The following is a 57,671-nucleotide window of genomic DNA, read 5'->3' as shown; positions in this document are numbered from 1 at the left end:
CTGCAGGCTGACCGCGCCCGCATTGCCGGCGGCGAAAGCGGCGCCGACCGCCAGCGCCAAGAGTCGTTTGAACGGACGGCGCGCCATCAGTCGCCACCCACTGCGGCTGGTGCACGGTCGAACACCGGCTTGAACAGGTAGTTCAGCATGGTGCGTTCGCCGGTCTTGACGAACAGTTCCACCGGCATACCCGGGATGATGTTCAGCTTGTGCGCAGCGACCTTCTTCGCGCCATCCTTGCTCACCTTCACGCGCACTTTGTAGTACGGCATGCCGGTGTGCTCGTCCACCGAGCGGTCGGCCGAGATGTTCGACACTTCGCCCTCGATGTGCGGGGTCTTGTTGGTGTTAAACGCCGAGAACATCAGCTCCACCGGCAGACCGACGTGGATCTTGTCCACCAGGTTGGTCGGCAGCTGGCCCTCGACCACCAGCGGGTCGTCGCTCGGCACGATGTCCATCATCTTGAAGCCCGGCGGCACCACGCCGCCTTCGGTGAACACGGCCAGGTTGACCACGATGCCGTCGGCGGGCGACTTCACGTCGACGCTCTGCAGCTCGAACTTCTGGCCTTCGATGCGCGCGGCCAGGGCTTCGGCTTCCTTCTGGACGTCGGTCAGCTGGGTACGCACTTCTTTCTGGTTGTCGGACATGCGCTGGGCGCGGCGCAGGCTCAGTTCCATCACCTGGCGCTGCGAACGGCCGATGTTGCCGATGTCTTCCGAGATCTCGCCGCCCAGTTGCGCGTAGGTGCGCTCCAGGTCGAGCAGGCGGTTGCGCGCCACATAGCCTTCCTTGGCCAGGTCGCGCATGCCGCCCAGCTGTTCCTTCAGGATGGCCATTTGTTCCTTCTTGCTGTTGCGCGCTTCTTCCAAGCCGCGGATCTGCAGCTTCAGGCCTTCGATGGTGGCATCCACGCTGCCCACTTCGCTTTGCAGCGACATCTGGCGCGACATCAGGAGCTGTTCCTGCAGGCGCATCGCCTCGGCCACGCGCGGCTCGTTGGCGCGCTGTTTCAGCTCGGCCGGGAAGTCGATACTGCGCTTGTTGGCCATTTCGGCCAGCAGGCGCGCTTCGATTGCTCGGGCCGCCAGGTACTGCGCTTCAGTGGTGTCGAAATTCGACTTGGCCATGATCCGGTTCATGCGCACCAGCACCTGGCCGCGCTTGACCACATCGCCATCCTTGACCAGCAGCTGCTGCACGGTGCCGCCGGCCTGGTGCTGCACGGCCTGGCGGTTCGATTCCTTGGACACATAGCCGGACAGCGGCACGCCCTTGTCGAGCGGCGCGGTGGCCGCCCACAGCAGGAAGCCGCAGAAGCCCAGCACCACCACGATCCAGCCGACGCGGGCAAAGCGGCGCGCGTCGGTATTCACTTCCACCGGAACGACGTCGTGCGCGATGACGTCGGCGGGGGTATCACTCTTGAGTAGTTTCATCAGTTGTTTTCTCCAGTCGCGACTTGCGCGCTTGCCTGATCGGCCTGGGCGCGCTGCTGCTGCGCCGCTTGCTGTTGGGCCGCTGCCTGCTGCTGTGCCTGCTGTTGCGCGAGCATCGCCTTCTGATTGGCTTCCTGCAGCGCTTTCAGCACGTCGTTGGTCGGGCCGAACATCTGGGCCGTACCATCGCGCAGGAGCAGCAACTTGTTGGTCACGCCCAGCACCGTGGTGCGGTGGGTGATCAGGACGATGGTCTTGCCGCGCTGGCGCAGGTCGAGCACCGCCTGGACCAGGGCCTGCTCGCCCACGTCGTCCAGGTTCGAATTCGGTTCGTCCAGCACGATTAGCGACGGGTCGCCGTACATCGCGCGGGCCAGGCCGATACGCTGCTTCTGGCCGCCGGACAGGCCGGCGCCGCCGTCCCCCAGCTTGGTGTCATAGCCTCCCGGCATGTGCAGGATCATGTCGTGCACGCCGGCGCGCTTGGCCGCCAGTACCACTTTTTCCGCATCGATCTCGCCGAAGCGGGCGATGTTCTCGCTCACAGTGCCGCCGAACAGTTCGATGTCCTGCGGCAGATATCCAACGTGGGGGCCGAGTTCGCCCTTGTTCCACTGGTAGATGTCGGCGCCATCCAGGCGCACCTTGCCCATCGCCGACGGCCACACGCCGACTAGCAGGCGTGCCAGGGTCGACTTGCCGGAACCGCTCGGGCCGATCACGCCCAGCACGTCGCCGGGGGAGATGCCAAAGCTCAGGCCTTTAATAACCGGCGCGTTAGCGCCGGGAGGACCGGCGGTGACGCCTTCCACGGTCAGCGTGCCTTGCGGCTTCGGCAGTTCCATGCCGGCAGGACGTTCCGGATTGGCTTCCAGCAGCTTGCTCAGGCGCTCGAAAGCGCTGCGGGTGCTGGCCCAAGACTTCCACACGCCGATCACCTGCTGAACCGGCGCCAGCGCGCGGCCGACCAGGATCGATGCCGCGATCATCATCCCTGCGGTCATCTTGTTCTCCAAGACCAGCAGCGCGCCGAAACCAAGCACCAGCGACTGCAGCGAAACCTGCACGAACTTGGTGGCGGAGGCGATCTTGGCGGCCTTTTCGCTGGCCTCGGCCTGCAGTTGCAGGAACTTGCCGTGGGTCTTGTACCAGCGCGCGATCAGGTTCGGCAGCATGCCCATCGATTCGATGACTTCGGCATTGCGCAGGTTATTGGTCGCCATGGTGGTCGAAGCGATCGCCATGGTGTTGGCTTCGCTCAGCGGCTTCTTGGTGGTGCGCTCGTTGACGACGGCCAGCACCACCAGGATCAGGGTGCCGCCCACCGCGAACCAGCCCAGGGCCGGCTCGAAGAAGAAGATCACGATCAGGTAGATCGGGAACCAGGGCGCGTCGAAGAAGGCGAACAGCGCGTTACCGGTCAGGAACTGGCGCAGGTTGGTCAGGTCGGCCAGGGCCTGGCCGGCATTGGCGCCGGACAGCTTCAGGTTCTGCTCGAACGCCGCGGTGTAGACGCGCTTGTTCATGTTCATGTCGAACTTGGCGCCGACGCGAATCAGCACGTAGGAACGCACCAGCTCGAGGCCGACCATCAACAGATAGGCGCCCAGCATCAGCACGGTGAGCATCACGAGGGTCAGCTCGTTGCGGCTGGCTAGCACGCGGTCGTACACCTGCAGCATGTACAGGGACGGCACCAGCATCAGCAGGTTGGTGATGGCGCTGAAAGTGCCGACCGTCCAGAACGTGCTCTTGAAAGCGAGCAGAGCCTGCTCGATTTCGTTTTTCTTGTTAAAGAGTTTGGTATTCATGTAGTCCGATGAACGCGTGATAGAGACGCTTCCACCCTGTCAAGCGGACTGAGCAGTAGAAGCGAGCGAGACATTATCGCTCAAATCTCGCCGCAAATGTGATGTGCATCACATTTTCTGAATGTTTCGATAAGGGGAATTTGTAACCGGCGGCTACCAATGTCGCGCCAGAGAGACAGGCGCTCGCAGAAATGGGCGCCTGTTATTGAACAGTCAGGCTTCAACAGGCGATACGGAGGGCCTTCAGGATGGGGGCTACTTGGCTATCGAACGCCTGGGCAACACGAACTGCCTCATCCAGCTCTGCTTCCGGCGTTTCCGGGATCTTGCCATCTTTCAGGAGAATGCGGTGCCCGCTGAGCTTCAGCGTGTGGATCACGAAGCGGGCGGCTCCCTCCGCGGTTGTGACGCCGTTCGCCCGGGCCAGCATGATCAGCTTCTCGACGCGGTTGATATTGATGCCGCCACCGGTCAGGGGCGAGGCTAGTACGGAGATCTCTTCTGAATAGCGGGCCTGCTCGCACAACCTGCGGTTGAGCCGGGTCGCTGCGGGTAGCGCCTTCTCGACAAGCTCCTCGTCCTGCACCGGATACACCGCCTGCTTGCTGACCAGGATCGTGATTGCCTGGACCAAACCGTTGGGGTCGACGCCACTGCCCTCGAGAGCGGTTATCAACTGGGCCAACGAGCGTGGCTGGTAGTCAGCCAGCTGTTGCAGGATCGGGCCATACACTTGCTCCTGCAGCGTCGCTTCGCCGCGCGAGCCGGGCACGGTCATGCTCACCTTGTCGATTGCCATCGCCAGGACGAAGCGCTGGCGACGCAGGATCTCGGCGCGCTCGACCACCGACAATGGACGCAGGCCGCGTACCCAGTAATCCTTGCGGAACTGGCGATTGACTACGAAATCGCGCACTGTCTCGCGGAAATTGCGGTCCGGGATGTCAGCCAGCAGCTGCTGCTGTTCTGGAGTCAGATTGACGACAGCCACATGGTCGATATGGTGGGCCGAGCAGGCGAAACTCAGTTTCGCCTCTTGCAGCCAGCCGTTCATGCGCGAGAACGCCATCGGGTTCCAGTCGCGGTTGAAATATTCGTGAGCCAGGTAGTTGCGGTTGTGCTGCTTCAGGCCCTGCAAGCGCTGTGCAACCAGGGGGTTATTGCTGAAGTACTGGGCATCGCTATCCTTCAGCCGGTCGGCGAAGGCCAGCGCAGCATCGATGCCGGGCACTATCCCGCTGCCGGACGCGTTCATGACGGCGGCATGCTCGGCCAGCAGGTCGCGCATTGGCGCCATTGCGGCCCAGCCTGGTTGGGTGTTGTAGCTGATGTAGACAACGCCGCCAACCTTGAGCTTGCGGCGGATGAAGTCGACGATGATCTTGCGGTTGGCGTCGGAGACCCAGCTCCAAATGCCATGCAGGCCAATGAAGTCGAAGTCCGGCAGGTCAGGACGGTTGCAGAACTCGTCGAACGCCTGGTCGAACAATTGCGCGTCGGCGCCGGAGGCCGCAGCCAGCTGCTGAGCAAACCCGGCCTGGGTTGGATTGAAATCGGTGCCGTACCAGCGCGTCACCGAAGCGGCCGCATGCACATTGGTGCTGACACCCTGCCCGAAACCTAATTCGCAGGCTGCGCCTGTTTCTGGAAAAGCGTAACTCGCATTTAAAAAGGCGAGCTTCAGGCGCAATGGGTTAAGTTCAGGGTAATAGCCATGGGTGTAAGCGATATCTGCTACATAACCCCCGGTCCAGTCCGACATACGGTCTCCGTGTGTGAAGGAATAAGGAATGCTAGCAGGTTCATCTGGAAATGTTGCACGCGTTGCAAAAAAAAGGGCCTGATAGGCCCGGATGCGCTGCTACAAAAGAAAAAGCCGGGCTCTAGAGCCCGGCGTTCTAGCAAGTTATTGCTGAGGCGGCAGTCTGAGTGCCAAGTCATTCCATTCGCGCTGAAACTCAGCGACCAGCCGGTCGCGTTCGACGGCGCTGCAGAATGACCATAGTGACGCAAGAAGCTCGCCACCAGGGAAAAAGGGACGGGTTTGCACCCGCCCCTCGTACCCCAACAAATTTGCTGAAGTATTCACTTCGAGCACCTGCCCGAAGGCAAGTGCTTCATCTGATCAATTAGACCAGACCAGCGGTGCCGAAGTCGCTGTTGAAGGTCAGGTTGTCGCCGTTCACGCCGGTCAACTTGACGATCAGGTCGGTACCATTCTCGAAGGTGTCGGTGCTGCCGTCGCTGTCGACCACGACGTACAGGTCGCCCTTGTAGTTGAACCACACCGCCTCGCCAGCACCAGCCTGCTTGATTGCTGCGTCGACGAAGTTCGAGAACGTTGCGGTGGTCTCGTTCAGGGTCGCGGTCAGCTTGCCGAAGACCGAAACGTCAGCAGTGTCGGTGCCGTTGAAGGCTTGCAGCTGCAGCAGGTCGCCTGCGCTGAAATCGGTGATTTCAGAGTAGGTGTTGCCTTCCTTGTTGCCCAGGTCGGCGCCTGCAGCGCTCACCACGAAGATGTCGTCGCCAGCACCGCCAGTCAGCTTGGCGCCGTTCGAACCAGCGTAGATGACGTCGTTACCAGCACCGCCGTTGATCACGTCAGCTTTTGCGAACTCGCCAACCGAAGCCGACAGGGTGTCGTTACCTGCACCACCGGTCACGGTCACGGCAACCACGCCGTCAGCACCGCTGGCAGCGAAAGTCAGGTCGCCGGTCAGAGCCGATGCGTTGATGGTTGCGACCGACTTGGTAACACTACCCAGGGTGAGGTCGATGTGCGAGTTGCCGCTGATGGTCACGGTGGTGGCCTTGTCGGCGCTCAGTTCCAGGATGCCGGTATTGGTGACGTTGCCGCTCGAGTCGGTCGGGCTGCCGTCCGTAGCATTGATCTTGATGGTCTCAACACCTGCCACGACAACATTGCCGAAGTCGATGTCAGCAGCCGCCAAAGTAGTAACGATGTTGAAGCTATCCGAGGTACCGGTAGCATCAGCCATCTTCACGATCACACCGTCGCCGAGAGCAACCAGTTCCAGGGTGCCGTCATTTACCATCTTGTCGATGGTCAGTGCCGGTGCGGTGTCACCAGTATCGGTACCAGCAGTCGACGCGGAGATCGACTGGACGATGACGCTGTCTGCGTCGGTGTCGGCCTTGGTGAACACAGTACCGGTCGGAACGGAAGTACCGGTGCCAGCATCAATTGCGGTGAAGGTGATGGTGGAGCCCGAAACACTCGTCACTTCCCAGTCATCGTACTCCAGGCCAGCCAGCGCCAGTGCCAGTGCATTAGCAGTGGTGATGTCGGTGGTCGGCGACAGGGTAGCGCCGTTGAAAGACAGGGAGTCTTCATTACCGGTCAGCTTGGTCGAGCCGGCCAGGTTGACGGTGAAGGTGGCCTTGGTTGCAGCAGCTGCGGTGCCGGTCGAGTTGTTGCTGATCACGTAAGTGATACCGTCCATGTTGGCCATGTTGACCGTGGTAGCGGCGGTCACGTTATCAGTGATGTACAGACGTTCGAAGCCGTCGATCTTGGCAGCGAAATCGCCGTTCAGCGACAGAGCAGCAGCGCTCGCGCCGTTCATGCGGATTTGGTCGGTGCCTTCGCCGCCCGACAGGGTTGCGGTCGGAACAACAACGTTGCCGCTGAGGACCAGGCGGTCATTGCCAGCGCCGAGGCTGATGGCCTTGGTAATGGCGACGCTGGCGTCGCTGACGGTCACGCGGTCCGAAGCTGCACCACCGGTGAAGCTGGTGGCAGTGCCATCGGCGATGGTGAAGGTAGCGGTGCCGCCGGTCATGCCGCTGGTGCTGATTGCGGTTGCCTTGGCCAGACCGGAAGCGGTGGTGCCAGCAACGTTGCCCGAGCCGGTGACATTCAGCGTTTCGGTATCGGCCGAAGCGATGGTGGTGGTGACCGACGAGCTAGTAGTGACACTCGCGTTCAGGGTCTTGGCGCCAGCGCCGATCGAAACGGTGCCAACTACGGCGGTCAGGTTCAGTGCAAGGCTGTTGGTAGCAACGCTGTCGATCTCGAAGCTGCCGCTATTTGCGGTGGAGCTGGTGCCGCCGTTTGCCAGGGTGACGGAAGTCAGCGCGGTATTGCTGGTGCCGGTGATGCCTGCGGTGCCGGTCGAAGCTTTGTAGCCGTCAACGGTGACGGTTTTCAGGGCTGCGCCGCCAGCGATGGTCACGGTGTTGGTGTCGATGCCCAGACGGTTCAGAGCCGAGACAGCATCCACACCCTGAGTGACGGTGGTGACAGTTGCTTCAGCCGACGATTCCAGGTCATCCGCCATGTCGGTGTCTTCCCACGCGGTGAAGGTCACGGTGTCGCCACTAGTGGCGCCCGAGTGCCAGCCTTCAACCAGCGAGCCGCTGAAGATACCGTTCGACGCCACGCTCGAGCCGTTGGTGTCGCCGGTAGCGTCATCGCCATTGGCGTCGGTCGGGATCGGTGCTTCGTCCGACAGATTAGCGAAAGCTTGTGCTACTTGAGCAGCGGTCAGGTCTTTAGCTGCGGTGAAAGTCAGGCCGCCAACGGTGACGGACTCGCCTTCTTCCAGTGCGGTGAACTTGACGGTCGCGACTTCGGTTGCACCAGCCACAGCAGCGCGGCTCTGGGCCGAGATCTGTGCGTCAGCCTTGACAACCACGTCGGTGGTAGCGGCACTTGCGGTGATATTCACGGCGCCCTGGACAACTTTTTCAGTCGTGCCGTCGGCGACGATGGCAGCAGCATTTACAGTTGCTTTCTGGGTCACATTGATGGTGGTACCGCCGCCAACGGTGATGGCGCCCATCGTGGTCGTAGCAACGTTGTTGACAGCAGCCGCGCCGGTTGCGCTGATAGTCACGGCGCCAACAGGGTCGAGTGCGGTGCCAGCGCCGACGTTGATTGCGCTGACAGCGTCAGTAACTGCGACGTTCACATTCTTGCCGCCGATGACCGAGATCGAACTGATACCGGCGACATCTTTCAGGGACACGCCTACGTTGGTCGAGGCAGCAGCGGTAGCTTGGACAACGCCAGCTGCGCGGACGATGTTCAGGTCGGTCACGCCAGCAACGCTGGTCGAGTTGACCACCAGACCACCGTCAGCGGTAGCAGCGGCGCTGGTGATTTCAACAACTTCAACGTTCGTCAGGCTACCCAGGGTCACATCACCTTGAGCGTGAGCGATCTTCAGGGTGTCGACGCCGGCGCCGCCGTTGATCAGGTCGATGCTGCTCAGGGTGTTCAGTTCGGTACCGCCAGTGCTGGTATCGATCGAGCCAACGATCACGTCGTTGCCCGAAGTGCCCGTAATGTTATCCAGACCCTTGGCCAGCTGGTAGGTGGTGGCAGTTGCGCCAGCGCCGATCGACTGGTTGACGGTCGCATCCAGGTTAGCCGGGGTGACGGCGGTTGCCAGAGTAGCTGCGTCGGTCACGCCAGCAACGAACAGCTTGGCGACGGCGTTGGCCTTCTCGCCAGCGTAACCCAGGCGCTCGTCGGTGGTGTCGAGGGCGTTGGTGAAGGCGGTTGCAGCGGTGACTTTCGACGCGTAAGCGATCTTGTCGGCGTTCTGTGCGCCAGCAGCGATCGAGGTCACGGCGTTCGAGATGGTCACGCGGCCGGCGTTGACTTCGCCGAACCAGTATTCCAGACCTGCTTCGTCAGCGCTGCGGCCGAACAGGTTCTTGTAGACGGTGTTGATGATCTGGCGGGTGTTCATGCCCGCGAAGGTGTCGGTGTATTCCTTCGACTTCGAGAATTCTGCGGCGACAGCAGCGGTGTTGCCGTTAGCTGCGGTGACGACGCTGTCCCAGTACTGCAGGCCGTAGTAGTCGGCTGGGCGGTTGAAGAATGCCACGTACAGCTTCTGGATTGCTTCGGCATTTTGGAAAGCCATGTATTACTCCTAGATTTAGATCAATGATCAGAAAAGTTCAACCTGCAGCTTCTTCAGAATGTGTGACTGCAGCCCAACGACCCGGATGATGACAGAGGTCAAGGAGGCAGCTATGTGACGGCCGTCACATGAATCAACAATCTGTGGCGAAACTGCGGTTTTTTTTCCACTCCGTTTTAGCGGCGGATCATTATCAGAGAAAGTTTCCTATGGCGCAATGACTTCGTGACCACTTTAAGTGGGGGGTAATCTCTACCGTAATAGGGAACGAGATACCCGCAATTCGCCACTTATGCGTACGTCATAGCAGCGGCGCCAGGCGAAAAAAAACCGCCACACGAGGTGGCGGCTCTCAGAAGGATCTGGCGCTTATTTCTGAACGCCCCAATACGTTCCGCCGTTGACGGTTCGTCCGCCATCCAGGCGGCGTTCGAAGATGTAAGCAGCGGCACCACCGTTTTCACCGCTCAGCTGGCCCTCGACGTTCATATTGGTCGGATTTCTCCAAGATTCGTTACCAAACAGGCGGCCGCTGTTACCGACACCACCTTCGGAATACATTTTGAACAACTCGCCGGAACTGGTGGTCAGATCAAAGCCGGTCTTAAAAGTACGCGCACCGAAATCGACAGTCAGCGTGCCATTGGTGATATCTGCCTTGGTCGTCAACGAGCCGGTATCGCTATACACATACGCTTCGCTGGCTTTCAAATTGAAACCGACACTTCCACGCTCCGGAACGACATAGTCGGCGCCGGGGGTCAGGAATATGGCGTAATTGCGCATCAGCGCGACTTTCGTATTGACGGAGCCAAGCTGCTCTTCCAGATTCAGCGTCGCCGGCGCTGCGGCAATACCTTGCCAGCGGCCCCACACCAGCTCTTTCGGCGGCGGCGGTGGCGGCACCTCAACCGGCGTCTGCTCAATCGGATCCGGCGTCGGGCCGACAACGACTGGATCGATCGGCGGCGTCACGATCGGATCCTTGGGAGGCTGCGGCTGCGCCGGAGTCGGCCCCTGGTTCACCAGCTTCTCGAACGTGTTGCTCTTGCGGGCATCCAGGATCGACGCCGCGGTGTTGCTGCTGCTTCCGCTGCCCCCGCTCTTGGCCACCGGCTCGTCCGCACGCGGTGGCGAAACCTGGTCCGGGCCGTTGCCGTTCGACTGCAGCAGTTGCGGAGCGGTGTCGCCGCGCTTCACTTGAAGCAGCTGGCCGCGCTGGGCGGCGAACAGTTCGCGGCTGGCCGCGCCTTCGCAGGGGCCGCCACCTTCGGGATTGCAGGAGCCGGCAAAGCCGCTCACCACCACGCCGCCGGTCAGGACGGTGACCCGCGCGGTTTCCTGGTCGGCGTAGACAGTAAAGTCGGTGCCGCGCACGCCGATCGCCGCCACTGGGGTGTTGAAGCGGAAGTTCTGGCGCGCCTGCTTGACCGCCTCGCCCGACTTGCTGCGGGCGACGCCGCTGATCAGCTCGAGCTTGATGCGGGTGTTGGCCGGGTTCTTCGCGTCGACGTGGTAGGCGACGATGCGGGCCTTCGTGTTCGGGCGCAGGACGAAGAGACCGTTGTCGATCGTCTTGACGTAGAGGAAGCCGTCCTTACCGGTCATCAACAGCTCGCCTTCCTGCACGGAGGTGCCTTCGGCGCCCGCCTTGTCGGCGACCTGCGCCTGGCCGGCGGCAAAGATGACCTTGCCGGCTTCGGCCGCGTGCGCCGTAGCAGCGAATGCCAACGAGCTGATGATGAGTAATTGACGCAACATACTTTTTCCCCTTTTCGCGCTATTATCCGGGCCGCGCCAGCCTCTTCCGTGACGGCCATCACATTCTAAGGCAATCTCATGTGCTACCCGCTGTGCTTACAATTTGTAGCAATTGCCCTCAGAGCAAGCCTTTAGCCTATACTTGTCGTTTCTCGTCATTAATATCTCGCTCTTACACTGGTCCTGACGGCGTGACCGATTCACCTTCTTCCCAGAGCAGCTCACAGCCGGTACCGCGCCGGCAGGGCATGTTCGCGCGCGCGGCAATCGGTCTCGTGGCCGTGCTGCTGACCGTGCTCGTGCAATGGGGTCCCTCCTTCGGCCTGTCGCATCTGGACAACATCTCTTTCGGAAGCGAGATCCTGCGCGACCAGTTCATCCGCTGGCGTGCGACGACCGAGGTGGAACCGCGCACCCTGGTGGTCGACGTCGATGAAGCCAGCCTGGCGGCGGAAGGCCCGTGGCCGTGGCCGAGTTCGCGCATCGCGGACCTGGTCGAAATCCTGCTCAGCCGCTACGAGGCGCGTGGCGTCGCCCTCGACATCGTGCGCGAAAAGGCGGGCGATCCCGAGGGCGACATGCGCCTGGCGGCGCTGGCCACCCACGGCCCGCTGGTATTGGGCCAGGCCTTCGATTTCGACTACGAACAGCGCCGTCCGGAACCACTGCGCCAGGGCGTTCCGGCCGGCGCCCTGCCCCAGCTGCAGGCGCAGGCGCGCCCCGCCGACGGCTATATCGCCAACCATGCCGGCTTTGCCAGGGCGCGCCACGTCGGCAACATCGGCTTCGTGCCGGACCGCGACGGCGTGCTGCGCCACGTGCCGCTGGTCACCCGCTTCGGCGGACGCGACTACCCGGCCCTGGGCCTGGCCCTGGTCGACTGCTGTAGCGGAGCCAAGGAGCCGGCCTTGCCCGATGCCGCCCACATGCGGATTCCCTTCAAGCGCGACTGGGAAGCCTTCACCATCGCCAGCGCCACCGACATCCTGAATGAACGCATTGACCCAGCCAGTGCCAAGGGCCGGCTGGTGGTGGTCGGCTCGTCCTCGCTCGGCCTGGGCGACCGCGTGACCACGCCGCACGCCGCCAAGCGTCCGGGCCTGGGAGTGCAGGCCGAGATCCTGTCGGCCCTGCTCGACCGCCAGGAAGGCAGGACTCCTGCTCCCTGGCCGGGACGGCTGGCCGCTTTGGCCTTCGCCCTGCTGTCGGCGCTGCTGGCGACCTTCGCCTTCCCCCGCCTGCCGGCTTGGGCCAGCGTGGCGCTGCTCGGCCTGGTCTCAGCGCTTTGGCTGCGCGCGGCCTATGAGATCGCGCCGCACGATCCGCTGTTCTCGACCACCGCGCCCTTGATGAGCAACCTGTTCCTGCTGGCGGTGGCCGTGCCCTATCAGTGGCAGATGGCGCAGCGCCGTTCGCGCCGCCTGCTCGGCACCCTGCAGCAGTACGTGGCGCCCTCGGTGGTGCGCGAGCTGTTGCGCAGTGACCTGGAAGACCCGCTGGCGCCGCGCCAGCTCGACGTCACCACCTTGATCGCCGACATGGAGGGCTATACCAGCCAGGTCGAATCGCTGTCGATGGAAGAATCGGCGCGCCTGACGCGCGACTTCCTCGATTGCCTGACCGAGCCGGTGATCTCCGGCGGCGGCACTCTGGATAAATACACCGGCGACGGCCTGGTCGCCTTCTGGGGCGCGCCGCTGCCGATCGAGCAGCACGCCGACCGCGCGCTGGACGCGGCGCGCGCCATCGTCGAACGGGTCGAGGCGCTTTCGCGCGTGCGCGAAGCGCTGGGCCACCCGCCGCTGCGGGCGCGCATCGGCATCGAGAGCGGACCGGCGGTCGCGGGCGACTTCGGCACCTCCTTCCGCAGCATCTACACCGCGGTCGGCGACAGCGTGAACACCGCCTCGCGCCTGGAACAGGCGGCGCGCGATTTCCCCTACGACGTGATCGTCGGCGCCGGCACCGTCGAGCGCGCGCTGCGCCACCAGTTCATCGCGCTGGGCGAGCGCCGCCTGCGCGGCAAGGGCAAGGCCACCGCACTGTTCACCCCAAGCGACATCCCGCGCTCACGCAGCGCGGCACCCGACATGACCGAAGCGGCCGAAGCAGCCGCAGTCAAAGGCAGTTCATGAAGTTCGATTCGCTGCGCGCCTGGTGCGCGCTTTCATGCCTGGTACTGGCGACGGCTGCGCGAGCCGCCGACGATCCGCAGCAGGCGCCCGACGAAGACCTGTACATGCAGGCGCTGCAGTCGATCTCGGAGGGCCGGCGCACCGACGCCACCGCCGAACTGCGGCGCGCGATCGAGCGGTCGCCCAACCATGCGGGCGCCTGGCTCGAGCTGGCGCTGACGCATTGCGCGCTCGGCAATTCCGACGAGGCCGAGCGCCTGTTCGCCGTCATCGAGACGCGCTTCAACCCTTCGCCGGCGCTGCTGGAACTGATCGCCCAGACGCGCGAGCAGGGCTGCTCGCGCTGGGACGTGTTCTCGAGCGGCGTGGTGACGGCTAGCCGCGGCTTCGACCAGAACGTCAACCAGGGCGCACGCACCACCCGCTACGTGGTCGATGCGCCCGACGGGCAAGTGGAATACGAACTGTCGGGCGACTTCACGCCGCGCAGCGACGGCTACACCCAGCTTTCGGGCGAGTACATGCGCGAAGTGACGCCGAACGGCGTGCTCGGCTTTGCCCAGTACCAGTTGCGCCGCAACGACAGCCTGCACCAGTACGACACCAGTTCGCTGTTCACCGGCCTGGAAGCGCCGTATCGATGGGGACGCTGGCGCTTGCGCGCCACCGGCACGCTCGGCCTGGTGACCCTAGGCGGACAGCTCTACCAGAAACAGGCGCAGCTGCAGGCGCGCGTGGTGCCGCCGCTGAGCCTTCCCGCCGGCGTCCAGTTCAACGTGGTGGGCGCCATCACCTATAACAACTTCCCCTCGCTGACCAATTTCGATTCGACCACGCAGGAGCTGCGCGGCCACCTGTCCTGGCGCGGCGGCGACACTTTCGCCAGCACCACGCTGGGCTACCTGAACGACCACGCGCTGGCGCAGCGTCCGGGCGGCGACCGCAAGGGCGCCTACGCCAACATCGTGCTGCGGCGCCATGTCGGATTCAGCGTCAACACGGAAGTCGGCTACTCGCGCCAGACCTGGAACAGCGAGCGCGCCTATTCACCGGGCGTGATCGAGCAGGTGCGCGAACAGGCCACGCAAGTGCTGCGCGCCAGCATCAACTACGCGATCAACAAGCAGCAGTCGGTGGTACTGGAAGCGCGCGTGGTGCGCAACCGCGAGAACATCTCGATCTTCCAGTACAACAACCGGCAATTGCAGCTGAGCTGGCAGTGGCAGCTGCCTTAGAATCGGGGCGCCGAGGCGGGCTGCGCGCCCTGCAATGGATGCGTTGCTGCCGCCCATGCGGCGGCGGACGGGTTCGATCTTTCGTCGTCCAGGAACGACATCCTGATCCCGCGGTTCGCGTAGAACGCGCTTAAACGGTGCAGGTTCGCCTGCGGAGCGAACGACACCATCCCCCGTCCGTTTTCTTTCGATGCGTAGAGCGCCGCGTCGGCCGCTTCCTTGAGCGCATCCATGTCCAGGCCGTTCATCGGGAAAGCAGCGACCCCGACACTTGCGCCAACGGCGTTGTCGGCCAGCTGAGGGTGCAGGGAAGCCCGGACCGAATCGATGAGCCGTTCACTCAGGCCTGTGGCTTCACTGCGGGACAGGTCAGCTTCCACCAGGATGCCGAACTCATCACCGCCCAGCCTGGCCAGGAACTCGCCGGCACGCAATACACCCTTGAAGCGGGCCGCCACTTCCGCCAAGACCTGGTCTCCGACACCGTGGCCGCAGGTATCGTTGACCTGCTTGAATCCGTCGAGATCGATCAGCAGCAGCGTGAACGGCTTGTACTCGCGTTTGTTACCTGCCATTAGGCGCGCGCTCCACCTGTCGAAGAAGCGGCGGTTCGGCAGACCGGAAAGCGCGTCATAGGAGGCTTCCTGCGCCAGGCGGCGTGCCAGTTCGTTATTGTGGCGCGCCGAATCCGACATCGACTTCCATGCAACCAGTGCAAGACCCATGACGACTGCCACGATCAGGACCAGGGCAAACACGCTTCTTTGGTAGCGCTGGTCCAACTCCAGCATGATGCGGTCGCGCGCGAAGCGGAGGCGTGTCAACTCTGCCTGGATTCCTTGCCTGGCCTCATCCATCGCCTGTTTCCCATACCCCTGTTGCACGATCGCGATCGCGGAAGCATCGTCTCCCCGCTTTTTGGCAACAATGGTTCGCTTGAGTTCTTCCAGCTTGGTTTCCGCCAGCAGGGCCAGCCGCGGAAGACTGCGCAACAATCCTTCGTACTCCGCACTCAGCTCTTCCGCTCGTCGCAAGCTTTCGTGCACCTGCCGCTGGCCCCGCAAGTAAGGCTCGAGGTAGCTTTCGTTACCAGTCAGCAGGAAACCCCGTTGTCCGGTCTCGACGTCGAGCAGATACACAAGGACGTTGCGAATTTCGATGCGCGCCAGGTCATTGGCGCGCAAGTCGGCCATTGTCCGCCGCAATTCGACGACTTCACGCACGAAAAAGACGCTCGAGACGAACAACAGCGCCATTGCGAGTAGCAGCAACAGGCGGTTGCGCGCGAGATTTAGAGTCGGGATGGCGTAGGCATTAGGCATGGGGTTAATCCTTGCGTTCAGAATTGCTACGCATACTAATCCGATGTCAGATAATTCCTACATATTTCACAGTTTCTTAACTCACTTTTGCATAGCATGTGGAGCCAAGGCAACAAAAGTTATCGATAGGAACCTAATTCGCAGCGAAGCAACACATTTCCCATGCTCTGCAAAAAACTGCGTAATTTATTGATGTACGGCATTACACTAACTTCATAAGCAATACAACCGCCCAGCCGGGCCATCACCAGGAAGACACATGATCAGCCTTGCCAATTTCTTCAGCGACGTTCGCCTGCCCACCATTTCCGACGTGGCGCACGCCCTGATCGCGACCCTCGACAACGAGGACGCCTCGGCGAAAAGCGTCGCCGCCATCATCGCGCGCGACCCCGCCCTGACTGCCAAGCTGATGCGCCTGGCGAACAGCGCCCGCTTCGGCTCCAGCCGCAACGTCAGCTCGCTCGACGACGCAATCGCGCTGGCCGGCATGTCGCACATCCGCACCCTGGCGCTGGCGGCCTGCTTCGCCGAGTCCTTCCCCGCCCTGCCCGGCCTGGACACCGATGAATTCTGGAAGAGCAGCATGGCCTGCGCCGGCTACGCCAAGTGGCTGGCCAACGGCGCCGGCGCTGATGCCGGCGACGCCTGGCTGGCCGGCATGGTGCTGCGCCTAGGCGAACTGCTGATCTACCAGGTGGCGCCCGCCGCGTTCGCCGAAATCGAACAGCTGCCGCACCTGCCGGGTGCGCGCTGGGAGCGCGAACAGCGCCTGCTGGGCCTGTCGGAAGGCCAGATCACGGCCGAACTGTGCCGCCGCTGGAATTTCCCGGCGCGGATCGCCGACGCGGTCGAGCGTTCGTCCGACCCGATGGCGGCCCTGCCCTTCTGCAAGCTGGGCGGCGTCGTGCACCTGGCCAGCCTGCTGGCCGATACCCCGAGCGACGATCCGGCCATCCTCGACACGCTGCCGGCGGATGTCGTAGCGGCCCTCGGTTTGAGCATGGATTGGATGCGGGCGCGTTTCCCGACGCACGAATCCTTCGCCGCCGCGGCCTGATGGCAGCCTCACGCCGCATGAAATAGCACATCTGCATGCGGTGTTGCTGGACCGGCGTCGTGGCGCGCTCCATGATCGGGCATCCTGAACACATGAAAACCCGATCATGGCTCGACCCAGCGCACTGTTTTCCGCCATCTTCCTGTCCGCTGGCGCATGCGCGAAGCAAAGACGAGGGTCAGGTCCAACATTTCAACACGATCCAAGCTTTTAGTCTTACCCTTCCTGCTGAGCTCGTATGCGGATGTTGGACCTGACCCTGCTCTTTCTTGACAGCTTGATCACGCTTCGTTGCAGGCACGCGCCAACCGCTGCGCGCGGCGGGCCCAAAGCCACCCTAAGCAGGCTCGACCGTATACAATCACGGCTGTCGGCAATTCAGGAAGGACCGTTTGATCGTGGTGGGAGACATGGTGTTGTTGGGCATGGCCGCGCTGGCTGTCTGCGTCGGTTGCCTGGTGCCGAACCGCTGGCTTCCTCCGCTGCCGAACGATAAGTTCCTCCATTTTGCCGCCTTCGCCATGCTGGCCATGCTGGCGCTGCGCGTGGCCCAGGGACCGGCCGAGGCCTTCTCCTGGCTGCTGGGCCTGCTCGTTGCGGGCTGGCTGATCGAATGCCTGCAGTCGCTGGTGCCGGACCGCAGTTTCTGCTGGCGCGACATCGCCGCCAACGCGGCCGGCATCGCCTTCGCGGCGGTCGCCGCCCACCTCTACGTGACCTTCTTCTGAGGCAAAGTATTTCAGAACGCACCATGACCGCCACCGCCAAGACCGCCCCGGCCCGCCGGGCTCCCGCCGAGAATGACGCAGCCGCGCCGGAAGAGCGCCAGGTACAGATCCACCTGCGCAAGATCCCGCTGCTGGCCGATCTGTCGGACGAGGAGATCATCCGGGTCAAGCAGGACTTGCGGTTCCGCCAGTACAGCAAGCGCGACATCGTGCTGCAGAAAGGCGGCCATGGCGACGGCCTGATGTTCCTGCTGTCGGGCCAGCTGCAGGTGATCGACGTGACCGAGGACGGCCGCGCCATCGGCCTGCGCATGCTGGCGCCGGGCGACTTCTTTGGCGAGATCGCGCTGATCAACAACTCTACCCGCTCGGCCTCGGTGGTGGCGATGTCGGACGCCCTGGTGGCCTTCCTGCCGGCCGCCACCGCGATGCACCTGTTCGCGCACTCGCCGTCGGTGGCGACGCACATGCTGAAGCACCTGGCGCAGAAGATCCAGCGCGATTCCGAATTCCGCTCGCTGCTGAGCATCAACAATACGGCCAAGCGCATCTATACCTACCTGGTGCTGATGCAGAAGAACAAACAGGCCGAGCCGGGGGCACCGGCGGTGGTCGAGAACCTGCCGACGCACCAGGACATCGCCAACATGATCAACACCAGCCGCGAAACCGTGACGCGTGCGCTGACGGCGCTGGCGCAGCAGGGCATCGTGCAGAAGGATGCGCACCGCCTGATCATCGTGAAGCCGGATGCGCTGCAGAAGCTGGTGCAGGGTTCCTGACCGGCCCACCGCTTGCCGTCCCGGCGCGGCGCTTCCCGCTTTACCCATCTTTACACCATCCGTCAAATCTTTACGGGCTCCTCCACGATAATTCCTGATCGGCCGCGCGGGCGGCCGCCCGTCAGGAGTGATACGCATGAGTACGACAATCAGCAGCAGCATGGCGACCAGCTGGAGCAATGCACTGTTTTCAAAGCTGGACACCAACAAGCAGGGTTACATCGACAAGACCGCCTTGCAGCAGGCATTTGCCGCTGACGGCAGCGCCACGCAGGACAGCACCGACGCGGCGGACGCGCTGTTCCAGCAACTCGACGGCGACGGCAACGGACAAGTCACGCAGAGCGAAATGTCGAGCGTGATCAGCAAGCTCGCCGATGAACTCAACGCCCAGTTCGACCAGGGCCGCATGGCCCGGGCCGGCGGCCCGCCGCACGGCGCGCCTCCGCCCGGACCGCCGCCGGGGGAGGATGGCGTCGACGCCGCCGCACAGGACGAGGGCTTGAGCAAGGACGACCTCACCGCGATGCTCGAGAACGCCGATGCGGCCGGCGGGCGCACCCCGCCGGGCCTGGACAAGCTGGTCGACAATTTCGACGATGCGGACAGCGATGGCGACGGCAAGCTGACGCGCGCGGAGGGGAAGAGCTACCTGAAAGCGAACCGGAATGAAGAAAGCGCGGCCGACGGGGGCAGCGCCAGCGCGCTCGCCAAGGCGCTGCAGCTGCTGAAAGCCTATGTCGACGAGCGCGACGGCAGCGCCGGCGCCGCTACCGCCAGCGCGACCGTCGCAACCAGCGCCTGACCACAGGCGCAGTTTCCCCCGGCGCCCGGTACTCCCGGGCGCCGGTCGTTAACGGCGACGCGAAACGCCGATCCGAACGGTTCACAGTGGCGCAGACGAAGGTCAGATCCGACCCCGATCATGCTGCCCGGTCATGGCGAGAAAGGCGGGGCGGACGCTCGCAAGCGCCGCGCAGCCCGCCGGAAACGAAGCCGGTGCCGTTTCAGCCGCGCGCTGGCCGGGCGAGCCGGGTGGCTGCACAACCCACCGCCAGCATCCAGATCAGCAACACCAGCAGGAACGGCAGCGTACCGCCATCGCCGAGCCAGGAGACGGCGGCCAGGTCGATCGCACCGCTGCGCTCGAGCACCCAGAGGGCCGCCAGGACCGACGCCAGCACCGCCAGCAGATGGCGCAGGTGCGCATACCAGGCCGCTTGCAGGCGTCCCAGCACCAGCACCGGCGGCAGCACCGCCGCCATCGCCACCAGCTGCATGGTCTCGATGCCGAGATTGAACGCGAGCAGTGCCTGCGCATGCTGCCAGGGCGTCAGGCCGGCGCCGGACAGGCTGGCGGAAAAGGCCAGGCCATGGATCAGGCCGAAACAGAGCGCCATCAGCGTCTCGGCGCCGGCGAACAGCGGGCGCCAGGTGTGCAAGCCGGCGATCGCGATCGTCACCGCAACGGCGATCTCGACCGGCTGCGACGGCACGTTCACCAGGCCCAGGCTGCCCAGCACCAGCGTCGCGGTATGGCCGGCCGTGAACGCGGTCAGGACCCAGGCCGTATGGCGCAAGACCTGCGGCAGCGGACGCATCTCCCTCCAGCGGCCCGCCTGCGCCGCCAGCGGCGCCACCACCAGCAACATCAGCAGGAACAGCAGGTGATCGGTGCCTTCGGCGATGTGCACCATGCCTTCTTCGAACAGGCTGGCGAAGCCGGCGCCGCTGCGCTGCCGGTCCAGCGGAATGAACAGGCTGTTCTGCCCATACCGCAGCTCCCCCAGCAGCACGGGCGCCTTGCCGACGTAACCGCCGGCCCAATCGGTGCGCAGGAAGACCTGGGCCCTGTGGGTACGCACCTCGTGGGTGATGACGTCGTACAGCAGTTCCGGCCTGCGGGTGGAGGCGCCGGCCGGCGCCTGCACCGTGAAGCTGGCCTGCAGCTCGGGGAAGCCGCCGATGTTCAGCACCTGCAGCCGCGGCCGCAGCACCTGCCAGCCGCCTTCCTCGCTGCGCGCGCCGACGTGCTGGAGCAGGTAAGCGGCCAGTTCATCGCCGTACCTGGCCAGCACCGTGTCGGGCTGGTCGGTCAGGGTCTTGCCGAAGCCGAATTCGAGCCGGTTCAGGGGGAGCTGGAGCGTCAGGTTCATCCCCGACGGCGTGGTATCGATCCAGACCACGCTCTCGGGCATCGGATGGGCCGCCGCGGGGGCGTTCCATCCCAAGGCCAGCCATGCCAGCAACAGGCCGAGGAAGAAGCTCCCCCAGCCTGCGCCTTTCACATCAGTTGACGCACTTGCCACCGTAATCCCCGAACTTGTCACGCCAGATGGTGTGGTAGTGGATGTCGTTCTGGACGATCACGCCGCGCTGGGTCGAGAACTCGATCCACAGGCGCGGACCTTCGATGCGGATGTAGTCGCCGTTGGTGGTGACGGTGCCGCTGCCGGCGTAGGCGACATAGGTCTGCGCCAGGGCAGTCGAACTCAGGTAGGCGCCCAGCAGATCGTTCGCGTACTCGGTGGCCTGGGTATTGACGTAGGCGCGGATCGCGGCTTGCGCCAGCGCCTGGTCGGCCGCGGACAGCGAGGAATACGGCAGGCCGTGCGTGGTCACGCTGGAGTAGCTGCGCGGGCAGGTGCCGTCGCCGCCACCGGAGCCGTTGGCGCCGAACAGGATGTCGGCATAGGTGCCGCTGAGCTTGGCGCCGGAATAGGCGGTCAAGGCTGCGCCCAGGCTGGCCATGGCGGTACGCTGCGCGGCCATCGGATCGTAGGTGACGCCGTTGATCGTGAACGAGCCTTTCGGTTCGATGCCGAGGAACACCGGAGTCGGCGACTTGTAGCTGCCGTTGAACGCGATGTTCCAGGTCAGGTGGTGTCCGGTCAGCTGCAGGATCCAGAAGCCGGTCGAAGTCGGGGTGCCGACGAAAGCGATGTAGTACTCGCCGTTGCCGTAGCTGCTGCCGCCGCCGATCGAGTTCAGGTAGTCGTCGGCTGCCTGCATGCCGAACTGCAGCGAGCTGCCGGCGTCGCTCAGCGCGGTCTTGATCAGGGTCGTGGCAGCGGTCTTCTGCGCCGTGCTCAGGCTGCCCCACTTGATGCCGTTACGCGAGGACATGGCGGCAGGCAGGTTCGACCAGCGTCGCGCCGCATCGATGCTGTAGGCCACCTGGACCGAGGTCTGCTGGGTGCCGGTCAGGCTCGTATAGAAACTCATGGCGGCGTTGTACGCGGCCACGCTCTGCGTCGAGCTGGTGCTGGCGGTCACCGCGAGCGTCGTGGCGCTGCTGGTGACCGAACCGATGCTGTTGGTGACCACGACGTCGTAGGTGCCGGCGTCCGCGGCGGCTGCGCTGGCAATCGTGTAGCTGCTGCTGGTGGCGCCGGCGATCGCAACGCCGCCCTTGCGCCATTGGTAGCTCAGGGTGCCGCTGCCGCTCGCCGTCACCGTCAGGGTGACGCCCGCGCCGGTCGCGACCGACTGCGATACCGGTTGCGTCACGATGGCCGGAGCGGCGGTGGCGGAGGCCACGGTCAGGGCGGCGGCGGCGCTGGTGACGCTGCCCGCGCTGTTGGTGACGACGACATCGTAGCTGCCCGCGTCGGCCGCGGTGGTGGCAGCGATCGAATAGGTGGCCGAGGTGGCGCCGCTGATCGCGGTGCCGCCCTTGCGCCACTGGTAGGAAAGCGTACCGCCGCCGGTAGCGCTGACGGTGAAGCTGGCCGCGGCCCCGGCCGCGACGCTGACCGCGGCGGGCTGGGTGGCGATCGCCGGCGCGGCGACGACCGTCGTCGTGCCGCCGCTGCTGCTGCTGGAACTGTCGTCGGACGAACTGCCGCAGCCGCCGAGCATGGCGAGCGCGACGCAGAGCGCGAGGGCGCGTGGATATTTCATGATAAACCTTGACGTTGGGAAGGACGTGGCAAATATACTGAACATCCTTGAATTCGAGTGCACATGGACACGTAAATTTGCGTAAATTAACGAAAAGCGTGTGCAAAACGGGACGCTTGCGGAGCCGGAGAACCGTGATAAAGTAAGCAGTGGCAGTATTGCCAACTTTTGACTTGCCCAGGAGACCAACATGAGCACGATGACCGGCAATAGCTTGCATGTCAAACCCAGCCTCGCACACAGTCTCTTGATCGTCGCCCTTGTCACGGCGGCCATCCTGATGATCCCGCTGGTCGCCATGCAGTTCACTACCGAAGTGGTCTGGACCGCCATCGATTTCGTCGCCGCGGGCATCCTGCTGCTCCTCACAGGCCTTGTCCTTACCTTTACGTTGCGCAGGCTGCGCACCGCCAAAAGCCGCTTGATGGCTGCCGGCCTGATCAGCCTCGGCTTCCTGTATTGCTGGGCAGAGATGGCTGTCGGTATCTTTACCAATCTGGGCAGCTGATCCCGCGACAATCCATTACAAATCTTAGTTGACTTGGGACAAGATGTTACACCTGTAACAACGGATTGGCAGTTGGATGAAGTATAATTTTGGGCTCATCCGGCTCAGCCATTCCAAATGCTATTTATCCTGACGTACCCGAACGGGGCGCTGCCAGCGCGGGCCGCCCCATGATCTCGCCACTGATGCTGCGCGGCCTGTGGGCCTATCGCGGTTTCGTGCTGGGCAGCGTCAAGCGCGAATTCCAGTCGAAATACGTGAACGCGATGCTGGGCGCCGTCTGGTCGGTGCTGAGCCCTCTCGCCATGATCCTCGTGTACACCGTGATCTTCTCCGAGGTCATGCGTGCCAAGCTGCCCGGCAACGATTCGAGCGCCGCGTATTCCATCTACCTGTGCGCCGGCATCCTGACCTGGGGCCTGTTCGCCGAGATCGTCGCCCGCGGGCAGAACATGTTCCTCGAGCAGGCCAACCTGCTCAAGAAGATCAGCTTCCCCCGTATCTGCCTGCCCGTCATCGTGGTGCTCAACGCGCTGGTGAACTTCGGGGTCATCTTCGGGCTGTTCGTCGTCTACCTGATCGTGTCCGGCCACTTCCCGGGCGCCGTGTTCTTCGCCATCGTTCCGGTGCTGCTGCTGCAGATCCTGCTGGCAATCGGCTTAGGGATGGTGACCGGCATCCTGAACGTGTTCTTCCGCGACGTCGGCCAGTTCGTGACCATCGCGATGCAGTTCTGGTTCTGGCTCACGCCCATCGTCTACCCGGCCTCGATCCTGCCGCAGGAGGTGCGCCCGGTACTGGTTTACAACCCGATGGCGCCGATCGTGCAGGCGCACCAGGCGATCCTGGTCGAAGGCCGCATGCCCGACTGGAACGCCCTGCTCCCGGCAACGCTGCTGGCCCTGCTGCTGTGCATCCTGGGCCTGCGCCTGTTCCGCAAGCGCTCCGGCGAAATGGTGGATGAACTCTGATGGGCACCATTGTCGTTTCTAAGCTGGGCAAGGCCTATAAACAATACCCGACGCGCTGGTCGCGCCTGGGCGAATGGCTGCTGCCGTTCCGCGGGCCGCGCCACAAGCTCAAGTGGGTGCTCACTGACATCAACTTCCAGGTCGCACCTGGCGAAGCCGTAGGTCTGATCGGCATCAACGGCGCAGGCAAGAGCACGCTGCTCAAACTCATCACCGGCACTACCCAGCCGACCACCGGCAGCGTCTGGATGGAAGGAAGAGTGGCCGCCCTGCTCGAACTGGGCATGGGCTTCCACCCCGATTTCACGGGACGCCAGAATGTCTACACGGCCGGCCAGCTGCTGGGCATGACGGTGGACGAGATCACGGCCCTGATGCCGCAGATCGAGGAATTCGCCGGCATCGGCGAGTACATGGACCAGCCGGTGCGCGTCTACTCGAGCGGCATGCAGGTGCGCGTGGCCTTCTCGGTGGCGACCGCGCGCCGTCCGGACATTCTGATCGTCGACGAGGCCCTGTCTGTGGGCGACGCCTACTTCCAGCACAAGTCTTTTGATCGCATCCGCCAGTTCCGCAAGGAGGGCACCACCCTGCTACTGGTCTCGCACGACAAGCAGGCGATCCAGTCGGTATGCGACCGCGCCATCCTGTTGGACGGCGGACGCCTGGCCAAGGAAGGCAAGCCGGAAGAGATCATGGACTACTACAACGCCATGATCGCCGAACGCGAAAATGAAACCGTGCGCCTGAACGAAACCCAGGACGGCAAGGTGCAGACCATCTCCGGCACCGGCGAGGCCACGGTCATCGACATCGCCCTGCTGGACGAAACCGGGCAGCGCGCCGAAGTGGTCGACGTCGGCGCCGCCGTGACCTTGGAAGTGCGGGTGAAGGTCAATGCGCCGATCCCGCGCATGGTGCTCGGCTACATGATCAAGGACCGCCTCGGCCAGCCGATGTATGGCACCAATACCCACCTGAAGCAGCTGCCGCTCGAGGACGTCGCGGCGGGCGAGGAAGTGGTGTACCGCTTCGCCTTCCCGATGAACCTCGGCCCCGGCACCTATTCGGTCGCGACCGCGATCGTCAGCACCGAGACCCATCTGGTGAACAACTACGAATGGCGCGACCTGGCGCTGGTGTTCACCGTGATGAACATGCGCCGCCCGCACTTCGAGGGCTCGGCCTGGCTCGACCCGGCCATCGACATTGAACGCTCCTAATCTACGCAAATGAGATTCATCTCCTATTCCCAGAATTCGGAAGATGTGCTGCTGTGGCGCGCGCTCGGCCACGTCCAGAACGGCTTCTACATCGACGTCGGCGCCAACGACCCGGAAGAGCATTCGGTCACCAAGGCCTTCTACGACGCCGGCTGGCGTGGCATCAGCATCGAGCCGCTGCCCTCCTTCCACCAGGCCTTCCTCGACCAACGCCCGCGCGACGTCAACCTGGCGATCGCCGCAGGCGCCAGCAACGGCGAACTGACCCTGTATGACACCCCGCAGGTGCGCGGCTGGGCCTCGCCCGAAGCCTCGGTCGCCGAGCTGCACCGTTCGGAAGGCCATGAAGTGGTCGAGATGAGCGTGCCGGTGCGTACGCTGGCCTCGGTCTGCGAAGAACACGTTACCGGTGACATCCACTTCCTGAAGATCGACGTCGAAGGCTTCGAGGGCGAAGTGATCAAGGGGATGGACTTCGCACGCTGGCGCCCGTGGGTGCTGGTGATCGAGGCGACGCTGCCGAACAGCCGCGAGACCAACCACGCGGCCTGGGACGCGGCGGTGACCAGCCAGGGCTACCGCTTCGTGTGGTTCGATGGTCTGAACCGCTACTACGTGGCGGACGAACACCCGGAACTGCTGCAGCACTTCGGCATCCAGCCGAACGTGTTCGACGAATTCATCTCGCACCACCTGGACAAGGCCTGGAAGAATGGCAAGGCGCTCGACAAGCAGCTGCGCGCCACCCAGGAAGATGCGAAGAAGCTGGCGGCCTGGCAGCGCGACCTGGAGGCCCAGCTGAAGGAACGCGCGGCCGAGCTGAAAGAGCGCAACGAGCAGCTGCACGCGAGCATGGCGCAGGCGCGCAACCTGGAAGAACAGATGCGCGTCGCCCAGCAGCAGATCGAGCAGACCGAGGAAGCCAACGCCCTGCTGCAGGACAAGCTGGCCGCCGCCAACGACGCCAACCGCCAGATGTCGGAATGGGCGCGCAGCCTGGACGAACGCCTGCGGGCCACGCTGTCCTCCACCTCGTGGAAGATCACGCGCCCGGTGCGCGCCCTCGGCTACGTCGCGTGGACGCTGCGCCAGCCGAAACTGGCGCGCCGCATCGTCAACCGCCTCACCGCCAACGAACGCCTGCGCCGCCTCCTGATCCCGGTGCTGCGCCGCCACCCGGCGCTCGGCGAGCGCGTGTCGGCCTCCATCGCCGCGGTCAAGCTCGATCCACCGCAGCAGGCGCCGGCCGGCGTCGAAGTCCCGGAAGAACTCAGGGGCCTGCCGGTCTCGGTCCGCAAGGTGCTGGCCGACCTGCAGCGCGCCCAAGCCAAACAGCAGGCAGGACAATAAATGCGTATCGTCATCGACTTCCTCACCACCCCGCAGCCGGCGCCTGAGGCCCTGGCGCTGGCGCGCGAACTGGCGCGCCAGGCCAAGGACCACGAGCTCTGGATCGCCCTGCCCGCCGCCCACGAAGGCGCCTTTGACGCCCTGCGCCTTGCCTTCGATGGCCTGGTGCCGCGCCGCCGCCTGCGTCCCTTCGTGCTGCCCGAGGCAGCGCCGCTGCAGGCGCTGCTGCACCGCCAAGCGCTGGCCAGCCTGGCGCCCGATGTCGTCGTCGGCGAGACGGCCATCGAGGCGCCACCGTTCGCGAGCGTCACCCTGGACGACACAGTCGACGCGCTGTGGCAGCGCGTGCAGGCTGCGCAAGCACCGGCAGCGCCGACCACAGGCGCCAAGCCGCGCCTGGCCTACGTCTCGCCGCTGCCGCCGGAAAAATCGGGCATCGCCGACTACAGCGCCGAACTGGTGCCGGAACTGGCGAACTACTACGACGTCGAGCTGATCGTCGAGCAGGACCTCGTGAGCGACGCGCGCATCGAGCGCTTCCCGCAGCGCAGCGCGGCATGGCTGCGCGAGCATGCGGCCTCCTACGACCGCGTGCTCTACCACTTCGGGAATTCGCCGGCGCACCGTCACATGTTCGAACTGATCCGCGACGTGCCGGGCGTGGTGGTGCTGCACGACTTCTACCTGTCGAACGTGATCGAGCACCTCGAAAACGTGGACTACCTGCCGCAGGGCTTCATCAAGGCCCTATACGAATCGCACGGCTACACCGGCCTGGCCGGCCACCTGAAGCTGGGCCGCCATCCGGCGGTGTGGCAGTACCCGCTCAACAAGGGCGTGCTCGACAACGCCACCGGCATCATCGTCCATTCGGAATACCCGAAGCAGCTGGCCACCGAGTGGTATGGCGAAGGCGCGGCCGACGGCTGGCGCAGCATCCCGCTGCTGCGCGGTAAGCCGGAAGGCGCTGCTTCGCCGGAAGCCCGCGCTGCCGCTAGAACCCGCCTGGGCCTGAAGCCCCAGGAATACGTGGTGTGCAGCTTCGGCATGCTCGGCAAGACCAAGCTCAATGAAGAGCTGCTGGACGCCTTCCTCGCCTCGCCGCTGGCGGCCGACCCGCACTGCTCGCTGGTCTTCGTCGGCGAGAACGATCCGAGCAAGTACGGCGCCAACCTGAGCAAGAAGATCCGCGCCGCGAAATGTTCGGACAGGATCAGGATCACCGGCTTCGTCGACCCGGCCACCTATGCCGACTACCTGGCCGGCGGCGACTGCGCGGTGCAGCTGCGCGGCTCCTCGCGCGGCGAGACTTCGGCCGCGGTGCTGGACTGCCTGCTGTACGGCGTGCCGACCATCGTCAACGCGCACGGCTCCACCGCCTCGATCGACGACCAGCTCCTGATCAAGCTGCGCGACGGCTTCGCCTGCGACGAGCTGGCCGACGCCCTGCGCCGCCTGCGCGCCGATGCCGAGCTGCGCACGGCCCTGTCGCAGCGCGCCCTGGAATTCATGGAGACCCAGCATGCGCCCGCCCACGCCGGCCGCATGTGTTTCGAAGCGATCGAACACTTCGCCACCCGCGGCGCCCGCGCCGGCTACCGCCAGCTGGTGGACAGCGCGGCGCGCGCCTGCCCGCCTGACGAGCTGCCTCTACTTGCCGGCGCGATCGCCGCCAACAGCGCGGCCACCAGCCCGCGCCAGCTGTTCGTGGACGTCTCGGCGCTGGTGCAGACCGACCTCAAGACCGGCATCCAGCGCGTGGTGCGCAGCATCCTGCTGTCCCTGATTGCCAGCCCGCCGCCGGGCTTCCGGATCGAGCCGGTGTTCGGCACCGGCGGCAACCGCCCCTACCACTACGCGCGCAACTGGGCGATGAAGCTGGTGGGCGAGACCGGCCTGGCGGTCGAGGATGCGCCGATCGAGATGCGCCCCGGTGATGTGTTCCTGGGCCTGGACCTGTACATCAGCGGCGTGGCCCAGAACGAACAGCTGCTGCAGTCGATGCGCGATCGCGGCGTCGAAATCTACTTCGTGGTCTACGACCTGCTGCCGGTGCTGCGTCCGGACGTGTTCCCCTTCGGGACCGAGGACGGCTTCGCCGATTTCCTGCGCACCGTGCACCGCGTCTCCGACGGCATCCTGTGCATCTCGCGCGCCGTGGCCGACGAATTCGCGGCCTGGGTCGAGGCCAAGGGCTTAAGCCGCAGCAAGCCGCTGCAACTGGGCTGGTTCCACCTCGGCGCCGACATCAACGCCAGCGCGCCGAGCACCGGCCTGCCGCCGGACGCGTCGCAGGTGCTGGACGCCCTGCGCCGCCGCCCGAGCTTCCTGATGGTCGGCACCGTGGAGCCGCGCAAGGGCCATGCCCAGACCCTGGCCGCTTTTGATCTGCTGTGGGAACGCGGCGTCGACGTCAACCTGGTCGTGGTCGGCAAGCAGGGTTGGATGATGGAAGCCGTGGCCGAGCGCATGAACAGCCACCCGGAAAAGGCCAAGCGCCTGTTCTGGCTGGCCGGGATCTCGGACGAAATGCTGCTCAAGCTCTACGGCGAATCGGCGGCCCTGCTGTCCCCGTCCGAAGGCGAAGGCTTCGGCCTGCCGCTGATCGAGGCCGCGCAGTACGGCATCCCGATCGTCGCGCGCAGCCTGCCGGTGTTCCGCGAAGTGGCGGGCGAGCACGCCTATTACTTCAGCGGCCTGGCGCCGGAAGACCTGGCGCAGGCGATCGAAGCCTGGCTGGAGCGCCGCCGCGACGGCCGCATCCCGGAATCGAAAGGCATGCCGTGGCTGACCTGGAACCAGAGCGCACGCCAGGTGCTGGCCGGCCTGGTACGCCAGCGCTGGTATCGCACGCTGCCGGCGACCCTGCCGGACGCCAAGCTTGACGACGAACCGGAAGGCGATGCGAAAGCGGCCTGAATCCGCTAAGCGGGCCAGTACCCTGTGGCGCTTCGCGCTGCTGCTGGCGCTCGCCCTGGCGGCCCTGTTCGTGGCGCGCCCGGTCTCGCTCAGCGGCGACATCCTTGAGTACTCGGTGAACACCGTGGGCATCGCCGCCCACGGCACGCCGGACCTGCGCATCGAGGACTTCGAGCGCACCAAGGCGCTGGCGCCGGAGCGCTTCACATCGCTGTTCCAGATGCTGCAGGACGAGATCCGGCGCGGTGAGCAAAACGTCTACCCGGCCTTCGCGCGCGGCCAAAGCGGCAACGTCTACAGCGTCCACTTCTTCGGTTATCCGATGATGGCCGCCCTGCCGCTGCGCCTGATGGAAGCGGTAGGCCAGGAGCCCTTCAAGGCTTTCCAGGTCGTGAACCTGGTCTTCGTGTTCGTGCTGGGCCTGGCCCTGCACCGCTTCTTCGGCTCGAGCTGGCGCGCCGCGCTCGGGCTGGCGCTGTTCATGCTGTGCGGCGGCATGCTGTACTGGAACTGGTCGAGCCCTGAAACCGTGGGCGCAGCAAGCTTGCTGGCTGCTTTGCTGCTGTTCACCGGCGGCATGCCGGTGCTGGGGAGCCTGCTGGCGGGCCTCGCCGCCCAGCAGAATCCGACGATCGTATTTTTCTTCCTGTTCGCGCCTTTCATTCGCGCCGCCGTCGGCAGGATGCAGCCGGTTCCGCCCGTCACGCTGGTGCGCCTGTTCACCGCCCTCGGCCTCGGCCTGGTAGTAGCCGCCATCCCGGTGCTGTTCAACCTGATCGAATACGGCGTGCCGAACCTGATCGCCAGCCGCTTCTCGCGTCCCTCGCTGATCGGCAACACCCGCCTGGTCTCCTTCTTCTTCGACCTGAACCAGGGCATGTGGCTCGCCATCCCGGGCGTGCTGCTGGCGCTGCTGGCGGCGCGCGGGCGCGCGCTGCGCCTGCTGCTCCTGTGCTTCGCCTTCACGCTGGCGCTGGCCTTGCCCGCGCTGGCCGTGATCAACTGGAACTCGGCCGCCGCCGGCCCGATGCGCTACGCCTTCTGGGCCGCGATGCCGCTGCTGTTCGCCCTGCTGGCGATGCTGCGCGAGCTGCCGCGCTGGCGGCTTGCCCCATTGCTGGTCGTGATTGCCGTGCAGGCCCTGGCCATGGCCCATGCGGTCCGCTACGAATATAATGAATTCAGCCCGCTGGCCCGCCTGATGCTGCGCCACGCACCGCAGCTGTACTACCCGGAGCCGGAGATTTTTGCGGAGCGCATGGCCCATCACGACAACTGGGTCGAACCCGACCGCGTGCACAGCTTCTATCTGGACGGCCAGCGCTTCCGAACCCTGGTCAACGATGCCGATTCGAAGGCCGCCGCCAGCCTGTGCGGTCCCGGCGCCAAGCTGGCGCCCGACAATGCCTTTACCCGCAGCGCGCGTGGCTGGCGCTACATCGACGGCCCGATCCTGTGCGTGGCCAAGGGCGTGCGCCAATATACCTGGCTGGCCGACGACATCCGCGCGAGCGGCTCGTCGGACGGCGCGCGTTCGCAGTTGCGCCTGCATCTGCCGGCCGGCATCCGTGCCGCCACCCTGGTGCTGCGCGGGTCGTACCCGACTGGGACCGGCCGTACACGCGTGACCGTGGGCGGGCTCGATCTCGGCTGGCATGCGCTCGAGGACACGCCAGCGATTGCCCTGCCCGCGGCCGCGCAGACCGCCGTGCTGGACCTCACGCTCGAACATCAAGCTCTTGGTGCTGTCATCCTGCAGGAAGTCAGCGTCCGCCCCAAAACTGGAAGTACCCCATGAACGCACCTTCGACCACCAACATGAACCTGCCTGCTACCGGCGCCGACGCTGCCCTCCACGCGCTGGCCGCGTCCGGCGCGATCGCGGTCGTGATCCCGAGCTACAAGGTCACGCGCCACATCCTGGGCGTCATCGCCGGCATCGGTCCGGAAGTCACGCGCATCTACGTGGTCGACGACAAGTGCCCGGACGGCAGCGGCGCTTTCGTGCGCGAGAACTGCCGCGACCCGCGCGTGGCCGTGCTCGAGCACAGCGAGAACCAGGGCGTGGGCGGCGCCGTGATGACCGGCTACCGCGCCGCCATCGCGGACGGCGCCAAGGTGATGGTCAAGATCGACGGCGACGGCCAGATGGACGGCGCCCTGATCCCGAACTTCGTGGCGCCGATCCTGGCCGGCGAAGCCGACTACACCAAGGGCAACCGCTTCTTCAACCTGGAGCGCCTTGGCGCGATGCCGCCGCTGCGCCTGTTCGGCAACGCGGTGCTGTCCCTGATGACCAAGCTGTCCTCGGGCTACTGGGACCTGTTCGACCCGACGAACGGCTACACCGCGATCCACGCCGACTGCGCGCGTTTCCTGCCTTTCGACAAGATCAGCAAGCGCTATTTCTTCGAATCGGACATGCTGTTCCGCCTGAACATCCTGGGCGCGGTGGTGGCCGACGTGCCGATGGACGCCGTCTACGGCGACGAAGTGAGCAACCTGAAGGTCTCGAAGATCGTCACCGAATTCCTGTCCAAGCACATGCGCAACTTCGGCAAGCGCATCTTCTACAACTACTACCTGCGCAACATGTCGGTGGCCTCGATCGAACTGCCACTGGGCATCCTGCTCACCGTCTTCGGCACCGTCTACGGCCTGATGCACTGGATCGCTTCGGCCCGCTCGGGTGTGGGAACGCCGGCCGGCACCGTGATGCTGGCGGCGCTGCCCGTGATCATGGGGGTGCAGCTGATCCTCGCCTTCCTGGCCCACGACGTGGCCTCGGTGCCGCGCTACCCGCTGCACAAGAAGACCCTGTTCCGCAGCAAGCCGGCCGCAGCGCCTGCAGAGCCGGAGGCATGAGTTTGTCCGCACTTGCCGCAAAACTGTTTAGCCGCCAGTTCGCCCTCTTCATCACGGGCGGCCTGATCTGCGCGCTGGCCGACATCGGCCTGATGCAGCTGCTGCTGCAGGGCGGCATGCAGGCCACCCTGGCTGCCAGCGCCGGCTTCGCGGCCGGGCTGCTGGTCAACTACGCCTTCCACAGCCGTGTTACCTTCAATGCCGCGGCCAATCCGGCCAACTTCGCGCGCTACCTGTGCGTAGTCGGGGTCAATTACCTCTTGACCATTGCCTGTGTAGCGGCCGCAGGAGCCGCCTTTGCCAACCCGCTGGCCGGGAAGCTGCTGTCGCTGCCGCTGGTGGCGGTCAACGGCTACCTGCTCAGCAAATACTGGATCTTCAAGTGATGCAAGCCCTGCGTTTCGCCCCTGTCCAGAACGACCCGGCCACCCTCGCCAAGTACGGCGCGCTGTTCGCCGCCTGCTTTCCCGGCACCGACAAGTTTACGCCTGCCTACCTCGACTGGCTGTACGTGGCCAATCCGGACGGCGCGGCGGTCGGCTACGACGCCTGGGACGGCGAACGCCTGGCGGCGCACTACGTGTGCGTGCCGGCGCGCGCCTGGGTCGAGGGGCAAGAGGTGCGGGTGCTGCTGTCGCTGAACACGGCGACCCATCCGGACTACCAGGGCAAGGGCCTGTTCACCAAGCTCGCCGCCATGACCTACGAGGCCGGCGCCGAGGCTGGCTTCGACGGCTGCTACGGCGTCGCCAACGCCAACAGCACGCCCGGCTTCGTGCGCAAGCTCGGCTTCCAGCTGGTGCGCCCGCTGGAAGCACGCGTCGGCCTGGGCGCGTTGCGCCATGCACCGAAGCCGGCGGCCGGCGAGCTTTCGTTCGAACGCAGCTGGAGCCCGGAAGCCCTGGCCTGGCGCTGCGCCAATCCGCACAACCGCGTGCATCGCCGCAGCAATGGCAGCCGGCTGCAGTTCCACGCTGCCGCCGAAAAGGGCGTGCCGGCCTACGCCGAGCTGGACAAGGCGAGCGTCGCCGTCTCCGTCGACGGCCAGGAGCGTTCCGCCTTCCCGCTGCGCCTGTTCATCGGCCTGGCGCCGGACGCGACCAGCAACTACTGGAACTACGCCAGCATCCCGGCACGGCTGCGTCCGTCGCCACTGAACCTGATCTGGCGCGCCTTCAACGCGCGCGTCCCGCAGCTGGACGCGTCCCGCATCCAGTTCACCTTCCTCGACTTCGATGCCTACTGAAACGGCGCACGCCGCCCTGTTCCTGTTCGCGCACCAGGACGACGAGTTCGGCGTGTTCCAGCGCATCCTCGACTGCCGCCGGCGCGGCCTGCGCGTGGCCTGCGCCTACCTGACCGACGGCCAGACCGCCACCGCTTCGGCCGCCCAGCGCAACCGCGAATCCCTGGACGTGCTGGCGCGCCTGGGCGTGGCGCCTGAGGACGTGTCCTTCGCGGGCGGCGAATTGGGCATCGGCGACGCGCGCCTGCCCCAGCACCTGGGCAAGGCGGCGGACTGGATCGGCAACTGGCTCGATCGCTATCCCTTGATCGATTCGCTGCACGTGACGGCCTGGGAAGGCGGCCACCATGACCACGACGCGCTGCATGCCTTGGGCGTGACCCTGGCCGCCGAACGGGGGCTGCTGGGACGCACCCGGCAATTCTCGCTGTACCAGGCCAAGGGCCTGCCGGGTCCGCTGTTCCGGGTGCTGGCACCGCTGCCGGAAAACGGCGCGGCGGTCGCCATGGCCATCCCATGGCGCCAGCGCCTGCAACACCTGGGCGCCTGCCTGTCCTATCCTTCGCAGCGCAACACCTGGATCGGCCTGTTCCCCTTCGTGCTGCTGCACTACCTGCTGCGCGGCGTCGAACAGTTGCAGCCGGTGGCGCCGGCGCGCCTGAATGAACGTCCGCACGCGGGCGCACTCTACTACGAGAAACGCAAGTTCTTTACCTGGGAGCAGATGCAGCAGGCGCTTTCCGCCTGGCGCTCCACCCCATCCCTCCAATAACCTGTGATGATGAAGACCGATACATTTATCTACAGCGCAGACAGCGTCGACAGCAATCGGCAGCGCATGATCCTGGGCGGCGTGCTGCTGGCCGTGCTGGCCTGGCTGCTCTACCGTAACCTGGGCCTGAATCCCGCCATCTTTGCCGACGAGTGGTACTACAGCAAGATGGCGCGCCTGATGCCGCTCAGCGAAGCGATCGTGCCGTCCTACCTCTACCTGTGGCTGGCACGCGGCTCCCTGTCCTGCGGCACCGATTTCCTCGACTGCATCCGCGTCGGCAACGCCCTGTTCTTCGCCGGCGCCGGGGTCTTCCTCTACCTGGTGGCGCGCGTCTACCTGCGCCCCCTGCTTGCCGTGCTGCTCACCGCGATGGCTCTGCTGGCGCCGGTCAATATCTATACGGCCTATTTCATGCCGGAAGCCATGTATTACTTCGGCTTCGCGGCGCTGGCCTGGGTGGCGCTGTCGCCCCGTGCATGGTCGCCGCTGCAGCGCGCGCTGCTCGCCGGCCTCGTGCTGGGCCTGATGAGCCTGGTGAAAGTGCATGCCCTGTTCCTGATGCCGGCCACCAGCCTCTACCTGGCCGTGAATGCCTGGATGGAACGCCGTCAGGCCGGCAATGGCCGCGCCATCGGCGAAGCCCTGCTGTGCGCAGCCATCGCGCCGGCGCTGGCGCTGGGCATCAAATTCGGCCTCGGCTACCTGATCGCCGGCGAATCGGCCCTGAGCCTGTTCGGCAGCTTCTACAACCAGACGGCCGCCGGCAGCGCCCCGCGCTCGCGCCTGGACCTGATCGCGCCGGCCCTGGTCAACGGCCGCGGCCACCTGATGGCCATGGTCATCCTGCTGGCCCTGCCGCTGGCCATGTTGCTGCACGCCATCGTCAGCCCTAGCGCGCGCCGCGACGCCAGCCCGGCGCTCAAGCGCCTGCAGCTGTTCGCCTTCCTGATGCTGGGCTCGGCCGCCGGCATGACCATCGCGTATACCGCCTCGATCGTGGCCCAGGGCCCGCACGAGATATTCCGCCTGCACCTGCGCTACTACAGCTTCGCCTTCCCGCTGCTCATGATCCTGGCCGCCAGCGCGCTGCAGCGCCCGGCCGGCATGCCGCGTCCGCCGCTGGGCTGGCTGGTGGCCCTGCCGCTGGCCGCGGTGCTGCTGTTCGCCCTGTCGCGCCTGCCGGGCTTCTCGACCAACCCGGTCGACGGCCCGGAAATTTCCTCGATCAAGCTGAACGAATGGACCGGCTGGCTGGTGATCGGCCTGGACATCCTGGTGCTGGGCCTGTGGGCCGCCGGCAAGCGCATCGCCGCGCCACTGTTCGTGTTCGGCGCGCTGCCGCTGATGCTGGTGCTGGGCACCCAGGAAACCAACCGCTTCCTGTCGCAGCTGAAGCCGGGCTGGGCCGCCGACCACGGCGCCCGCTTCGCACGCGACTACGTGCCGCGCGCCGAGCACAACGACATCACCGTGGCCACCACCGGCCTGCAGGAAGTGATGCGGGCGCAGTTCCACATCGATGCTCCGGATACCGCCATGCTCGACCTGCCCACCGACGCCCCGATTCCCGAGTACCAGATCCCCATGCGCAAGAAATGGCTGCTGGTGATCGGCAACCATGCCTTGCCGCCGGGTGTGACGCCGGTCAAGCAGGGCGAGGGCTACGTGCTGGTGCGCCTGCAGAACGCCCAGGACAAGGTGCTCGGCAGCACGCATCTGTCGCAGCCCTGGGGCAGCGGCCTGCTGGCCGGCGCCGAAGGCATGTCGGACGCCGAAGGCTTCGGGCGCTGGTCGGATGCCAAGCGGGTGGTGCTGCATTTCAAGGAGCCACTGCCCAAGCAGGCGCGCGTGATGCTGACGGCAATGGCCTACGGCATCAACACCACCCTGCCCTTCACCATGCAGGTCGGTAGCGACAGCAAGCAATTCCGCCTCGGACCATCGCCACAGGAAATCAGCCTGCGCTTCACCACCGACGGCGCCCAGCGCAGCCTGGTCATCGACGTGCCGCAGCCGGATTCGCCCGCCACCCGCGGCAGCACCGACAAGCGCAAGCTTGGCATCGGCATCACGGACGTGACGGTTGCCGACATCAGCCTGCCGGAACCGAGCGCACAGGCGGTCCAGGCCTCCCGCTAAAGCACAAGGGGCCTGATCTGTATCAAACGCAGCAGGCCCTGTGTGCGCTCACGAACGGAATGACAAGGGCCGTCCCGATACAGTGAATTCCACACCGGCCGCCTTCTCGGCCGGATGCATCGGGACATTCATGGCAACTGGATCGGACAAGGACAAGCACCTCGAGAAACCACTGGACGTACAGGGTGGCGGCCAGAGCGTGGGGGTGCAGGCCATGGGCGAAGTCGAGGGCAATGCGGTCTCGCCCTTCACCGGCCCCGGCGTGAACCACTGGCAGGCCGGCTACATCAGCCGCGAGGGCATGGACGACCGCGCCAACATTTTCTTTGCCGCCGTCGAGATGACGCGCATGCCGATGATCATTACCGATCCCAACCAGGAGGACGATCCCATCGTCTTCGCCAACGGCGCCTTCTTCGACCTCACCGGCTACCAGGAAAAAGACGTCGTCGGCCGCAACTGCCGCTTCCTGCAGGGGCCGGACACCGACCGCGGCACCGTGGCCGAAGTACGCAAGGCCCTGCGCGAGCAGCGCGCGGTGGCGGTCGACCTGCTGAACTACAAGGCCAACGGCGAGCCCTTCTGGAACGCCCTGTTCATCGGCCCGATCTTCGACCAGCACGGCAAGCTGCTCTACTTCTTCGCCTCGCAGATGGACATCACCGAGCGCCGCAGTACGCTCGAATCGAACCTGCAGGCGCAGAAGATGGAAGCCATCGGCCAGCTGTCGGCCGGCATGGCGCACGACTTCAACAACCTGCTGCAGGTCATCAACGGCAACCTCGAGCTGGCCCTGCTCATTGCCGGCAAGACGCCGGCCGCGGCCGAGCCGATCCGGCGCGCCCAGCGCGCCACCATGCAGGCCGGCAAGCTGACCCAGCAGCTGCTCAGCTTTGCGCGCAAGCAACGCCTCGAGCACAAGTGCGTCAACCTGAATTCGCTGGTCGTCGATTTCTCCGACATGCTGGTGCGCACCCTGGGCGACAAGCTCGAGCTGCGGCTCGACCTGCGCCCCGGCCTGCCGTCCTGCTCGATCGACCCGACCTATCTGGAAATGGCCCTGCTCAACGTCGTGATCAACGCGCGCGACGCGATGCCGGATGGCGGCACGGTGACGGTCGGCACGGCCGTGGTGAGCGAGGAGCGGCGCCTCGCCAACCGGCTGCCGCCGGGCGAATACGTCGCCATCTGCGTGCTCGACCAGGGCGAAGGCATGCCCCCGGACGTGCTCAAACGCGCCACCGAGCCCTTCTTCACCACCAAGGGCCTGGGCACCGGCCTTGGGCTGGCGATGGTGCACGGCTTCGTCCAGCAGTCGCAGGGCCGGCTCGACATCGAGAGCGACCCGGGACGCGGCACGCGGGTGCGCATGATCTTCCCGGTGGCGCAGCAGGCGCGGCACGAGGACGACGGCCAGCACGGCATCGCGGCGCAGGCCGAGGAAGCGGGCCGCAAGTGCCGCATCTTGGTGGTGGAAGACAACGAGGACGTACGCGAACTGGCCGAAGCCATGCTGGCCGCGGCCGACTACGACGTGCTGTCGGCCCCGAGCGGCGAGCGCGCGCTGGAACTGCTGAAAGAAGAAACGGTGGACCTGGTGTTCACCGACGTGATCATGCCGGGCGGGATGAACGGGCTGCAGCTGATCGAACAGGTGCATGCCAGGCGGCCTGAGATGCCGGTGCTGGTAACCACTGGCTACATGGATGAACTGCCGGCGCGCGGGGCGCGCGACAAGTCACTGGTCGTGCTGGCCAAGCCTTACCAGCATCAGGATTTGCTGGATCGGGTGCATGCGGCCTTGCATGCCAAAAGGGCCGCGTAAACGTAGGGTGGGCGGATCTCCCGCCCACGCGTTCAACGGTCACCGGAACCGCCGCGACATATCACATGATCGCGATCACCGCGTGGGCGGGAGGACCCGCCCACCCTACGATACGGCGGTCATGTTGGTCCGCCGATCGAAACCATAAAAATCAGTTGGTACGCGGCCCGCCACCCAGCAGGAAGGCCAGCTTCTGCTTGCCCTGCTTGCTGTTTGATGCCGTCGGCGTCACGGTTTCCTTGCGCGCCGCGCTCGACGGCTCGTAAGGCTTGAGGAACCACGGATCGACCTTTTCGCGGCGCGGCGTCGGGCTGTAGCCGCTGCTGCGCGGCGGACGTTCGCCACGCTCGCCGCCACGCGGCGCACCCTCTTCACGGCGGCCACGGCGTTCGCCGTCGCGGGCGAATTCACGGCCGCCTTCACGCGAACCCTCGCGCGCGCGGCTCGACGGTGCCACGAAGCCCGGCAGCTCGCCGCGCGGGACGGTCTGCTTGATCAGCTTCTCGATGTCGGCCAGCAGGCGCTCGTCCTTGTCCGAGAACACCGACAGCGCGTCGCCCGAGGCGCCGGCGCGGCCGGTACGGCCGATGCGGTGCACGTAGTCTTCGGCGTTGTACGGCAGGTCGTAGTTGATCACGCAAGGCAGGTCCGAGATGTCGAGGCCGCGCGCGGCCACGTCGGTCGCCACCAGCACTTCCACCGAGCCGCCCTTGAAGGCGTCGAGGGCGGCCATGCGTTCCTGCTGGGTCTTGTCGCCGTGGATGGCGGACGCCTTGATGCCCTTCTGCTCGAGGTGGCGCGACAGGCGCGACGCGCCGATCTTGGTGTTCGAGAACACGATCACCTGCTTCAGGTTGCGCTCGCGGATGATGTGCTCGACCACGTCGCGCTTGAGCTCCTCGTCGACCTTGTAGACGATCTGGGTGACCTTGTCGGCGGTGGCGTTGCTGCGCGCGACTTCGATCAGGACTGGATTATTCAGGAAGCTGTTGGCCAGCTTCTTGATCTCAGGCGAGAAGGTGGCCGAAAACATCAGGTTCTGGCGCTGCTTCGGCAGCAGGTTGATGATGCGCTGCAGGTCGGGCAGGAAGCCCATGTCGAGCATGCGGTCGGCTTCGTCCATGACGAGCATCTGCACCTGGCCCAGGCTCAGGTTCTTCTGCTCGATGTGGTCGAGCAGGCGGCCCGGGGTGGCGATGACGATCTCGACGCCAGCCTTCAGGGCCACGGTCTGGCCCTTCATGTCCATGCCGCCGAACACCACGGTGGAACGCAGCGGCGTGTGGCGGCAGTAGGCCTTGACGTTGTCGGCCACCTGCACCGCCAGTTCGCGGGTCGGGGTCAGCACCAGGGCGCGCACCGGGTGGCGCGCCGGCGACATGCTGCTGTTGGCGCTGGCCAGCAGCAGCTGGATGATCGGCAGCGAGAAGCCGGCGGTCTTGCCGGTACCGGTCTGGGCGGCGCCCATGACATCGCGCCCCTGCAGCACCAGCGGGATCGCCTTGGCCTGGATCGGGGTCGGGTGCTCGTAGCCCTGGTCGCTGAGCGCGCGCAGGATTTCCGGCGCCAGGCCGAGGTCGGTGAAACGCACGGTCGGCGCTTCGTCCGCCTTCACCTGCTCGACTGGCGCCGCCAGGGTGATGTCGTCGGGTTCGGCGCTGGGAGTATTCTGGATATCAGACATATTCTTGTTGGACAGTATTTCGTTAGCTCTACGGCTGCGCCTGCGGGCACAAATGGGCCTGCGCGGAACGTTTCCAAATGGGACGGCGGACCGGTGACGGAGCGCGTGTTCCGCGGAGGCGCCGCACCGAAAAGGGGCGCGGCCGGGCGGACGTAGAGGCACTTTAGCGGGCTACACGATACCTGAAATCCACCCCCCTGTATATAAGGGTCTGTTTTCCGGGCGGTTTTCGGCGTAAATACCCGGCATGGACGGTTCAGGGCGCCCAGCCGCGCTGCTGGGCCGCGCGCTCGGCGGCCGGGTCGAGGGTGGCGCCGACGATACGGGCGTCGATCGCGGCCTGGACCGCCGGCGGCAGGGTGCTGCCGTCGAGCCAGGCGGTGCCTGCCTGCGGCTGGGCCAGCACCGGGATAGTCCAGCGCCCGCCGCCGCGGCAGGCCAGGCCGGCGGTGGTGTCGACCACGAAGCTGCGGCAATAGCTGCCGTCCTTCGAGACGAAGGTGACGCCGATGCGGACCCCGGTCTCGGAAGGCCCGGGGCTGGCCAACTGGCCACCGAGGGCCTCGACCAGGCGCCCGCGCGCCACCAGGGCGCCGTCGCTCGCTTCCAGCATCACGATGCCTGGATCGGGCGCCAGTTCCTGCCAGCCGAGTGCGCCGCCGACGGCGCCCAGGACCAGGGCCGCGCCCAGCGCCAGCCAGTGGCGCGGGGTCCAGGCGGGACGGCTCGGCGCGGGCGGCGGCGGTGGCGGCGCCATGCGTCCGGGACGGATCGTGTCGAGGTGGACCACCTTGCCCCCGCCGGGGGGCAGCGGATGGCGGTGGCGCCCGCCCCCGTCGTGGCCGTTGGCCGAGACGCTGAAGATGTGGGATCGGCTGGCGGAACGCCCGCTGCTCTCGCGCCGGTGCTGGGCGATGCGGGCGGCCAGCACCGGATCGGCGCGCATGGCCCGCTCGACCGCCGCGCGCGCCGGCTCGGCGAGCTCACCGTTGATGTACGCGATCAGGAGGTCGTCCGAGAATTTCATGCCAGTCAGGAAGTGATCAAACCGTGTTCGTCGAGGACGTCGTGCAGCAGCTCCAGGCGGATCACGGGGTTGTCGAGCATGAGCATATGGTGCTTCTGCTGGTTCGGCAGCGGCAGCAGTTCGCACCAGCGGTTCGCCACCCAGCCGCAGTCGTCGAGCCGGAACGGCGGCTGCACCGGCCAGCGGTGGCGCGGCACGTCGTGCAGCGAGGACAGCACGCGGTCGAGCGCGTCGGAAGCGCCCTGCAGTTCGGACGGCACGCGCACCTCGTGGTCGTCCTCGACCAGTTCGGCTTCGGCCATCCACAGCCCGTTCAGGCGCTGTTCGGCGGTGACCACCGAGAAGCGAGAGCCGCCGCGGCACAGCACCTGCAAGAGGCCCGGCGAGGTGGTGGTGGTTTCGGTGACGGAAGCGATGGTGCCGGCCGCGGCGAAGCGTTCCGGCTCGCCATCGGGCTGGCGCACCTCATGTCCCTGGGTCAGCAGCACCACGCCGAAGGGCGTGTCCTCGGTGAGGCAGCGGCTGATCATGTCGAGGTAGCGGACCTCGAACACCTGCAGCGGCAGCACCCCGTCCGGGAACAGCACCGTACTGAGCGGGAACAAGGGCATGGAAATCGTGGACATGATGCCCATGATGACAGAATCGCAGCGGGAGCGGGAGCACGATTGGCATCGCGCCGGAGGGCTTAATCCGGCCCTTGCAAGGGCATGGTTCTCAAGGCGTGGCCGAAGTTGCCGAGTCGCCAGCGCAGCCGCTCCAGCCCGGGATCCGGCATTGGCACCACGCGCAGCTTCAACACTCCGCCGGGGAGTACGGGACAGGGAATCTCGCGCTCGCCGGCCTCCTCCACCGGCAAGCGGAATTCGGCGCCCGGCGCCAGCTGCACCGGGCCAAACACCAGCGGCGCCTTGCTGGCATTGCGCAGCAGCAGCACGTCCTGCACGCCCAGGGTCAGGCGCACCACGGCGGGCGTGTCGGCGCCGCGTACTTCGAGCATCAGTTCATGGCTCGCGCCGCGCAGCGGCCACAGCATGCCCCATAGCAAAACCAGCAGGATGAGACCGGCGAGCCCGGCCAGCGGCCAGTGCCGGCGCAGCAGCGGCGGCATCATCGGGCACGGGGCGCGCGAGCGCCATGCAGGCAGGGTAGGAAAACATCGAAATGTTGCATCAGATAAATTTTCAGCGATAATGCTATTGCTTTACGCATACAGGTGGCGTGCGCCCCAGCACAGCAAGGATGCGTATCCTACCCTCTTTGCGCGCGTTTCCGATCAACCCGCCACCACGGCGCGCCCACGCGACGACCAGATGCCGCAGTCCCAGCCTTCCGACCAGTCCAGCCGCCTTCCCCTGCCCGACTCCGGACAGATGCCGCTGCTGCTGGCGATGCTGGTGTTCCTGATCACCCTCCTGGTGACCTTCACCGCCTGGAGCAGCGCCAAGGACAGCGCCGAGACCCAGCTGCTCGAGACCTTCGACTACCGCACCCGCGACATGGTGTTCAGCATCAGCCGCCGCATGGCCGTGTACGAGCAGGTGCTGCGCGGCGCGCGCGGCTACCTGCGCGGCTCGGTCGAGCTCGAGCGGGGCGACTGGGAGCGCTACTACCGCCTGCTGCGCCTCGACCAGTCCTTCCCCGGCATGGAAGCGCTCGGCATCGCCACCATCGTCCCGCCGGAGCGCCTGGCGGCGCACGAAGCGGCCATGCGGCGCCAGGGACACGAAGCCTACGTCGTGCATCCCCAGGGCCCGCGCGAGGTCTATACCGCGATCACCCACATCGAACCCTTCGGCGGACGCAACCTGCGCGCCTTCGGCTACGACATGTTCAGCGAACCGGTGCGCCGCGCCGCCATGGAGCGCGCGCGCGACAGCGGCCAGGCCGCCCTGAGCGGCAAGGTGGTGCTGGTGCAGGAGGGCATTGCCCACGAAGGACCGGGCGGCCAGCAGGCCGGCGCCCTGATGTACCTGCCGGTGTACCGCGCGGGCGAACTGACCGGCACCGTCGAACAGCGCCGCCGCGCCATCGTTGGCTGGGTCTATGCGCCCTTCCGCATCAACGACCTGATGAAGGGCCTGGGCGGCGCCCATTCGACCGACCTCGAGATCGAGATCCACGACGGCGAGCCGGCCGACGGCGCTACCCTGCTGTACCGCTCGCCGAACGTCTCCAACGGCGCCAACGAAGGCGCGCGCCTGCGCGCCAGCGCCCAGATCGTCCCCGCCGGGCGCACCTGGACCATCACCATGCGTTCCAGCGCCGCCCTGGAGACGAGCATCGACAACACGCGCCCGTGGCTGGTGGCAGTAACCGGCGTCGGGCTCAGCTTCTTGATCAGCCTGGTGGTGTGGCTGCTGGCCAGCGAACGACGCCGCGCGCTGCAGCTGGCCCAGGGCATGACCCTCGAGCTGCGCCAGTCGCACGACCAGATCGCCAGCGAGCAAAAACGCATCCAGGTGATCCTGGAAAACGCGCCGGACGCCTTCGTGGCGATCGACGCCCGGGGCCGCATCACCGACTGGAACGCCCAGGCCAGCCGCCTGTTCGGCTGGAGCGCGGCGCAGGCGATCGGACGCGATGCGCAGGAGCTGCTGCCGGAGGAACACCGCGCGGCCTTCAAGAGCGGCTTCGATGCATTCGCGCGCAGCGGCCACTGCCCCATGCTGGGCGCGCCGACCGAACTGCCGGTGGTCGACCACGAGGGCCGGCGCATCCCGGCCGAGGTGACGGTGGCGGTGCTGGCGCTGGGCGATGGCTTCGGCGCCACCGCCTTCGTGCGCGACATCCGCCAGCGCAAGGAAGCCGAAGCGCGCGAGCTGCAGCGCCAGCGCGGCCTGGACGAAGCGCGCCAGCTGCTCGGCCGCGCCCAGAAGCTGGAAGCGGTGGGCAAGCTGACCGGCGGCGTGGCGCACGACTTCAACAACATCCTGCACATCATCAGCGCCAACGTGCAGCTGATTCTGCGCACCGACAACAGCCAGCGCAAGCGCCTGCTCAGCATCCTCGACGCGGTCGAACGCGGCTCGAAGCTGGCCGGCCAGCTGCTCGCTTTCGCGCGGCGCCAGCCGCTGCATCCGCTCGAGGTGCACGTCGACGCCCTGCTGGAACGCATGGACAGCCTGGTGCAGCGCGCCGCGGGCGACCACATCACGCTGGAAAAGCGCGTCCCGCCCGCGCTCTGGCCCACCCTGGCCGACCCCAACCAGCTCGAGAACGTGCTGCTCAACCTGGTGATCAACGCGCGCGACGCGATGGAAGGGAACGGGCGCATCGTGCTGGCGCTGGAGAACGTCCACGTCGAGGACGACGCGGTGTTGGCGCCGGGCGACTACGTCACGGTGGCGGTCGCCGACAGCGGGCACGGCATGCCGCAGGACGTGATGGAGCGCGCCTTCGAGCCCTTCTTCACCACCAAGCCCGAGGGCAAGGGCACGGGCCTCGGCCTGTCGATGGCGCACGGCTTCGCGCGCCAGAGCGGCGGCGACATTCGCTTGGCGAGCGAGCCCGGCAAGGGCACCACGGTGACGATCTACCTGCCGCGCCATGTAGCCACGGCGCCGGTGGCCGTGTCCGTATCGCATTGAACGGTTTTGTCGGGTGGGCGGACATCCGCCGGCCCGACCTAGTTTGTAGGGTGGGCGGGTCTCCCGCCCACGGGATGTACTAACGCGTCCACCGCCACTTCACCTATTCAAAACTCATCCCTTCACATTCCGGATTACCTCCCCAATCTTCGGGATAGACCCCTTCCCGGACGTATCTTGCAAACGTCGAATACGGCCATCCTACCGCCGCGCCAACCAATCCGTGCTTCACCGGATTGAAGTGGATGTAATCGACGTGCCGTTCCATGTCGATTTCGTCGCGAATCTGATGCTCCCAGAACCGGCGCTGCCAGATCGGCGCTTCGCGTTGGCGTTCGCGCGATGGAGACAGCTTAGCCGGATACAGCTCCCGGCATGCGTAGGACACGTCATGCTTGATCTGGGACCAGCGTAGGGAGAAGTTTGAATCGCCATCGGGCAGCGTCCAGACGCAGTGCAGGTGATCCGGCATCAGGACCATTGCGTCGATGTCGAACGGCAGACGAAGGCGGACCCTCTCGATGGCGGAACGCAGGGCTTGGCGTATGGGCTGGTCGCAGAGGATGGGACGACGGTTGTGGGTCACGACCGTGAAAAAGAAGGAAGTGCCAGTGGTGGCGCGGCGGTAGCGGGACATCGGCGCATGGTACGGCGGTACCAGGGGCGAGATGTGTGGGTGATCAAATGTGCGTTGACCGCGTGGGCGGAGGACCCGCCCACCCTACCTGGCTGGCAAGGCGTCCGTGGGCTGCGATGCCGCCACCCGGTTGCGCCCGTGCGACTTGGCGTCGTACATCGCCAGGTCGGCCGCGCGCAGCAGGGCTTCGGCGTCCATGCCGTCGTCGGGGAACAGCGCGATGCCCAGGCTGCCCGAGATCTGCAGCACCAGTTCGCCCTCTTCGAAAGGCTGGTTCAGCTGGTACAGGATGTTCTCCGCCACCGTGCTGGCGTCGAGCAGGTTGTCGCAGCGCGGCAGCAGCACCACGAATTCGTCGCCGCCGATGCGGGCCAGGGTGTCGGCCTCGCGCAGGCCGGCGCGCAGGCGGCGCGCCACCATTTGCAGCAGGCGGTCGCCGACGGCGTGGCCGTGGGTGTCGTTGACCGGCTTGAACTTGTCGAGGTCGAAGTAGATCAGCGCGACCTTGTGGCCGTCGCGGCTGGCGCTGCGGATCGCCTGGCGCAGGCGGTCGCCCAGCAGCACGCGGTTCGGCAGCCCGGTCAGCGCGTCCTCGTGCGCCATGCGGCGCATGCGCGCTTCCTCGTGCTTGCGGGCGTCGATGTTGGAGAAGGTGCCGACCATGCGCATCGGCATGCCCAGCTCGTCGCGCTCGCTGACGGTGCCGCGCGCGTCGATCCAGCTCCAGTCGCCGTTGCGCATGCGCACCCGGAACTCGGCCGCGAAATCCGGAGTCTTGCCGGCCAGGTGGCTGCGCAACTGGGCGCGCAGCTGCGGCAGGTCGTCCGGGTGGACCATGGCGTCGAGTGCGCTGCCGTACCAGGAGATCACCGAGCGCTCGGTATCGAGGATCTTCTGGGCGCGTGCGGACAGCGTGGCCAGGCCGGTGACCACATCGCAGTCCCAGACGCCGTCGCCGGTGGCGGTGAGCGCCAGCTTCCAGCGCGCCTCGGCCGCGGCCAGGGCCTTCAGCGCGCGGCGGCGGCGGTCGGTCGCGCCCAGCGCGGCCCAGCCCAGCAGGGCAAGCACAAGGGAGACGGCGGTCCCGACCCAGGTCAGCACCGCCCGCTGCTGGACGAAGCGCGCCTCGGCGTCGAGCACGGCTTCGCCGACCGTCACTACCATGCCGTATTCGGGGAGCTTGTGCCAGGTGTACAAGCGCTCGATCCCGTCGAGCTGGCCGGCGCGGCGGAAGCTGCCCGTCACCGGACTGTGGTCGGAATGCGGATTGTCCTTCAGCACCTGGCCGACGCCCTGGTTGATGCTGCCACGGGTGCTGCGCGCGAGTACCGTTCCGTCGGTGCGGATCAGGGACACCGAGGCCTGGGGTCCGAGATCGACGTCTTCGTAAAAGCGCACGAAATACTCGGGCGCGACGGTAGCCATGATCACGCCCTGGAGCCGGCCCTGGGCGTCACGAATCGAACGGCTGAAGGGGATCACCCACGCATGGGTGAGCGGGCAGATCGTGGGGCCGCCGATCACCATACGGTCGTCACGGATGTCGAGGTGGGCCTGGTAGCTGGTCGCTTCGGGCATGTCATGCCCGTCCTTGGAGGGTGCGGCGTTGCTATATACCACCCGGCCCTTTGCATCGAACACGGTGACCAGGATCGGCAGCCGGGTGCGCAGGTAGCGTACGTGGTCGCCCACGGCCTGCGGGAAATGCGCGCGGTCGCGCTGCCAGGTACTGCGCAGCTGAACCAGCGACAGGTCGATGGTGCCGACCGTGGCGCGCACTTCCTCGGTAAACACGCGGGCATAGTTGCGCATGTCGCGCTTGCTGCCAGCCCGGGCCAGGTCGCTGAAGCGTGACTGCTCCACCGCCACCAGACCCCAGACGATGGGCAGCATGAAGGCCAGGTAGATCGCCAGGTCGCGCAGTACGCGCGGGCGGAAGAAATTTCCCAGGCGAGTACGCGAGGGCGGCGTGGCGGCAGGAATGGGCGGCATGGACGACGGACTGGGGCAACCGGAAAATGGAGGCGAAGCCGGGCGTCTTGCTCGCGCCCGCTAAGTCTCTGGATGGCGCCCGTCGTAATTCCGGCAATTATACATAGCGTTTCCGTGTGGAACTTATTGCCGCCTTAAAATTTGACAGAATTGATGCACCCAAGCAACAATGAAAGAATATTTCATAATTCATATACTTTTGAAATATTATTTCAATGACAAGTGCGATAAGCTGCGTGCTAGAGTGAGACCATGAAACCCCTGTACAACGTAGCGGGCGTGCTGGCGCTGCTGCTGGGCATCCTCGGCATCTTCCTGCCGCTGCTGCCGACCACGCCTTTCCTGCTGCTGGCCTCGTGGTGCTTTGCGCGCGGCTCGGACCGCCTACACCGCTGGCTGCTGGGCCACCGCGTGTTCGGCGAGTACCTGCGCAACTTCGAAGCAGGCCGCGGCATTCCGCTGAAGGCGAAGATCGTCGCCACGGCCATGCTGTGGATCTCGCTGCTGCTGGCGATGCGCCGCGTCTACGAGACGCAGGGCATTCTTCTCGTCGCCCTGCTGTTCCTGGTCGGCGCCGGCGTCAGCCTGTACATGTGGCGCTTCCTGCCGACCCTGCGGCTGGAGCGCAAGGCTTAGGAGCAGCCGCGCTTGAGCTGTCCGCGGCTGCCAGGCTGACGCCGCATTGCAGCCAATCGCGGGATAATGGCAGTTATGGAAATCCAGTTCCTCGGCACCTCCTCCGGCACCCCGACGCGCTCGCGCAACATGACGGCCATTGCGCTACGCACCCGCGGCGCGAAGCACTGGTCGCTGATCGATTGCGCCGAAGGCACGCAGTACCGCCTGCTGAGAACGAACCTGTCGCCGATGAGCCTGCGCGCGATCTTCATCACTCACCTGCACGGCGACCATTGCTACGGCCTGCCCGGCCTGCTGGCCAGCGCCGGCATGCTGGGTCGCACCGAGCCGATTACCATCGTCGGCCCGCCGCCGCTGCGCGGCATGATCGAATGCATCATGGAGGCGACCCAGCTGTCCCTGCCCTACCCGATCGACTGGGTGGCGATCGACGACCTGGCGCACAGCGAGGTCCTGCCCGACCTGCGGGTGCGCGCCACCGCGCTGTCGCACCGCATCGCCTGCTGGGGCTACAGCTTCACCGAGGCCGCGGTTGAGCGCAAACTCGACATCGACAAACTGAAGGCCGGCGGCATCCCGTCCGGGCCGGCCTGGGGCGAGATCCAGCAGGGCCGCAACGTGGTGCTGGCGGACGGCCGCGCCGTGGTGGCCGAACAGTACCTGGCGCCGCCGCGCCGCGCGCGCAGCGTGATCATCGCCGGCGACAACGACGCACCCGAACTGCTGGCGGCGCAGGCGCGGGACGCCGACCTGCTGGTGCACGAAGCGACCTACACCGAGCCGGTGCTGCACAAGATCGGTCCGGGTCCGCAGCACAGCTCGGCCGCGATGGTGGCGCGCGTCGCCGAACAGGCAGGGCTGCCGAACCTGATCCTGACCCACTTCAGCCCGCGCTACCAGGATCGCGAAGGGCCGCTGACCCTGGACGACATCGAGCGCGAGGCGCGCGAACACTACAGCGGCACCCTGTTCCTGGCGCGCGACCTCGCCCGCTACGAACTCGGTAAAGACGGCAGCCTGCATGCCTTGTCCTAGGCGCACGCTACAATCCCGCCATGCCCAAGAAGACACCCATTTTCCCCGGACCCCAGACCGCGCGCGGCGCCGTGCTCGCCGTGCTTCTCTCGAACGAAGACCAGACCGGCGCCGAGCCGATGCGCGGCCGCATCACCCTCGCCGCCATCGTGCGCGCCCTCAAGCGCAAGTACCACTGGCCGATCGAGACCGAAAGCTTCCCCTCCAACAGCGTGGACGGCCGCGCCACCTGGGCCACCGTCTACAGCCTGCCGCCGGAAGTCATCACCAAGGCGCTGAACGCCGGTGGGCGCGACTGGCTCAGGAGCCGCAAGTCGGGCAGCGCATAGGGTTTCAGCGGATCAGCTCCAGCCGCGCGAACTCCTCCACCGCGAAGTCGATGAAGGCGCGCAGGCGCGGCGCCATGTGCCGCGCGCTCGGGAACACGAGGTTGACGGGCAGCGCTTCGCCATCGAAGGCGCCGAGCAGCGGCACCAGGCTGCCCGCCTGCAGGTCCGGTGCGGCCTGGTAGGACAGCGCGCGGGCGATGCCGAAGCCCGCGCGCGCCGCATTCAAGACACCCTCCACATCGTTCAGCTGCAGGCGCGGCGTGAAACGCACGATGTGCTCGCGCCCGTCCGCCCGGTAGCGCCACTCCGCCAGGCCGCGCACCGCAGTGCCGAGGATCAGCTCATGCTGCGCCAGCTCCTCGGGCGTGGCGGGCGTGCCGCGCGCCTGCAGATAGGCCGGGCTGGCCAGGGTCACCCGCCGCACTTCGCCCAGCCGGCGCGCCACCAGGCCGGAACTCTCGAGCGGCCCGATGCGCAGCGCCAGGTCGATGCCGTGGTCGATCAGGTCCATGTTGCGGTCGCCCAGGATCAGCTCGACCTGGATCTCCGGGTAGCGCATCAGGAACCTTGTCACCACCGGTGCCATGTGGCGGCGCCCGAACACCATCGGCGCCGTCACCCGCAGCAGGCCGCGCGGCGCGGCATCGTGTTCGCTGATCGCCAGCTCGTAGTCGAGCAGCAGACGGCGTGCCTGTTCGGCCAGGCGCAGGCCCTCGCCGGTCGCCGTCAAGCGGCGCGTGCTGCGTTCGAACAGGCGCAGGCCGACGCGCTCTTCCAGCGTGGCCAGGATGCGCGTCACGGCCGACGGCGAGCGCCCCAGCTTGTGCGCGGCCGCCGCCATGCTGCCCGCCTCCAGGATGGCCAGGAAGACCTGCAGTTCGTCCAGTCGGTCCATGATTCTTGCACTACGTGAAAGGGTGAATTGCGATTATGCCCCGTTCCGCAATAGCGTCGCCGTAGCTAGGATGAAGCATCTCCAACCACCTCGACACCATCATGACTTCCATCACGATCTACGGCACCCGCCTGTCCGGCCACTCACACCGCGTCGAGCTGCTGCTGCACATGCTGCAGTTGCCCTTCCGCTTCGTCGACGCGCCGGCCCCGGTGCGCCAGGGCGCCGAGTTCCAGCGCCTGAATCCCCTCGGCCAGATCCCGGTCCTGCAGGACGGCGACTTGGTGCTGGCGGACAGCAATGCCATCCTGGTCTACCTGGCCAAGCGCTACGCGCCGGATAGCGCCTGGCTGCCCGAGGACCCGGCGGGCGCGGCCCAGGTGCAACGCTGGCTGTCGCTGGCCGCCGGCGAGATCGCCTTCGGTCCCGCCAAGGCGCGGGTCGGCGCGCGCTGGGGCGACACCGGCATGCCGAAAGACCTGATGCAGAAGCTGGCCGACAAGGTGCTGGGCTTCATGGAAGCGAGCCTGGCGCAGCAGGACTTCCTGGCGGCGCCGCAGCCGACGCTGGCGGACCTGGCCTGTTACGCCTACATCGCGCATGCGCCGGAAGGCGGCATCAGCCTGGCGTCCTATCCGCGGGTCCTTGCCTGGATCGCGCGCGTGCAGGCGCTGCCGCATTTCGTGCCGATGCCGGAGCACTGAGCCATGAACGACGACCGCATCCTCGCCCCCTTCCATGCCGGCGAACTGCGCGCCCAGCAGCTGGCCGGCGGCGGGCCGGCAGGCGCGCCGATCCGCTCGCAGCTGCCGGAGCAGCACCGCGCCTTCTTCCCCCTGCTGCCCTTCATCTGCGTGGCGGTGGCGGACGACAGCGGCTGGCCGCTCGCGACGCCGCTGCAGGGCGAGCCCGGCTTCGTCAGCTCGCCGGAGGCCGGCCAGTTGCATATCGCCGCCCAGCCCCCGGTCGATGACCCGGCCGCGCCCTGGCTGGTGGCCGGCGCGGATATCGGCCTGCTCGGCATCGACCTCGGCACGCGCCGCCGCAACCGCGAAAACGGCGTGGTGGCGCGGGCGGACAGCGGTGGCCTGCTGGTCGACGTGCACCAGTCCTTCGGGAACTGCCCGAAGTACATCCACGTGCGCCAGCTCGCGCCCGTAGCGCGCGAGCCGGGCCCGGTCGAGGCCTTCGGCAGCGCACTGCCCCCGGACGCACAGCGCCTGGTGGCGGCCTGCGAGACCATGTTCGTCGCCAGCTCCAGCGGCGGCAAAGCGCAGGGTGCGGCGCGCGGCCTCGACATCTCGCACCGGGGCGGCGCGGCCGGTTTCGTGCGCCTGGAAGGCAGTGTCTTGAGCGTGCCCGACTATCCCGGCAACCGCTACTTCAACACCCTCGGCAACCTGCTGCTGGAGCCACGCGCCGCGCTGGTGATGGTGGACTTCGACAGCGGCGACATCCTGCAGCTGCAGGGCACGGCCGATGTGGCCTGGGACGCGGGTGCATTACCCGATCCGCTGGCCCAGCGCGCATGGACTTTCACGATCGAACGCGGCTGGCTGCGGCGGGCGGCCTTCCCCTTGCGCGACGCGGGCGTGGCCGGCCTGTAAAATAGGGGCCATCGTTTCGCGTTGATGTCACGCCCATGATCAAGCCACCGATTCCCGACAATGAACAGCAGCGTCTCGCGCTGCTGTACGAACTCCTGCTGCTCGACACGCCGCCCGAAGAGCGGCTGGACAAGATCGTCGAGTTTGCCGCCAGCGAATTCGACGTCCCCATCTGCCTGATCAGCCTTGTCGACAGCAATCGACAATGGTTCAAGGCGCGCGTGGGCGTCGACGTATGCGAGACCTCGCGCGACGTTTCCTTCTGCGCCCATGCCTTGGGCGGCGAAGACATCCTGCTGGTGCCGGACGCCCGGCTCGATCCGCGTTTCGACGACAACCCGCTGGTGACCGGCGCGCCACACATCCGCTTTTACGCGGGCGCGCCACTGAGCAAGGATGGCCTGGTGATTGGCACGCTGTGCCTGATCGACACCCGTCCGCGTACGCTCGACGCGGTCGCGTTGTCGATCCTGAAAAGCCTGCGCGAGCTGACCATGCTCGAACTGACCGCGCCGCAGGAGCAGGCCGATGCATAGCGCCTTTAAGGTCCTGCTGGTCGAACCTGCCAACCTGCTGCGGCGCACAGTCTCGCTGACCCTGCGCGACCTCGGCACGGCCGACGTCACGGAAGCGGCCACCTACCCGACCGCGCACCAGATGTGCGATCACCGGCCCTTTGACGGCGCAGTGATCGCGCTCGAGTGGCCGCAGCCGAGCGATTCTCTGCGGGGACTGACCCTGATCCAGCAGATCCGTTCGGGCGAATGCGCCTGCCCGGCATCGATGCCGATCGCGGTGCTGGTGGACTCCTGCAATGCCGAACTGCTGCAGATCCTGCGTTCCTGCGGCGTCAGCCGCATCCTGATCAAGCCCTTCCGCGTGCGCGACGTGATCGACACGATCGACAGCATGAAGGGGCAGGCCCGCCCCGCCCTCGCCCGCTAAAACCGCCGAGCAAGACCGCCTCATGCGGCGCGCATAATCCGCTATATTTTCTATACCAATCCCGTATGCACATGATACGATCAGGCAATATTTGTTCTAGGAAATATAGCAGATGCCTGGTCTTTCGCAAAAGCTGGCGTGCCTCGTCATGTCCATCCTCTGGTTGTTCAGCGTCCCCGCCATGGCGGAGGGAACGCCGCTGGTCTACGCCGGCTATGCGTTCTCGGGCGACTATGCCAACCGCGCCAGCCTGTACCCGTACAGCGCCGAGCTGTCGGTGGAAGAGAACAACGCCTACCTCGACCGCCTGCTGCGCGAACGCATCGCCGCCCACCCGGAGGCCGCGGCGCGCCTCCAGCTCGGCCAGGCCGACGGCGCCCTCGACCACAGCTCGGTGGCCTTCGCGCTGGTGCAGGAAAGCGTCGAGCAGCAACGCATGGACGGCAAGTTCTGGACCATCCTGACCCTGCACGCCAACATCCTGGCCTTCAACCGCGCTACCCAATCGATCGTCGCCTCCTACCCGGTACGCCTGCGCCTGACCCGCGCCGAAGCGGCCGCGCTCTCGCCCGCCGAACTGAAGGAATGGGTGCGCTCGGCCTATGCCGGCGCTAACGCCCACGCCAATATTTTCGACCAGTGGCTGGCCGCCCTGCCCACGCTCAAGCTGCGTAGCGGCGCCAGCAAATACCTGAAGGTGACCAACGTCGGCTTCACGCCGGAAGCGCAGGCGGTGCTGGACGCCGCCCACCTCGACACCCGCGCGATCCGCAACCAACTCGCCAACGCCTTCGAAGCCTCGGTCGCGGAAAGCGCGCAGATCTCCCTGATCCCGAACTCGGTCGGCGAAGCGATCGGCTCAAAGATGGCTTACCGCTTCCCGAACGGCGCCCAGATCGCGCTGGCGCTGCCGCAGGCAGACTTCGAACTGTCGTTCACAGTGCGCGGCTTCGCCAGCAAGACCGTCGAGAAGCCGGCCTATTACCAGGACATCTTCCGCGTACTGGGCGCCGTCAAGCTGGCCCAGCCCGACCTGAACGAAACCTACCTCGACGAGAACATCTACGAGACCCAGATCGTGACCCGTCCGCGCACCGCCGGCATGGAGCTCGAGACCTGGCCGCAGTACTACAAGACGCTCCAGCTGCTCATGGCCGGCGTCTCGCAACAGATGAACCGGATCGAGGACCGCTGGCTGCAGGAACGCGCATCGCGCGGCGTGGAAGCCCGGCCGGGATTCGTGAAGACCAACGACATGATCAGGACCATGAAATGAAGAAGACCCTCCCCCGCTTTGCCCCTGCCTTTGCTCTCGCCTTGATGCTGGCCACTTCCCCGGCGACCCTGGCCCAGCGCGTGGAGATGAAAGGCGTCGGCAGCGCCGCCTGGGACGCCAAGCAGTCCGCGCCGGCCGAGGCGGAAGCGCGCGCCTCCCACGAAGCGCGACTGGCCGCATGGCGCGCCTACGTGGCGGCGCAGAACACCGCGCGCCAGCAGGCCATCAATGCGCACGAAGCCGACTTCGTCGCCAACCTGGACAAGCTGATCATCGAATCGACCGTGGTCGCCACCCAGAAGGACGCGGAAGCGAAGACCATGAAGGTGGTGCTGCGCGTGGCCTTCAACGACGAATCGGTGAACCAGATGGTGGCCAGGCTCACCGTCGGCCAGGGCGAGGCCGCGGGGCGCAGCCAGGATTCGCTGTTCTCCTTCCTGTTCATGGCGCGCAAGGCCAATTCGATCACCCAGTTCGACGCCCGCCACAGCCGCGTGGCCAAGGCCGAAGTGGCCGACACCCAGGCGGCCGACGGCGGCGTCACGGCGACCCGTTCGCTCACGGTGGGCGGCAGCAGCGTGCAGAAAGCCGACGCCGTCACCTACGAGGTAAGCAGCTCGCAGGACGTCGACGCCGCCATGGGCGAAGTGCTGAACACGTCCGGCATCGAATACGTGGGCTACGAGGACATCGTCGGCAATTGCCACGGCCCGGCGCCCAAGCACTTCCAGGCCGAGTTCGTGCAGTCGGACGAGCTGGCGCCGCAGACCCGCATGGAGGTGATTAAGGCCGCGCGCGAGTGCGAGGTGCGCTACTTCGCCACCGGCACCATCGACACCGAAGTCGCCAGCATCGACCCGGTGACCGGCAATCAGAAGGTCTTCGTGTCGGTGCGCTCGCAGCTGTGGGACATCAGCAAGAAGCTGCCGCGCAAGATCGGGTCGGTCGGCCCGGTCCAGTATTCGGGCCTCGGCCCCAACCAGAATGTCGCAGGCCGCAACGCCCTGGCGCTGGCAGCCCGCGACGTGATCCGCAACTTGGTGGACCAGCTCAACGCCAAGGGTATTCGATAACCGAGCCTCTCCTGAAAGAGAACACAACAATGAAAAAAATCGCCATCTCCGTCTTCGCTGCCTTGAGCGCACTGGGCGCCGCACCTTCCCACGCCGTCGACTTCGGCAAGCTCGCCTCGCTGGCCAAGCCGAACCAGGCCGCCGGCGCCAGCGCCGCCGACGTCGCCAGGAACACCCGCAATGCCCTGGTCGCCTTCGCGACCGCGGAACTGGGCCTGCTGGAAGCCCTCGGCGGCTACGAGAACCTGAGCGCCCTGCGCACCCAGGTCGAAGGCATGCAGAAGGGCGACGCCGGCGTCAACACCGCCTCGCTGCAGGCCGCGGTCGACATCCACAAGTCGGCCAGTGTCGAGATCGAAAAGAAGATCGCCGGTAACGCGCAACTGGACGCCAGCCAGAAGAAGATGGCCGCGAAGTCGATGCTGGCCTACGTGCAGGGCCTGGTCGCCACCAAGCAGACCCTGGGCAGCCTGCAGGGCCTGGCCAGGAACCCGATGTCGCTCGGCTCGGACGCCGGCACCGTGCTGTTCGCGGTGAAGGAACTGCCGGGCATGCTGTCGGGCGGCCTGTCGACCACCGGCACCCTGTTCAAGTACCTGGGCGCGAACGGTGTCGACCTGAGCGAAGCCAAGTCGGCCGCCGACACCATGCCGAAGTAAGCAAGGAAGCGCACATGAACCAGATGGCCGAACCACCTGTCCTGCAGCGCCGGGGCAGCATCCATAAATGCCCGAGCTGCGGCGCCGCCCTCGGCGCCTTCGCCTCGGTCTGCAACGCCTGCGGCCACGAGCTGCTCGAAGTCGACGCCAACCGCTCGATCAGCGCCCTGGCCGAACGCTTCGAGGAAATCGAGCGCGAAGTCGAGTCGATGGGCTACAAGGGCAAGCGCCGCGAAGACTTCATCAACGAAAAGAAGGGCCGTGTAATCCGCGACTTCCCGATTCCGAATTCGCGTGACGACCTGCAGCAGCTGATGTACTACATCCAGCCGAAGATCCTGCCAAGCGTGAAGCCTGATCCGAACGTCGAGGAATGGCGCACCAAGTTCACCGAGGTGCTCAACCGCGCCAAGCAGGCCTACCGCAACGACGACAGCGTGCTGTCCGAGATCGCCAAGATGGAAGCCAGCATCGACAGCTCGCTGTCGCAGAGCCTAGGCATCAAGGCCAAGCGCAACCCGCTGTTCTTCGCGCTGCTGGGCGGCGTGGTGCTGCTGGGCGCAGCCGCCTTCGTGAACAGCCGCATCGAGGCGAACAAAGTGGCCGAATGCGAGCAGGCTTATGTCGAGAGCGCCGCCGCCGAGAAGGGCCGCCTGGAAGGGCTGGCCGCCACCATCGAGCAGGACGTGCAGGCCAGGCGTTTCTCGGAAGCGCAGTCCAAGCTCGGCCGCGTACGCTGGGAACTCGCCCCCGCTTGCCAGCTGGACCAGAACGCCGCCGCCCAGGCGGGTTGGCAGGAACACCTGCAGCAGCTGACCGCTTTCGTCAACACTAAAGCCGAGCAGGACGCGGGCGCACGCCAGGCCCAGTTAGAGCGCGAAGCGGCCGAGCAGCAGGCCGCCGCCAACCGTGTCACGGCCGAACGGGTGGCGCAGGAAAACAAGGTGGTCGAAGTGGCGCGCATCCAGGCCGACCAGAAGAAGGCCGAATCCGCGCGCGACGCCGGCGACAAGCGCAAGGCTGCGCTGGAAAACCAGTGGTGATCGGTATGGGACTGTTTGGAAAGAAAACCGAAGGCGGCATGATGGACGTCATCCGCTGCGACCAGGAAGACTACCTGGTCTGGAAATGGCGCCCGAGCGGCGCCGCCAACAGCACCGCCAAGGAAAACGGCATCCGCTGGGGCAGCAGCCTGCGCGTGAAGGATGGCGAAGTCGCGGTGTTCGTCTACAAGCAGGCCGACGGCCAGCACCAGGACTTCATTGAGGGCCCGTTCGACGAGACCATCAAGACCGCCAACTTCCCGGTCCTGAGCAGCTTAGTGGGCCTGGCCTTCGGCGGCCAGGCGCCGTTCCAGGCCGAGGTCTACTTCATCAACCTGGCCGGCAACATCCGCATGCCGATCGGCGTGCCCTACTTCGACGTGTTCGACCCGCGCTTCCTCGACTTCCCGGTCAAGGTGGCGGTGCGCGGCTCGCTGGTGTTCAACATCACCGACTACCGCGCCTTCATCAAGCTGCACCGCCTGGTCAACTTCGAACTGGAGCGCTTCCGCACCCTGGTGCGCGACGCGGTGGCCAAGTACATCAAGGGCATCGTCAGCAACGCGCCGGCCGACAACGGCATGCCGGTGCTGCAGATCGAGCGCAAGCTGCTCGAGGTGAACGACCTGGTGGCGCCGCGCGTGGCCCAGGCTTTCGTGAACGACTTCGGCGTCAACCTGCTGCGCCTGGACATCGACGTCATCGAGATCGACAAGTCGACCGAGGAATACCGCCAGCTGCGCTCGATCACGGCCGACCTGGAAGTGGCGATGCGCCAGAAGCAGAACGACATCGCCCTGCGCAACCTCGACGACACCCAGCTGATCAACGCCGAGAACATGGCCGAGACCCTGCGCATCCAGCGCGAGGCAACCCAGCGGCACCAAAGGCTGCAGTCGGAAACCCAGTTCATCGCCGCGCACCAGATCGACCTGCAGGCCGACGTGCTGCGCACCGCCGCCAACAACCTGGGCGAGATGAGCACGATGAACCTCGGGAACGGTGGCAACGGTTTCAACCCGGTCGGCATGATGACCGGGATCGCCGTCGGCGGCGTGATGGGCAACCAGATGGCCAGCATGATGAACACCGCCGGCGCCGCCATGCCGCAAGCGCCGGTGATGCCGCCGCCGCTGCCGCAAGTGCAGTACAGCCTGAACGTGAATGGGCAGACCACCGGCCCGTTCATGCTGAACCAGCTGCAGGAACTGGTGCAGAGCGGCCAGCTGACGCGCGCCACCTACGTCTGGAAACCGGGCATGGCCAGCTGGGAAAACGCCGGCAACGTGGCCGAACTGGCGGCGCTGTTCGCCGCGGCGACGCCGCCGCCTCCCCCACCACCG

The 57,671-nt window shown here is 65.9% G+C and carries 47 protein-coding genes (1 of these 47 only partly in view); 31 read left to right on the top strand and 16 right to left on the bottom strand.

Annotated elements, in window-relative coordinates:
- The 6 genes from GV068_RS19625 to GV068_RS19600 form a co-directional block, all read right to left on the bottom strand.
- Positions 1 to 87, bottom strand: partial view of a TolC family outer membrane protein gene (locus tag GV068_RS19625; RefSeq protein ID WP_159701717.1) — the 5' portion only. 1,248 nt of this gene lie to the left of the window's left edge; the window shows 87 of its 1,335 coding nt (coding positions 1-87); the start codon lies at positions 85 to 87; its stop codon lies off the left edge, out of view.
- Positions 87 to 1,442: an HlyD family type I secretion periplasmic adaptor subunit gene (locus tag GV068_RS19620; protein ID WP_159701714.1), complete on the bottom strand. Its 1,356-nt coding sequence runs from the start codon at positions 1,440 to 1,442 to the stop codon at positions 87 to 89. The genes GV068_RS19625 and GV068_RS19620 overlap by 1 nt, the downstream gene beginning before the upstream one ends.
- Positions 1,442 to 3,253, bottom strand: a complete 1,812-nt coding sequence (locus GV068_RS19615; RefSeq protein ID WP_159701711.1) for a type I secretion system permease/ATPase — start codon at positions 3,251 to 3,253, stop codon at positions 1,442 to 1,444. The genes GV068_RS19620 and GV068_RS19615 overlap by 1 nt, the downstream gene beginning before the upstream one ends.
- 220 nt (positions 3,254 to 3,473) lie before the next feature.
- Positions 3,474 to 5,015: a class I SAM-dependent methyltransferase gene (locus GV068_RS19610; protein ID WP_159701708.1), complete on the bottom strand. Its 1,542-nt coding sequence runs from the start codon at positions 5,013 to 5,015 to the stop codon at positions 3,474 to 3,476.
- Positions 5,016 to 5,382: 367 nt separating this feature from the next.
- Positions 5,383 to 9,150, bottom strand: a complete 3,768-nt coding sequence (locus GV068_RS19605) for a DUF4214 domain-containing protein (RefSeq protein ID WP_159701705.1) — start codon at positions 9,148 to 9,150, stop codon at positions 5,383 to 5,385.
- 369 nt (positions 9,151 to 9,519) lie between these two features.
- Positions 9,520 to 10,911, bottom strand: a complete 1,392-nt coding sequence (locus tag GV068_RS19600; protein WP_229464353.1) for a FecR domain-containing protein — start codon at positions 10,909 to 10,911, stop codon at positions 9,520 to 9,522.
- 191 nt (positions 10,912 to 11,102) lie between these two features.
- Here GV068_RS19600 and GV068_RS19595 point away from each other — a divergent pair, with 191 nt between their 5' ends.
- Both GV068_RS19595 and GV068_RS19590 read left to right on the top strand, forming a co-directional pair.
- Positions 11,103 to 13,046: a CHASE2 domain-containing protein gene (locus GV068_RS19595; protein ID WP_229464351.1), complete on the top strand. Its 1,944-nt coding sequence runs from the start codon at positions 11,103 to 11,105 to the stop codon at positions 13,044 to 13,046.
- Complete coding sequence (locus GV068_RS19590) at positions 13,043 to 14,281, top strand: tetratricopeptide repeat protein (RefSeq protein ID WP_159701702.1); 1,239 nt, start codon at positions 13,043 to 13,045, stop codon at positions 14,279 to 14,281. Before GV068_RS19595 ends, GV068_RS19590 begins: the two co-directional genes overlap by 4 nt.
- Here GV068_RS19590 and GV068_RS19585 read toward each other — a convergent pair.
- On the bottom strand, positions 14,278 to 15,603 hold the full coding sequence (locus tag GV068_RS19585) for a diguanylate cyclase (protein ID WP_159701699.1): 1,326 nt from the start codon (positions 15,601 to 15,603) through the stop codon (positions 14,278 to 14,280). The genes GV068_RS19590 and GV068_RS19585 overlap by 4 nt on opposite strands.
- Before the next feature lie 259 nt (positions 15,604 to 15,862).
- Between GV068_RS19585 and GV068_RS19580 the strand changes: the two genes are divergently transcribed.
- The 4 genes from GV068_RS19580 (at position 15,863) to GV068_RS19565 (ending at position 18,978) form a co-directional block, all read left to right on the top strand.
- Complete coding sequence (locus GV068_RS19580) at positions 15,863 to 16,663, top strand: HDOD domain-containing protein (protein WP_159701695.1); 801 nt, start codon at positions 15,863 to 15,865, stop codon at positions 16,661 to 16,663.
- A 398-nt stretch (positions 16,664 to 17,061) separates the two neighbouring features.
- A complete protein-coding gene (locus tag GV068_RS19575) occupies positions 17,062 to 17,391 on the top strand; it encodes a VanZ family protein (protein ID WP_229464581.1) in 330 nt (109 codons plus the stop codon).
- 23 nt (positions 17,392 to 17,414) lie between these two features.
- Positions 17,415 to 18,173 carry a Crp/Fnr family transcriptional regulator gene (locus tag GV068_RS19570; protein WP_159701692.1) on the top strand — a complete coding sequence of 253 codons (759 nt, stop codon included), beginning with the start codon at positions 17,415 to 17,417 and terminating at the stop codon, positions 18,171 to 18,173.
- 136 nt (positions 18,174 to 18,309) lie between these two features.
- Positions 18,310 to 18,978, top strand: coding sequence for an EF-hand domain-containing protein (locus GV068_RS19565; protein WP_159701689.1), 669 nt, complete (start codon positions 18,310 to 18,312; stop codon positions 18,976 to 18,978).
- A gap of 202 nt (positions 18,979 to 19,180) precedes the next feature.
- On the opposite strand, the gene GV068_RS19560 is transcribed toward GV068_RS19565, so the two are convergent.
- Together GV068_RS19560 and GV068_RS19555 are read right to left on the bottom strand one after the other, a co-directional pair.
- Entirely contained in the window at positions 19,181 to 20,461 is a 1,281-nt protein-coding gene (locus GV068_RS19560; RefSeq protein WP_229464349.1) for a HupE/UreJ family protein, read from the bottom strand.
- 1 nt (position 20,462) lies between these two features.
- Positions 20,463 to 22,076 (bottom strand): DUF3500 domain-containing protein, encoded by a 1,614-nt coding sequence (locus GV068_RS19555; protein WP_159701686.1) that lies wholly within the window; start codon positions 22,074 to 22,076, stop codon positions 20,463 to 20,465.
- A gap of 190 nt (positions 22,077 to 22,266) precedes the next feature.
- Here GV068_RS19555 and GV068_RS19550 point away from each other — a divergent pair, with 190 nt between their 5' ends.
- The 12 genes from GV068_RS19550 (at position 22,267) to GV068_RS19495 (ending at position 37,897) form a co-directional block, all read left to right on the top strand.
- Positions 22,267 to 22,584, top strand: coding sequence for a hypothetical protein (locus tag GV068_RS19550; protein ID WP_201303319.1), 318 nt, complete (start codon positions 22,267 to 22,269; stop codon positions 22,582 to 22,584).
- A gap of 170 nt (positions 22,585 to 22,754) precedes the next feature.
- Positions 22,755 to 23,555 carry an ABC transporter permease gene (locus tag GV068_RS19545; RefSeq protein WP_159701683.1) on the top strand — a complete coding sequence of 267 codons (801 nt, stop codon included), beginning with the start codon at positions 22,755 to 22,757 and terminating at the stop codon, positions 23,553 to 23,555.
- Positions 23,555 to 24,778 (top strand): ABC transporter ATP-binding protein, encoded by a 1,224-nt coding sequence (locus tag GV068_RS19540; RefSeq protein WP_159701680.1) that lies wholly within the window; start codon positions 23,555 to 23,557, stop codon positions 24,776 to 24,778. Before GV068_RS19545 ends, GV068_RS19540 begins: the two co-directional genes overlap by 1 nt.
- Positions 24,779 to 24,787: 9 nt before the next feature.
- A complete protein-coding gene (locus GV068_RS19535; RefSeq protein ID WP_159701677.1) occupies positions 24,788 to 26,128 on the top strand; it encodes an FkbM family methyltransferase in 1,341 nt (446 codons plus the stop codon).
- Positions 26,129 to 29,047, top strand: a complete 2,919-nt coding sequence (locus GV068_RS19530; RefSeq protein WP_159701674.1) for a glycosyltransferase — start codon at positions 26,129 to 26,131, stop codon at positions 29,045 to 29,047.
- A complete protein-coding gene (locus GV068_RS19525) occupies positions 29,031 to 30,845 on the top strand; it encodes a hypothetical protein (RefSeq protein WP_159701671.1) in 1,815 nt (604 codons plus the stop codon). The genes GV068_RS19530 and GV068_RS19525 overlap by 17 nt, the downstream gene beginning before the upstream one ends.
- 20 nt (positions 30,846 to 30,865) lie before the next feature.
- Entirely contained in the window at positions 30,866 to 31,912 is a 1,047-nt protein-coding gene (locus tag GV068_RS19520; RefSeq protein ID WP_159705268.1) for a glycosyltransferase family 2 protein, read from the top strand.
- Complete coding sequence (locus GV068_RS19515) at positions 31,909 to 32,298, top strand: GtrA family protein (protein ID WP_159701668.1); 390 nt, start codon at positions 31,909 to 31,911, stop codon at positions 32,296 to 32,298. The genes GV068_RS19520 and GV068_RS19515 overlap by 4 nt, the downstream gene beginning before the upstream one ends.
- Complete coding sequence (locus GV068_RS19510; protein ID WP_159701665.1) at positions 32,298 to 33,158, top strand: GNAT family N-acetyltransferase; 861 nt, start codon at positions 32,298 to 32,300, stop codon at positions 33,156 to 33,158. Before GV068_RS19515 ends, GV068_RS19510 begins: the two co-directional genes overlap by 1 nt.
- A complete protein-coding gene (locus tag GV068_RS19505) occupies positions 33,148 to 33,930 on the top strand; it encodes a PIG-L deacetylase family protein (protein ID WP_159701662.1) in 783 nt (260 codons plus the stop codon). Before GV068_RS19510 ends, GV068_RS19505 begins: the two co-directional genes overlap by 11 nt.
- A 6-nt stretch (positions 33,931 to 33,936) precedes the next feature.
- Positions 33,937 to 36,072, top strand: a complete 2,136-nt coding sequence (locus tag GV068_RS19500; RefSeq protein ID WP_229464347.1) for a hypothetical protein — start codon at positions 33,937 to 33,939, stop codon at positions 36,070 to 36,072.
- A gap of 130 nt (positions 36,073 to 36,202) precedes the next feature.
- Positions 36,203 to 37,897, top strand: a complete 1,695-nt coding sequence (locus GV068_RS19495) for a histidine kinase famiy protein (protein ID WP_159701659.1) — start codon at positions 36,203 to 36,205, stop codon at positions 37,895 to 37,897.
- A 151-nt stretch (positions 37,898 to 38,048) separates the two neighbouring features.
- Here the strand turns inward: GV068_RS19495 and GV068_RS19490 are convergent, their stop codons facing one another.
- The 4 genes from GV068_RS19490 to GV068_RS19475 form a co-directional block, all read right to left on the bottom strand.
- On the bottom strand, positions 38,049 to 39,581 hold the full coding sequence (locus GV068_RS19490; protein ID WP_159701656.1) for a DEAD/DEAH box helicase: 1,533 nt from the start codon (positions 39,579 to 39,581) through the stop codon (positions 38,049 to 38,051).
- Between the two features lie 256 nt (positions 39,582 to 39,837).
- Positions 39,838 to 40,608, bottom strand: a complete 771-nt coding sequence (locus GV068_RS19485; RefSeq protein ID WP_159701653.1) for an anti-sigma factor — start codon at positions 40,606 to 40,608, stop codon at positions 39,838 to 39,840.
- A 5-nt stretch (positions 40,609 to 40,613) separates the two neighbouring features.
- Complete coding sequence (locus tag GV068_RS19480) at positions 40,614 to 41,234, bottom strand: LON peptidase substrate-binding domain-containing protein (protein WP_159701650.1); 621 nt, start codon at positions 41,232 to 41,234, stop codon at positions 40,614 to 40,616.
- Positions 41,235 to 41,296: 62 nt separating this feature from the next.
- The gene (locus GV068_RS19475) at positions 41,297 to 41,644 is read right to left on the bottom strand and encodes a hypothetical protein (RefSeq protein ID WP_229464345.1); all 348 of its coding nucleotides are present in this window, start codon (positions 41,642 to 41,644) and stop codon (positions 41,297 to 41,299) included.
- A 277-nt stretch (positions 41,645 to 41,921) separates the two neighbouring features.
- Here GV068_RS19475 and GV068_RS19470 point away from each other — a divergent pair, with 277 nt between their 5' ends.
- Positions 41,922 to 44,198 (top strand): CHASE domain-containing protein, encoded by a 2,277-nt coding sequence (locus GV068_RS19470; RefSeq protein ID WP_159701644.1) that lies wholly within the window; start codon positions 41,922 to 41,924, stop codon positions 44,196 to 44,198.
- A gap of 103 nt (positions 44,199 to 44,301) precedes the next feature.
- On the opposite strand, the gene GV068_RS19465 is transcribed toward GV068_RS19470, so the two are convergent.
- Both GV068_RS19465 and GV068_RS19460 read right to left on the bottom strand, forming a co-directional pair.
- A complete protein-coding gene (locus GV068_RS19465; RefSeq protein WP_159701641.1) occupies positions 44,302 to 44,835 on the bottom strand; it encodes a transposase in 534 nt (177 codons plus the stop codon).
- 84 nt (positions 44,836 to 44,919) lie between these two features.
- Positions 44,920 to 46,827, bottom strand: a complete 1,908-nt coding sequence (locus GV068_RS19460; RefSeq protein ID WP_159701638.1) for a diguanylate cyclase domain-containing protein — start codon at positions 46,825 to 46,827, stop codon at positions 44,920 to 44,922.
- A 252-nt stretch (positions 46,828 to 47,079) separates the two neighbouring features.
- Here GV068_RS19460 and GV068_RS19455 point away from each other — a divergent pair, with 252 nt between their 5' ends.
- From GV068_RS19455 to GV068_RS19445, 3 genes are all read left to right on the top strand, one after another.
- Positions 47,080 to 47,463, top strand: coding sequence for a YbaN family protein (locus GV068_RS19455; RefSeq protein ID WP_159701635.1), 384 nt, complete (start codon positions 47,080 to 47,082; stop codon positions 47,461 to 47,463).
- A 66-nt stretch (positions 47,464 to 47,529) separates the two neighbouring features.
- Entirely contained in the window at positions 47,530 to 48,501 is a 972-nt protein-coding gene (locus GV068_RS19450) for a ribonuclease Z (RefSeq protein WP_229464343.1), read from the top strand.
- A gap of 20 nt (positions 48,502 to 48,521) precedes the next feature.
- On the top strand, positions 48,522 to 48,830 hold the full coding sequence (locus tag GV068_RS19445) for a hypothetical protein (RefSeq protein ID WP_159701632.1): 309 nt from the start codon (positions 48,522 to 48,524) through the stop codon (positions 48,828 to 48,830).
- 4 nt (positions 48,831 to 48,834) lie between these two features.
- On the opposite strand, the gene GV068_RS19440 is transcribed toward GV068_RS19445, so the two are convergent.
- Positions 48,835 to 49,725: a LysR family transcriptional regulator gene (locus GV068_RS19440; RefSeq protein ID WP_159701629.1), complete on the bottom strand. Its 891-nt coding sequence runs from the start codon at positions 49,723 to 49,725 to the stop codon at positions 48,835 to 48,837.
- Positions 49,726 to 49,826: 101 nt separating this feature from the next.
- Here GV068_RS19440 and GV068_RS19435 point away from each other — a divergent pair, with 101 nt between their 5' ends.
- From GV068_RS19435 to GV068_RS19395, 9 genes are all read left to right on the top strand, one after another.
- A complete protein-coding gene (locus GV068_RS19435; protein WP_159701626.1) occupies positions 49,827 to 50,429 on the top strand; it encodes a glutathione S-transferase family protein in 603 nt (200 codons plus the stop codon).
- Positions 50,430 to 50,432: 3 nt separating this feature from the next.
- Positions 50,433 to 51,332 carry a pyridoxamine 5'-phosphate oxidase family protein gene (locus GV068_RS19430; protein WP_159701623.1) on the top strand — a complete coding sequence of 300 codons (900 nt, stop codon included), beginning with the start codon at positions 50,433 to 50,435 and terminating at the stop codon, positions 51,330 to 51,332.
- Between the two features lie 35 nt (positions 51,333 to 51,367).
- Complete coding sequence (locus GV068_RS19425) at positions 51,368 to 51,868, top strand: GAF domain-containing protein (RefSeq protein ID WP_159701620.1); 501 nt, start codon at positions 51,368 to 51,370, stop codon at positions 51,866 to 51,868.
- Positions 51,861 to 52,277: a response regulator gene (locus tag GV068_RS19420; protein WP_159701617.1), complete on the top strand. Its 417-nt coding sequence runs from the start codon at positions 51,861 to 51,863 to the stop codon at positions 52,275 to 52,277. Before GV068_RS19425 ends, GV068_RS19420 begins: the two co-directional genes overlap by 8 nt.
- 148 nt (positions 52,278 to 52,425) lie before the next feature.
- The gene (locus tag GV068_RS19415) at positions 52,426 to 53,553 is read left to right on the top strand and encodes a hypothetical protein (RefSeq protein WP_159701614.1); all 1,128 of its coding nucleotides are present in this window, start codon (positions 52,426 to 52,428) and stop codon (positions 53,551 to 53,553) included.
- A complete protein-coding gene (locus tag GV068_RS19410; RefSeq protein WP_159701611.1) occupies positions 53,550 to 54,626 on the top strand; it encodes a hypothetical protein in 1,077 nt (358 codons plus the stop codon). Before GV068_RS19415 ends, GV068_RS19410 begins: the two co-directional genes overlap by 4 nt.
- Positions 54,627 to 54,655: 29 nt before the next feature.
- Positions 54,656 to 55,285: a hypothetical protein gene (locus tag GV068_RS19405; RefSeq protein ID WP_159701608.1), complete on the top strand. Its 630-nt coding sequence runs from the start codon at positions 54,656 to 54,658 to the stop codon at positions 55,283 to 55,285.
- A 14-nt stretch (positions 55,286 to 55,299) separates the two neighbouring features.
- Positions 55,300 to 56,328: a hypothetical protein gene (locus GV068_RS19400; protein WP_159701605.1), complete on the top strand. Its 1,029-nt coding sequence runs from the start codon at positions 55,300 to 55,302 to the stop codon at positions 56,326 to 56,328.
- Positions 56,329 to 56,333: 5 nt separating this feature from the next.
- Positions 56,334 to 57,671: SPFH domain-containing protein (locus tag GV068_RS19395; RefSeq protein WP_159701602.1), on the top strand; the 1,338-nt coding region annotated here is incomplete at its 3' end.

It is taken from the genome of Massilia sp. 9I (assembly GCF_902506415.1).
Taxonomy (GTDB): domain Bacteria; phylum Pseudomonadota; class Gammaproteobacteria; order Burkholderiales; family Burkholderiaceae_D; genus Telluria.
This window is presented reverse-complemented; position numbering and strand designations above follow the sequence as displayed.

Excerpts from the sequence above, each read along its gene's own strand:
- GV068_RS19620 (WP_159701714.1), bottom strand. The coding sequence starts at position 1,442 with ATGAAACTACTCAAGAGTGATACCCCCGCCGACGTCATCGCGCACGAC.
- GV068_RS19615 (WP_159701711.1), bottom strand. The coding sequence starts at position 3,253 with ATGAATACCAAACTCTTTAACAAGAAAAACGAAATCGAGCAGGCTCTG.
- GV068_RS19610 (WP_159701708.1), bottom strand. The coding sequence starts at position 5,015 with ATGTCGGACTGGACCGGGGGTTATGTAGCAGATATCGCTTACACCCAT.
- GV068_RS19605 (WP_159701705.1), bottom strand. The coding sequence starts at position 9,150 with ATGGCTTTCCAAAATGCCGAAGCAATCCAGAAGCTGTACGTGGCATTC.
- GV068_RS19600 (WP_229464353.1), bottom strand. The coding sequence starts at position 10,911 with ATGTTGCGTCAATTACTCATCATCAGCTCGTTGGCATTCGCTGCTACG.
- GV068_RS19590 (WP_159701702.1), top strand. The coding sequence starts at position 13,043 with ATGAAGTTCGATTCGCTGCGCGCCTGGTGCGCGCTTTCATGCCTGGTA.
- GV068_RS19585 (WP_159701699.1), bottom strand. The coding sequence starts at position 15,603 with ATGCCTAATGCCTACGCCATCCCGACTCTAAATCTCGCGCGCAACCGC.
- GV068_RS19580 (WP_159701695.1), top strand. The coding sequence starts at position 15,863 with ATGATCAGCCTTGCCAATTTCTTCAGCGACGTTCGCCTGCCCACCATT.
- GV068_RS19570 (WP_159701692.1), top strand. The coding sequence starts at position 17,415 with ATGACCGCCACCGCCAAGACCGCCCCGGCCCGCCGGGCTCCCGCCGAG.
- GV068_RS19565 (WP_159701689.1), top strand. The coding sequence starts at position 18,310 with ATGAGTACGACAATCAGCAGCAGCATGGCGACCAGCTGGAGCAATGCA.
- GV068_RS19555 (WP_159701686.1), bottom strand. The coding sequence starts at position 22,076 with ATGAAATATCCACGCGCCCTCGCGCTCTGCGTCGCGCTCGCCATGCTC.
- GV068_RS19550 (WP_201303319.1), top strand. The coding sequence starts at position 22,267 with ATGAGCACGATGACCGGCAATAGCTTGCATGTCAAACCCAGCCTCGCA.
- GV068_RS19545 (WP_159701683.1), top strand. The coding sequence starts at position 22,755 with ATGATCTCGCCACTGATGCTGCGCGGCCTGTGGGCCTATCGCGGTTTC.
- GV068_RS19540 (WP_159701680.1), top strand. The coding sequence starts at position 23,555 with ATGGGCACCATTGTCGTTTCTAAGCTGGGCAAGGCCTATAAACAATAC.
- GV068_RS19535 (WP_159701677.1), top strand. The coding sequence starts at position 24,788 with ATGAGATTCATCTCCTATTCCCAGAATTCGGAAGATGTGCTGCTGTGG.
- GV068_RS19530 (WP_159701674.1), top strand. The coding sequence starts at position 26,129 with ATGCGTATCGTCATCGACTTCCTCACCACCCCGCAGCCGGCGCCTGAG.
- GV068_RS19525 (WP_159701671.1), top strand. The coding sequence starts at position 29,031 with ATGCGAAAGCGGCCTGAATCCGCTAAGCGGGCCAGTACCCTGTGGCGC.
- GV068_RS19520 (WP_159705268.1), top strand. The coding sequence starts at position 30,866 with ATGAACCTGCCTGCTACCGGCGCCGACGCTGCCCTCCACGCGCTGGCC.
- GV068_RS19515 (WP_159701668.1), top strand. The coding sequence starts at position 31,909 with ATGAGTTTGTCCGCACTTGCCGCAAAACTGTTTAGCCGCCAGTTCGCC.
- GV068_RS19510 (WP_159701665.1), top strand. The coding sequence starts at position 32,298 with ATGCAAGCCCTGCGTTTCGCCCCTGTCCAGAACGACCCGGCCACCCTC.
- GV068_RS19505 (WP_159701662.1), top strand. The coding sequence starts at position 33,148 with ATGCCTACTGAAACGGCGCACGCCGCCCTGTTCCTGTTCGCGCACCAG.
- GV068_RS19500 (WP_229464347.1), top strand. The coding sequence starts at position 33,937 with ATGATGAAGACCGATACATTTATCTACAGCGCAGACAGCGTCGACAGC.
- GV068_RS19495 (WP_159701659.1), top strand. The coding sequence starts at position 36,203 with ATGGCAACTGGATCGGACAAGGACAAGCACCTCGAGAAACCACTGGAC.
- GV068_RS19490 (WP_159701656.1), bottom strand. The coding sequence starts at position 39,581 with ATGTCTGATATCCAGAATACTCCCAGCGCCGAACCCGACGACATCACC.
- GV068_RS19485 (WP_159701653.1), bottom strand. The coding sequence starts at position 40,608 with ATGAAATTCTCGGACGACCTCCTGATCGCGTACATCAACGGTGAGCTC.
- GV068_RS19480 (WP_159701650.1), bottom strand. The coding sequence starts at position 41,234 with ATGTCCACGATTTCCATGCCCTTGTTCCCGCTCAGTACGGTGCTGTTC.
- GV068_RS19475 (WP_229464345.1), bottom strand. The coding sequence starts at position 41,644 with ATGCTGTGGCCGCTGCGCGGCGCGAGCCATGAACTGATGCTCGAAGTA.
- GV068_RS19470 (WP_159701644.1), top strand. The coding sequence starts at position 41,922 with ATGCCGCAGTCCCAGCCTTCCGACCAGTCCAGCCGCCTTCCCCTGCCC.
- GV068_RS19465 (WP_159701641.1), bottom strand. The coding sequence starts at position 44,835 with ATGTCCCGCTACCGCCGCGCCACCACTGGCACTTCCTTCTTTTTCACG.
- GV068_RS19460 (WP_159701638.1), bottom strand. The coding sequence starts at position 46,827 with ATGCCGCCCATTCCTGCCGCCACGCCGCCCTCGCGTACTCGCCTGGGA.
- GV068_RS19455 (WP_159701635.1), top strand. The coding sequence starts at position 47,080 with ATGAAACCCCTGTACAACGTAGCGGGCGTGCTGGCGCTGCTGCTGGGC.
- GV068_RS19450 (WP_229464343.1), top strand. The coding sequence starts at position 47,530 with ATGGCAGTTATGGAAATCCAGTTCCTCGGCACCTCCTCCGGCACCCCG.
- GV068_RS19445 (WP_159701632.1), top strand. The coding sequence starts at position 48,522 with ATGCCCAAGAAGACACCCATTTTCCCCGGACCCCAGACCGCGCGCGGC.
- GV068_RS19440 (WP_159701629.1), bottom strand. The coding sequence starts at position 49,725 with ATGGACCGACTGGACGAACTGCAGGTCTTCCTGGCCATCCTGGAGGCG.
- GV068_RS19435 (WP_159701626.1), top strand. The coding sequence starts at position 49,827 with ATGACTTCCATCACGATCTACGGCACCCGCCTGTCCGGCCACTCACAC.
- GV068_RS19430 (WP_159701623.1), top strand. The coding sequence starts at position 50,433 with ATGAACGACGACCGCATCCTCGCCCCCTTCCATGCCGGCGAACTGCGC.
- GV068_RS19425 (WP_159701620.1), top strand. The coding sequence starts at position 51,368 with ATGATCAAGCCACCGATTCCCGACAATGAACAGCAGCGTCTCGCGCTG.
- GV068_RS19420 (WP_159701617.1), top strand. The coding sequence starts at position 51,861 with ATGCATAGCGCCTTTAAGGTCCTGCTGGTCGAACCTGCCAACCTGCTG.
- GV068_RS19415 (WP_159701614.1), top strand. The coding sequence starts at position 52,426 with ATGTCCATCCTCTGGTTGTTCAGCGTCCCCGCCATGGCGGAGGGAACG.
- GV068_RS19410 (WP_159701611.1), top strand. The coding sequence starts at position 53,550 with ATGAAGAAGACCCTCCCCCGCTTTGCCCCTGCCTTTGCTCTCGCCTTG.
- GV068_RS19405 (WP_159701608.1), top strand. The coding sequence starts at position 54,656 with ATGAAAAAAATCGCCATCTCCGTCTTCGCTGCCTTGAGCGCACTGGGC.
- GV068_RS19400 (WP_159701605.1), top strand. The coding sequence starts at position 55,300 with ATGAACCAGATGGCCGAACCACCTGTCCTGCAGCGCCGGGGCAGCATC.